The sequence below is a fragment of the Halobacillus sp. B23F22_5 genome, assembly GCF_043497085.1.
Classification (GTDB): Bacteria; Bacillota; Bacilli; order Bacillales; family Halobacillaceae; genus Thalassobacillus.
The window spans coordinates 344776-402446 of sequence record NZ_JBIEKI010000002.1 but is presented as its reverse complement, the minus strand read 5'-3'; the positions used below and the strand labels follow the sequence as shown (position 1 = coordinate 402446).

Below are 57671 nucleotides of genomic sequence, written 5' to 3'. Positions count from 1 at the left end.
TTTTGTAATAAAGAACCAAGAACGAACGCAGCGATGTAGATACCCAGGGTATACCACTCACCCGGTGGAGTAGAAGTAGAAACTGGTACACCTTGCCCGGCCTCCCTGGCAAAAAATTGAGTGGCAGCAAACGGGATGACAAATAATATGGTGACCAAACGAATGGTTTGGATGATGGTGACAAGCACCGTATTCCCTTTAAGAGATTCACTCAATGCAAGCATAGCAGACAGACCGCCTGGCACACTGCCCAGCATACTTGTCTTGGCATCTATTTTAATCACCTTTGATAAAAAATAGGCATTCAAAAGACTGATTGCTATCAAAAGAAGTGTAAAAATAGTATAAGGAAATAAATAAGGAGTTACATTTATAAATGTATTCGCAGTAAATGTACTGCCAATTTGAATACCTAAAAAGCCAAAACTGATATTTCTCATTTTTAATGACGCATCAGTAGGCTGTTTGGTGGTAATTTTATAGAGAAGTAAAAAGGTTACTGGACCGAGGATCCATGGTAGAGGAAGCTGCAGAAGATGGAATGCAGCCCCGCCGATGGCTGCAATCAAAAAGGATATGGATATTTTTATAAACCGAAATTCATTCATGATAAAATCCCCTTCCGGATTATTTTATCATATCATTCATAACTTTTAGGAAGACAATCAAAAAAGGAATCTTTATAGTGAAAAGATTCCTTTTTTGATTGGATATAATTATTCCCAGCGTTTGCAATCTGCTTCTAAATCATCAAGGGTAGCCGGCGGTTTCTGCAGCTTGACAGGGCAGCATTGATTGTATTTTTTGATATCACGATTAATCTTTTTTACTCGGTTTATCTTTGTTTTATCATCCAGCCTTTCATTAATTATTTCGCTTTGTAACGCTCGGATAGCCTCCCTGACCCTCTGCTGAATTCTTACCCATTCCGGTCGGTAATTAGCATTTTTGACAATACTTGTGAAAACATCCCCTTTCAGTGAATCAGCTGGCAAAGGTTTCCCTTTTCCCGGTAAATCATCAAAGCCTCCTTCAGCTTCATGCTTCCTGACAATTTCACTCATCCAATCACGATAGATCTTTTCATCCTTGTCCTCTTTCAATTTTCTCCCCTTCCTGGAATGACAATTTCTTGATGCTTATGCTTCCACCACTATATTCTAGATACCGGATTCGAAAACCTTTCCCTTTCCTCAAGTAATGGTTCAATTATCACTTTCGCCGCAAAAGAAGTAATCACTGCCCCAATCAATATCATTTAACCAACATTTTCCTAAATAGAACAATTATTACTTTAATTTAGACCGTTTCACCTAATATTTACTGACTTTGTTTATAACCCTATCACTTGGGTAATGAAACTTAGGCTGGTAAATGCTCTCCCCTGTTTAAAAAATTATTATTTTTGATTGAGTGAAAGGAGAAGGATATGAAACAGGTAACTTCAGTTTTTTGGATTACGCTTGCAATTACTTTATTTTCTGTAGTTTGGGGCTCTATTGCTCCTACTAATTTGGAGAAGATCACAAGCAACATCCAGTCGTACATTTCTGTTCATTTTGGCTGGTATTATTTATTGATCGTTACCCTATTTGTAGTTTTCTGTTTATACATGATCGTAAGTCCTTATGGCAAAATGAAGCTTGGAAAACCGGAAGACAAACCGGACTATAGCTATCCAACCTGGTTTGCCATGTTATTCAGCGCCGGAATGGGAATCGGGCTGGTTTTTTATGGGGCAGCAGCACCTATCCAGCAGTACATCACGAATCCTCCTGTTGCTGAACCAGGCACACCCGAAGCCCTGGCTGATGCAATGCGGATTACCTTTTTCCATTATGGCATCCATGCCTGGGGGATCTACGCCATAGTCGCTCTGGTGTTAGCTTATTTTAAATTCCGCCGCGGGGCACCTGGATTGGTCAGTGCCACACTGGAACCAATCTTTGGAAATAAAATGAAAGGTCATTGGGGAACCTTTATCGATGTCATTGCAGTATTTGCCACCATTGTAGGGGTTGCGACCACCCTTGGTTTCGGAGCCGCTCAAATCAATGGGGGTATAACCTATCTGACTGGCATCGACAAGGGCTTCGGGATTCAATTACTGATTATCGCAGTCGTTACAGTTTTATTCATGATTTCGGCTTACACCGGAATAAGTAAAGGTATCAAGTATTTAAGTAATGCTAACATGGGGCTAGCCTTCACCTTATTCTTAATCATGCTCATCCTGGGTCCGACCTTATATATCATGAATATGCTTGTGGACTCTCTTGGAGCATATCTCCAATCTTTACCTAAAGAAAGTCTCCGGGTTGCTCCAAACAATGAAGAACAACAGACCTGGATCAAAGACTGGACAGTTTTCTTCTGGGCATGGTGGATTGCATGGTCCCCATTTGTTGGTATATTCATTGCCAGGGTTTCTAAAGGACGCTCTATCCGTGAGTTTCTCTCTGGTGTTTTAATTGTTCCATCGCTGGTAAGTTTTTTATGGTTTTCAGCGTTTGGAAGTTCCGCAATAGTCAAGCAGGATGCAGGTGTCGACCTGGCTGGCCTTGCACCAGAACAGATGCTGTTCGGTGTATTTGATCAATATCCTTTAAGTGTACTGTTATCCATTATCGCAATGCTGTTGATCGCAACCTTTTTTATTACGTCAGCTGACTCAGCAACTTTCGTGCTCGGGATGCAGACGACGAATGGTTCTTTGAATCCTCCTAAAGCTGTCAAATTTGCCTGGGGGATTGCCCAGTCCGCAACAGCCGCTGTACTGCTTTATACAGGGGGACTGCAAGCATTACAAAACGCCTTAATATCAGCCGCTTTCCCATTTTCAATCATCATGCTCTTAATGGTCTACTCCCTGTATAAAGCCTTGAGAGCAGACAAAGCAGAACTGGAACGTAAAAAAGAGGAGCACGATGAAAAAACAAAGACAGGGTAACAGAAACATAACGAATGAGCCGACAAAAGGGTGTCGGCTCATTCTTCTTTTGCTTCGCTAGGGTTGAAGTATACTATCCATATTCCTGGCTCGTGGATGGGAAAAGCCAGGTACAACAAAGAAAGGACGCGTTTTGAACGCGTCCTAAATACTTATGAAAAGCAGCTTACATGATTTTACGCAGCCGATAGAATTCATACAAGTTCTTTATTGTAACCTTCAAAACGGAGTATACTGGAATAGCAATCAGCATACCGATGAATCCATACACAGCAAAAGCCACTAATAAAAGCAGGATTATTGTCAGTGGATGGACAGATAAGCGGTTTCCGAGTACCACCGGGGCAACCAGATTCCCTTCCAACTGTTGAACTACGCCCAATGTGATTAAAACATACACTACCATCATCGGCTCCTGGGTCAAGGCTACAACGATCGCTGGCAGAACTCCAATCATTGGACCGAAAAACGGAACAACGGCTGTTAGAATTACAAATATACCTAATACCAGAGCATAATCAAGCCCAATAATTAAATAACCTATATACATCAGTATCCCATCAACCACAGCCACAGTAATCTGACCTATGATATAAGCGGCTAAAGTCTGATCAATATTCCTTAATATCTTCTTCCCTTCCCCCTCATGCTTTTCTGGAATGAACCTTAACATAAAGGGTACAAAGCGATGATCGTCTTTTAAAAAATAAAATAAAACGAATGGCACCAGGATAAGTACAGTGGCAGCACCAGTCAACGTGCCAAGAACTTCAGTGATATTGTCTCCGAGCTGCTTGACCATGTCTCCTGAAAAGCTGGCGGCTTTCTGTCTGAGGCTGCTGATTGAAATCATACCCATATCATTTTGCTCTATGGTTTGTTCTGTCTTCTCAGCTGTTTTTTTCAAATCCTGGGGCAAATTTTTTGTAAGTTTAGAAACCTGTTTCTGGATCGTTCCAGCTAACAATAAAGAAGCAGCATAAATAATACCCGCTATCCCTGCATATACCATTAGAATCGCTAGCCCTTTTGGGATATATTTGATCTTAGCTATCATATGAACAAATGGTTTCAGGATGTAGTAAAGGAATCCTGCTATCAATATTGGGTAAAAGATGCTGCCAATCATTGTTTTAATTGGTTCAAAAACATTGAGGATTTTTAATAAAAATACAATGATCAATATCAAGATAATAGCTGTACTATATTTAAAAAAAGGTTGCTTTGCCCACATCCGTATCTCTCCTTAGTCATCCCTGCTTATTTCTGTTATCTTATCTCCCATACCACTTAAAGGTTGCTTTCTAACATTTAACATACAAAACTCTATTCCTATATTAACCATGCGAGACTTTTTTATGGGTGGATATAAATACAGATCGTGACGATGAAAAAGAAATACCGACACTGCTTAGGCTATTTTAGCTTATAACTGAATGCATACATTTTCTGTTAACGGGGTATGGGTTAACGTGTACAAATACAAAGGAGGATGATGGAGATTATGGATAAAAAGCTCATTGGAGGCGTATTCTCTCACGTGGGAGACGCAGAACGAGCAATCAGAGATTTACAGAATCACGGTTACAGCGGTAATGACATTTCTGTCTTTGCCCAGGATAAAAATAAGGTGAATGTGCTGGAAGATGAAACAGATACCACCGTTACATCAAATAAAGGCGGCCGGGGTAAAAATGCCGGTAAAGGGGCCGGAATCGGAGCTGCTTCTGGCGGTATTCTTGGCGGCATCGCCGGTTTAATAACAGGGCTTGGTCTTTTGGCTATTCCAGGGATCGGGCAAATTGCAGCGGCTGGCCCGATTGCAGCAGCACTATCTGGTGCAGGCATCGGTGCCGGCGGCGGAGGAATCGTCGGAGCCATGGTAGGAGCTGGTATGCCAGAGGCAGAAGCCAAACAGTATGAACAATATTTAAAAGATGGAAAAACCATTGTACTGGTAGAAGCGAACGAAAAGAATGAAGAAAAAGTCTATCGTACATTTCTGACTAACAAGACAGAAAATAAATCAATGTATCCAAATAATATAGTAAATAATGAAACAAGCCATAGCAGAGACCCACTTGAAAATGTTGATATGTCACAAAGTGGAGACTCAGGTCCAGAGAGAAAAACCAGCTGGATTAATGAAAACTCGAAGAATACGACAGGGACAAGAAGCCGCAACAGACGATAAAACAATAAGAATTGCTAATAACAATTATTGTTGTTTAATATGATAGGATATCAATAGCCCAGAGTTGATCTCTGGGCTACCTTTATATACATCATTCTATTAAATCCTCACGGAAGATTTAACCTCATTTCTGTTCACGAACACGACGTGTCCGGAGTGTATGTGGCAATACAATGGGATGTCGGTGAGTTTACCTTCACTACCTCCTTATAAACACATAATACAAAATAATTGAGATAAGTTATTTGTAGATTCTTCAATGCTATCTTAACTAAAGTTATTATACTCTAGTTTACATCATATTATTTGTGGCTAATAATAGTTCCTTTATATAATCTTCCCCTCTCCATTTACACATAATATGTTATTATTGGAAATATAAGGGTTTAAATATTTTAAAAGGGAGTTGGGTCAGTGAAACTTTCAGAGATTATTGTAGAGAACTTCAGGGGGATAGGTGAACCAGTAAGGATAAAGATTGATGATATTATAGTATTGATTGGTAATAACAATGTAGGGAAAACCACCATTTTAAGTGCATACGAAGCTTTTGCCACTTCTTCATCTAAATTGGATATAAAAGATTTCTACCAAGAAAAGACGGATAACATTCCGATTATAACTGGAATATTTGAGGACGTTACAACAGAAGAAATCGCACAAAAATGGATTTATAATGATGGAGAGTTAAATTACAAAAACTGCATTAAAGTTCAATACCGTTGGACAACCCCAGGTGGAACAAGAGATAAATATTCCTATGATCCAGGATTAGATAAATTCACTAAAAATGGTACCGGGGGATTTGACTCTATATTAACAAGTAAGATTCCTACCCCTTTAAAAATCTCACCTCTTGATAATCCGACTGAATTAGAAAGTAAGATTTTATCAATTTTAACAGAAGCGATAAAATCTAATTTAAAAAAGGACGATTCTAACTTATTAACACTACTTAATCAAATCGAGGAGTTAGGCAAGAGTGTTAAAGAAGAAATTGAAGACGATATATTACAGTCCACAAATAAGATAGCAGAGGATCTTGCTAAAATATTCCCTGAATTTGATCACGTTGAATTGGACGTCAAATCAAGTACAATAGCACCTGAGAAACTTATAAATTCAGGTAGTTTTATAAGAATAGGAAGTAAAGAAGCTTCAGCAGATAGCACTACACATAAGGTACCACTATCCCACCATGGGACGGGATTACAAAGAACGTTTCTTTGGTCTGCTTTAAAAATGTTAGCTGAGACTGGAAGGCATAAAGTAGGGAAAAGTGCAATTGATTCATCTAAACCTAAAATACTTCTGATAGAGGAACCAGAAGCCTTCTTACACCCATCTGCTATTAGAGAGGCACGTGAAGCACTCTATTCTATCGCTGAATTAGAAAATTGGCAGGTTATGGGGACAACACACTCTCCTATGTTCATAGATCTGACAAAAGACCATACTACTATAATTCGTATTGAAAAAGAAGTAAGTGCTAATAGAACAGTTAAAACTTTTTCAACCGAAGCAGCGGGTTTTACACAAGATGATCGAGAAAACTTAAAAATGATGAACTTCAGTAATCCATATATAAACGAATTCTTTTTTGCAAAACAGAACCTCCTAGTTGAAGGTGAAACTGAATATTCTGTCGTTAGATCTTTAATTAAAGATGGAAAAGTTGAGTCCTCCTTACACATTTTAAACTGTCTTGGAAAATCTAACATAGTCACAGTATCTAAAATTCTTAACCATTTTTCAGTACCCTACTCAATACTTCACGATTCCGATAACCCAACCACTCTAAAAAAAGGGAAAAAGGTAAGAAATGGTGCATGGACAAACAATGAAAAGATCATTGATGAAGTAACGAAAGGAAAACAGAGAGGTTTAGAGATAAAAACATTTATTTCTATCCCAAATTTTGAAGGAGAGTTCTTAGATGGCATAAAAGGGAGTTCCAAACCTTATGAAGCGTGGAAATATTTTAAAGAGGAGAATTTTAATACTATTAGATTCTTAGACCTAATTCAGTACATTTTAAAAGAAGGTTCTGTTACCTCATGTGATAATGAATACGTTGATATGACATCTATTATTAAAAAGGTGAACCAACATATTATTGACAACGATTTGCAAGAACATGATTTATGGGATATGGAATATTATTACGCTAATAAATAATAAATCCTCCCTCACTCTTACAAGGGTGTATAATGACGGTGTCTGACCCCCACCGTACTAAAGCATTAGCGTAGTGGCGCACCGTCATTTTATTTTTTTATTTTGCTAGTAACACCAGCTATCTGCCCGTGAAATACTACTTGTAACAATATAGTTAAAATTGCAAAAAAGGTGGGTTTATTTTTAAAAGATAATGATTCTTCATTAGCGTTAGAAAGCTCAAAAAATAAAGGTACAAATGAAATTATGAAAGTTAAAGTTCCTGAAAAAATCAGGATAACAAGATATAATATTCTAATTAAATTATCAATGTATCTATCATAGAACTCTTCTACAAATGTAAGATCTATAAGTCCAATCTCCTTAAATGTTGAAAAAATAAATTGAGGTTTTTTTCTTAGAAATAAAACAAAACAACCAGACAATGTTGTAGAAACTATTATAAAAAGAGCAAAATAAACTACAATTCCTGTTAACGAATATGCCTTTGCATCAATCACGTTATCAATTAAAAATGCTCCAAAAAACGGCGCAATTACATACGATAGTAACAAAACCTGTGTAATTATAATTGCAACGAACACCTTCCCAATAAAACCTAAAATAATTTGAACAACTCTTTTATTAAAGGTATTTAGTGTGGTTACAGCAATAAAAATAATAGCTAATATATGATACAATAATTTATTTTCAATCTCCACTCCAAATAAGTAAAATATTACTAAACTCAGAATATATAATAGGATAATAAACAACAGACTAATTATTCTGTTTAGTAATTCAATTAAAGCATCCTTTTTATTTCTTATTTTTTTTATTTCTTTAGATATCTTCGGTATCATTTCTTTATTCACTCATTTAATTTTCATTATTTTTTATAGGAAACTAAGAATGACAGTATATAAAAAGTGCCTCTAATCTACAAAAAATGTCAAGCGGTAGGAAACACCAAGTTCAATTTGTTTTTCTCCGGCTTCTACTCTTTTTTATCCTATTCTCTTTTATGTAGATTAATAGAAAATAGAAGTAACTTTATCACTTATATAGTAGTTAATTTATTCTCTCATGCTTATTAAAAAATGTTCGTGCTAAGTAATTCTCAATATAATTTTTTACAAAACTATCTTTTAACAAATCATGTACTCTATGTGAAGACTTTCTATATGAGAAGTTTTTTTCATCGTTATACCTTTTATGGTGGCTTCTCATCCAGTCTTCAATATAGCTTTCAGCTGTTTCATACTCTAAAGGATCTACACTATATGTTGCGTTCTTACCTCCTACAATACCATTAAAACTTTGAATACTTGTTTCTTTACTAAGAATTTCGCTTGCCTTTTTTAGTGCTCTTCCCTCATTTTCCTTGACATATTTTATAACATCAACCCTCTTCATTACCATAAAACATACCTCCTTGATTATCTCCAATCAACATCTTCCTACTCTTATTAAAGGATATAGTAGTTTCTCTTAACCTTTTAAAATTCTTTAATTTTATTTCCTATATCAAAAAAGAACTATCTTTAAATATTCTAGTGTTTATTTATGTATATTTTAACATTTTATTGAAATTGAGTCTTCCATTACCCTCACCCTTTTGCGGATTATGTATAGAAATTCTCCTTTCAAAACACTTTATTTTCATGGCTTAAAAAAGTTTCACTAGCCAAAAAGTCGAATTTCTTAAAATGCAAAAAAATAAATTTGCTTATGAAAATGTCTTCGAATAAGAAAATTCAAGATACAATGTATTACGCAAAATAAATCAAAAGTGTAACCCATAACCATCGAAAACCCTTGTCAAAAAAGTGCCTGACCTGCACCTGAGTAACGCATTAACGCACCGGGGGTCAGACACTTTCTCATTAGAAGAATACCACGAATTATATGAATTATCGGGAAAATTTAACACCAAGAAGAGATTATGTTCATTAACACAATAATTCTATAATTACTATTTAAGTGACTTGCTTTAAATAGTTTTAGAACTTCCTGTAATTAAAATACATAAAAATGCTCCTTATTTTGCCGATATATTAAGTATATGGAAGTTGTATAATGTTCCCCACGATCATGGAATTGTCCACCCGGACCTGTAGGGTCAATCTGCTGTCAAAATATTTCGACCAATCGTTCGTAAGAAAAAATTTCATAAAAAGTGCCTGACCCCCAATGCGTTTATACGCTAAAGATTAGGGTCAGGCACTTTTTTATTTAATCAACTTTTTATTTCTTCACTAACCACAAGACAAATTCTACATGTGTCGACTGAATGTTTCAAAGCTACGTTATTTCCGTTTTATTTCCAACGGTTACCTATAAGGGATTCCATCAATCAAACAAATAACGGAGATATCCATACCCTTCTTCTTCCATTTTCTCCTTAGGGACGAATTTTAGCGCTGCAGAATTAATACAATACCTTAGGCCGCCTTTATCTCTCGGACCATCTTCAAATACATGCCCCAGATGGGAATCTCCTTCATGGCTTCGCACCTCGGTGCGGATCATACCGTGAGAAGTATCGGTATTTTCGGCAACTTGCTGTTTTTCAATAGGTTTAGTGAAGCTTGGCCATCCGCAGCCGGCATCGTATTTATCCGTAGAACTAAATAAGGGTTCCCCGGATACGATATCTACATAAATGCCCTCTTCCTCGTGATCGTTGTATTCATTCTGGAAAGGCGGTTCTGTGCCATTTTCCTGGGTGACAAAATACTGCATATCAGTCAGACGGTGCTTCAGTTCATCCTTGTCCTTTTTATAACTCCAGTTTTCTTTGATGAAATCAGCTCGGCCTGAGCCTTTTTTATAAAGGTTATAATGAAACGACTGTTTTTTATAGTAGTCCTGATGCGCTTCTTCAGCAGGGTAGAACGGTTTAGCTGGCAGTATTTTGGTCACAACCGGGTCTTTGAATTTGCCACTTTCCTCTAAATTCCGCTTACTGTTTTCAGCTATTTGCTTTTGTTCGTTGTCATGGTAAAATATGGCAGTTGTATAATGTTCCCCACGATCATGGAATTGTCCACCCGGATCTGTAGGGTCTATCTGCTGCCAAAATATTTCGACCAGTCGTTCGTAAGAAAAAATTTCAGGGTTATAAGTGATCTCTACCGCTTCCACATGCCCCGTATCCTTCGTAAAAACATCTTCATAGGTAGGATTTTCTGTATGGCCGCCGGTATATCCGGAAACCACCTTCTCTATACCCGGTCGTTCATCAAACGGCTCGACCATGCACCAGAAACAGCCACCAGCAAAGGTCGCTTTATTCAAATTCTGTTCAGACATATTTAAAACCTCCCGAGAGAAAGTATGTTCATAACACGTATTTCCCTCATTCTTTCCTTTTTAAGAAAAAAAATCAAGTCACATGCACAGCTCAAATATATAATTTGGGCTGTGATGTGCCTTGATTGGCACTAGAAGGTTTATGAGAACGTATCTCACCGGGAGACTCCTCGCGTCTCCTGTTGCTTTCCCGATTGCTGCTTACTCTTGATTCCATTCGTTCCGGTGATCTCCTAGAGCTTTCTGGCTGTGTTTCTGTTTCTTCATCAGGCTCCCGCATGATTTTCCATAGATTGATCAATGTCGGTATGTTTTTCATCATCGGTCCATATTGCTGGATCATAGGTGCAGCACTCTGGGCCATTTTCAGTACTTGCTGTGCGTTACCAAGCATGGAAGCAAAATCAGTACCGCCACCCTGGACGGCACCACCCACACCACGCGCTGCAGCACCTGCTCCTCTTTTAGCTAAAAGTTTGGATAGGAACCCTTGCTTTTGTGGCACTCCCCCGAACTGATTGCCAACTCCGAATTGATTCCCAAACGAACCGATTTGAAAAGGCGACTGCCCCCCAAATCCTGGCGGTCTTCCTCCCATCGGAGGTCTTGCCGGTGGAAACATAACTATCCCTCCGTACTCATTCTCTTGTCATAGGATAGTATATGTGAACCGACTAAGTTTGCATGGGCTTAAGCCTTTGTTACTTGATGTGGCAGTTGCCAATCAATCGGCGACTCCCCTATTTCCTCCAGGAAACGATTAGCTTTGGAAAATGGACGACTGCCAAAAAACCCTCGATAAGCGGATAATGGACTAGGATGTGGAGATTGAATTACAAAGTGACGGCCGCGCTCGACAAACGAAGCCTTTTTCTGCGCATGCTTTCCCCACAGCATGAATACTACAGGCTTTTCTCTTTGATTCAACGCCTCAATTACTTCATTGGTGAATGTTTCCCACCCTGCTCCCTGATGGGAATGTGCCTGGTGAGCCCTGACAGTCAGCACATTGTTTAATAATAATACCCCTTGCTCGGCCCACGGTTTTAAGTATCCATGATTGGGAATTTCAAACCCTACATCCGTTTCCAGCTCTTTATAGATGTTTTTTAAAGATGGCGGAACATCAACCCCCGGCTTTACTGAAAAACTGAATCCATGTGCTTGATCTGGACCGTGATATGGATCTTGTCCTAAAATGACTACTTTTGTATCTTGATAAGGTGTCGTGTGCAAAGCTTGATAGATCTCATGCATATCCGGATAAACGGTATGATGGTGGTATTCCTTTTTCAGAAATTCGCGAAGCTCCTGATAGTATGGTTTTTCAAACTCCTGCTCCAGCAGTGGAGCCCAATCGTTATGTAATATCTTCATATCCTCACCCTTCCTTTGCAACTCTATAAAAATAATAACAAAACCTATCAAATGAACAAAAAAATTCTCCAGGTAAATGTAACCTGGAGAATGGATAAGCTTTTCCGCTTAAAAAGTGTTTATTCTGATACTAAATCTGCTGTAATGATCAAACCTATAAAACCACTTAGAATTAAACCAAACAAAACACTGCTGAGCATGTTATCTTCCCCCTATTGAAAATATTCATGTAGCTACTTTAAGTATAAGATGAATACCTTCATAACAAACTTGGGGAATGTGGCAATTCTTTGAATCTTGTTGGGACAAGGGGAAATAATTCAGCACAATATTTCCCGGGCAAGCGCAAAAACAGACGCCTTTCGCATAATAGCGATCCATTAATTGACGCTATATAGCGAAATTAGTTGATATTTGCAAGTAGTTTGCTGGTTTTTGAAAATCAATTCGACAACTTTCCCGCTTCCGATCAAATCCGCATCTGGATGACGCTTAATTTCGATTATTTCCTCAATGGGAAATATTTTATAACCATCGAATGTGATCTCAAATATATTATCTTCTGCATTGATTCGTTTTTCCTGGCCTTCGGTAATCATCTTCCATTCCATTGAAAATGGTGTAGACATGGCGATACCTCCGCTCTCATTTACTTTTATCCTATTTAATTAGAACGAAAATTACAAGCATCTTAATGGTAGCGGCGGTAATTTTTTTCAGGAAGTTCGAATAACCGTGCTTCAAAAGGAAAGGAAACTCCATGTTTGGTGAGTATCTTTTTATTAGATTCAAACAGATAGCCGGATTTTTCATGCTTGTTTAAGGATGCATCTACCAGATGGATAATCGTCTGCAGCGCTATCGTCATTTCAATGATGTCTGCCTGATCCTTTACATCCAGGTCTGGCAAATGAAAAATATCGGTGTTTCCTAACTGTTGTAAATAAGAGGTAGAAAGAAAACATGGTAATACTTCTTGTTGAAACTGTCCCCATAGGCCATGTAACTCTTCCACCTGAGCTGTCGTTGGTGCATTAATAACTTTCATGTGGAACGCCCTCTCTGCTTCTAACATGTGCAATTAATAATATAACATGAGAGAAACATAGTTTTAAAAAGTAATTAATGGAATACAAACTGTACCGTTGAGCCTTCTGGACTTGGTGAAATATGGAGCTTCGCTTTAATTTCCTCTTTCAATTGGGGAACATGGGAAATGATCCCAAGCATTCGGTTACCGTCCTGCAGATCCTTTAAGCATCCAATCGCTTGCTCTAAAGATAAATCATCAAGCGTGCCGAAGCCTTCATCAATGAACAGTGTATCCAGTTGGACTCCTCCTGCATGAGCCTGAACGACATCAGCCATTCCTAAGGCAAGGCTCAGTGCTGCTTTGAATCCCTCACCGCCTGAAAGTGTACGGACAGAACGCTGCAGCCCTGTGTGATGATCCATAACTTCCAAATCAAGTCCACTCTGGGCACCACGCTTTGCGACCTGGTCACTTCTGATCAGCTGGTAGCGATGATCAGTCATTTGATCAAAGCGGATGTTTGCCTGCATCAGAATCTCATCTAAGAATGCAGATAGAACGTACCGTTCAAAGGATAAACGCAAATGATTTTCTCCCCTGGCTAGATCCGCAAGTTCACCAATGTCGTAATAATCGTTCATTAATTGCTCTTGCTCTTTATATAAGGAATCTACCGCTATTTGAACGTCCTGGATCATTTTAAGATGGAGCCCTGCTTCGTTTTTACGCGAAGCAAGTGCTTCTCTCACTTTCTCTTCCTGATCCAGCTTTGCTTGTAATATTTCTATTTCAGGTTCTTCCTTGTCTCTCAAGTGCGCTTCCAGTTCCGCTGTCTGCTCTTCAATCGTGACCAGCTTCTGCTTGTACTGTTCCAGTTTATGTTTTAATTCTTCCCATTCTGACTTAGGAAGCTTAACCGCCTGGTAGGCTTCTAAACTGGCAAACTGGTGCTTGCTTAGCTGTTCATCTAATTTCTCCTGCCATTTTGCGACAGTCTGCCTACTTTCTTCGGTATAATTAGTAAGCTCAGAAACTTCAACTTCCAGTTTTTGCAACTCCTCTTTTGTCTCTTCATACCGTTTTTTTATCTGTTCCCAGTTTGTTACAGCTTGTTGATAATTACGTTCCATGCGGGCAATACTTTCTTTCATTTGACTTAAACTGTCCAGGGTGGTGTCCATTCCTTCACTCAACTGTTCGATCCATGTTTCTGTTTTCACCATACTGTTCTCAAGCTGATTGTATTGTTCCTGCTCTGCTTCCAGTTCTTTTTGATAGGCTTCCAGCTGATTATCCAACCGCTTCGCTTTATCGTGTGCCGTAGCTATTTCTTTCAGTTTGGCCTCTATCTCCGCTATTTTCTGTTGATACATATCGATCGTTTCTGCCTGTTTTTGCTGTACTTTCTTAATGGTTTCGGCTTGGAGGTCGGGAACGTGCTCAGCCACTTCTTCATGAACCGCTACGAGTAGCTGTTTTTGTGATTGTCCTTCTGCTTTCAGTTGTATATTTTGCTCTTCCTCTTTCTTAACAGCTTCTTCAGCCTGCCGATACTTTTCTTGTAACTGCTCGACAACCTCCAACGATGAATTTCCCTGGCTGGAGGCTCCAGCCGGTGAAGGATGGTGTTCAGAACCGCATACAGGGCAAGGAGCTCCTGCTTCCAGGGAATGAGCTAACAGGAAAGCGTGCTGCTGATTCAATTCGTTTTGCTTTTCATCCAGCTGGTTTTTAATATGCTCTGCTTCCGAAACCTTTCTATCGTAGTGCCGCTTGAAATCCCGATACCTGTCTCGCATATTCAAGATGTCATCGTTGACCTTTACTAATTTTTCGATTCTATTTTGAATGGTTTTTTGTTCTTGAAAATCCTGTTTCCATAGATAATAAGCTTTATTCCATTCACTTTCCTGCTTAAGCAGCCCCTGAAGCTCTGTACTTTCCCGTTTGTTCGCTTCTACTGCCTGCTTCAGCTTTTGAATAGCTTGAGCTTTTATTTCCAACTTCTTTCCGGTCTTTTCTTTCTCTTCGTGAAGGACTTTCAGTTTGTTAAGCTTTTCCAGTTCCTCTTTTTTCCGTTTGATATCTTCCTTTAACCGCTCTAGCTCTGGCTCTTTTTCTGATTCTTGTTCATAAGTTTTTTGGAGCTTTGTGAACTGTTCGCGACTTTCAGCAAGATAAGTCCGCTTTTGTTCTAACTGAGCTTTCAAGCGTTCATAGTCCTGCTGGCGGCTCTTCCACTGCTCCTCGACCGGTACCACTTCCATTGCATTTTCTGCTTGGGAAAGTTTGTCTTTCACTTTTTCCATGTCCGGCTGTTGCTGCATTAATGCCTGTTTTTCTTCCTGGTATTTTTTTAACCTCGAAAAATCTTCCTGCAACTGCTTTGCCTGGTAAAATGATTCCTGCGTCTTTTTTAACTTCACGTTTTGTTTCGTTAATTGCTCCTCTACATGCTGGTGTGAATGTTGCGCCTGCTTTTCCTTTTGTTCCAGTAATGTCAGAATCTCTTTCGGGTCTTCTAACGTATCAACAACTTCTTCTTCCTCCCAGGCTACTTTATTTGTCTCCTGTTTGATTTTCCATTGATACTGGCTGATTTCTTCTTTTAATTGCCTGGAGTGCTGTTTAAGCTCCTCGGTGACTCTTTCGTAAAAATGGGTATGGAAAATGCGTTGGAGAATCTCTTCCCGTTCTTTACTGTTCTCTGAAATAAGCTTTCGGAATTCTCCTTGTGGAATCATGATCATTTTACGAAATTGCTCATAATCAAGGCTGATCATCTCTTCCAGGGTTTCATTCACTTCTTTTATACGAGAAGCTACTAATATTTCTTTATCTCCATCAAGGATGTACAATTCAGCTTTCGAAGGACCCTCGGTGAATCCCTCACCTCTCGCTTTTTTCTTCGGCTGTTTCGGTGTTCGGATAACACGATAGGTTTTCCCTCTCAATTCAAAAACAAATTCAACACTTGTCTGTTCATCCGGCTCAGCAAAATGACTGCGCAACGTATCCTGATCGCGATCGCTGCCGCTTGCTTTTCCGTACAATGCAAAACACATGGCATCAAATATCGTCGTTTTCCCAGCCCCAGTTGGACCAGTTACTAGAAATATCGATTCTTCCCCAAGCCTGCTGAAATCGATATGCTGTCGTCCACGATAAGGTCCGAATGCGGTAACTGTTAACGTAATAGCTTTCATGTCATTTCACCCGCTCTTCAGTCATTAATTTATTGATGACTTGTTCAATGTGCCTGCTCCGCTTTTCAGGGATAGCATCCCCTTTCATTTCTTCATAAAAGGAAGCAAATAAATCCGTATGAGACATTTCCTGACGTTCTTTGATTTTTGTGAGATCCTGCAGTTTTTTTTGCGACGAGAGCATATTCCGTTCGAGCCGCAATATATTTGGATACTTCCTGCGTAATTTTCCCATCGGATCCACTAACTGACCGTCATCCAGCAATTTTACATGAAGATAATTTTCGGGATGATCCGGTAATTCCAGATTCAAAAAGTCGTCCAGGTAGCCTTCTACGACTTCAAGGTCACGTCGAGGCTTAAGGGGAACTTGTCTGATTGTAGTATCTTCACCGGTCAGCTCTACAACCGTGACACCCTTTCGGTGACTCGCTTCAGAAAAAGAATACTTTAAAATGGACCCACTGTAACGAATATGCTCCGATCTTACCCGTTGCGGCTGGTGCAAGTGCCCTAATGCCACGTAAGCGAAGTCCTCGAACAGTTCCGCATCGACATACGGACTTCCACCTATCATCGATAACCTTTCCTCCGATTCCGTTTCCATTCCTCCGGCTAAAAAGGAATGACCGACCCACACATGGCGTTCTGACATATCATGATTGGATTTAATATGGTCAATCATCCGTTCTGCAGCCTGATGATGAGATTGGACGCTATCATCGTCAAAAAACTGTCTTACTTCCGCCGGTTCCAAATAAGGAACGAGATGAAAATGGACAGGGCCATGTTCGTCTGTTAGCGTGACAGGTTGAAATTCACCTTTTAATTTTGTATCTAAATATAATTGCTGAGACCGGAATAACTGACTGCCAAACTCCAGTCTGTCCGGACTATCATGGTTTCCCGAAATCGCTAACACCGGAATTTTCTTATCGATGACCAATTCCGTCAGGACATCATTTAACAATTCAACCGCTTCTCTCGGAGGTATCGAACGATCATATAAGTCACCCGCGATTATAATCGCATCCGGCTGCTCGTCATCTACTACCTTCAAAAATTCTTGCAAAATATAGCGCTGGTCCTCCGTCATATGTACACTGTTGACGATTTTGCCAAGATGCCAGTCTGCGGTATGTAATAGTTTCATAGAATAACCTCACTTTCATGCTTAAATACCATACATCCTGTTCTAATTATAAATCTATTATACACGAACATGGGTTCCGTTACGAACAACAGGGAAATGTTACCTGTTATTAAAATGAAAAACCGCACAACCATCCGGCTGCACGATTTCATTTCAACTATTCTTGTTCATCCATTTGATAGGAGTCCCATAACCGATCAAATACGCGAAGTGCTTCAGGGAATGGAGCATTCCATTCCAGATAGTCACTAACTTCATGATATGACGTAGCTTGCTTAGGAAAACTATGATCCTCAAACATCCAGTCTGCCAATTGTTTTTCGTGATCCTGCTGCTTATTACCCCTGAACCGCATCATATAATGGTAAAATGAACGCATCCAAAGCTCCCCCTTACTTCTTACAAACTATTGTATTAAGTTTTATCATGGTTTTTCGTTAAAATCAATCAAATAGTGATAAATCTCACTTTCAGGCCTGCAGTATCCTGATATTATATAGGTGTGCAAGTGATGATCCTTTGTTTGTGTCTTGGCCTTGACTGTAAAAGCAGTCGAGGTCTTTTTTTTGAATAGTTATACCCTAACATTTTCTTCCCTGCACATCAGCATTCTATCGACCACTTGCTATAAACTTTACATTAAAACCCGCTGTCACTAAGACAGCGGGTTTAGGATTAGCTTCCGTATTCATCATCTTCAAACTCCTGTTCCATAAATTCACGATGATGCTTCAGTTTTTTGCGATACACCACGCGAGAAAGTACGATACTCACTTCATATAAGATAATCAAAGGAACAGCTACTACCAGCTGTAAAATGAAATCAGGAGGTGAAATCATGGTACCTATGATGATCAGAACAAAATACGCATACTTTCTGATTTTTACTAACATTACTGGGTTGATGACGCCCAGGCTTGTCAGGAACATCGTAATGATAGGTATCTCAAATAAGATGGCAAACGGGATGGTCACCCGGAACAAAAACTTGAAATAACGATCGACCGTGAAAATTTCATTGAACATTCCATCATTCAAGGAAAGCAAGAATGGAAGGATCAATTGGATAAAAATGACGTAACCAAAAGTCAATCCAGCTAAAAATAATAAAAATATAGCCGGAATATAAGAAAGAGAAACCTTTGTCTCTTTTGGCGTCAAAGCCGGTTTCACAAATAACCAGATTTGCAGGCTCAGAATGGGCAGCGTACCAATCAAAGCGACAATGCTTGCCATCGTGAAATATATCCAGATGATTTCCCCTGGACTCGTCACATGTAAATCGAACGCCAGATCCCTGACAAAGAACTGATAAATATCTTTAATAAAAATGAATCCAGTAATAAAAAAGGCCACAAAAGAGACAAGTGTCCAAATGATCCGCTTTCTCAGCTCCGTTAAATGGTCTGTTAAATTCATTTCGACATCTTCTATTTGTTTCTTTTTTTTCAACCTAAACACCTCCCGCTGAACCGTTCCAGTTAAAGCTCAAACGCTATGTACATATGCCCCTTTGACTAAGCCGTCACGTGCTGGCCTGACCTGCATCTTGCAAGGGCAATCAAGTATAAGCTGATTTAATATAAATTTATAATTTCCTATCCCAACAAGTAAAGAAGATGCAAGGTCGCCCCTTACACCTTCCTCGTATACTTTATTATTTGTTTTCATTTTTATCGTCTGACTTTTTATCATCATCCGACATCATATCATTGGTGGCTTTCTTGAACTCTTTTAAGGAACTGCCTACCGCTTTACCTATTTCAGGCAGCTTGGATGGGCCGAAAATGACTAATGCAATAACCAGAATCAATATAAGACCCGGAACGCCGATGTTGCTGAACATAACTATCACCTCTAAGAGAGATTATTTATTTACCCGATGATTGGTGATCATCCTTAAACGCTTGTTTTACTTCTTTAACATCACTGGCTACATCGCCAGTCATATCTTTCGCTGACTTTTTAAATTCACTTAAAGTCTGGCCAGCAGCTTTACCTATTTCAGGAAGTTTTGATGGGCCGAAAATAACCAACGCAATGACTAAAATCAAAATCAACCCTGGTACACCGATACTTGTTAACATTCCTTTCACCATCCTTCCCAAAATAGATTACATGATCGAAACAATTTCTCATGGTCCCATTATAACGGTTTCGCACTTGAAATACTGTAGTTTTTTCACTGTTGTCATAAAATGTTCGATTGTTTATGCAAGTCTTGTCTCAAGCAACTACATTCTATCACGGAATACGAGCCATGTCTTTCAACTCTTGATTATTTTTACAATTTCCTGCGCTTTCTCATAGTCACTCGGGTAATTCATATTAAAAAAATGCCTCTCCTGTTCAACTTTATCAATGGAGGGAAAATGGTCGACAAACACGGTATCTGCTTCGTCGAATAGCGCCTTCATGCTTCGCTTACCCTGATTTAAAAGCTCTCCTGTTTTCTTATAAACCTCTGCTGAATAAACGCCTGACATCGGGTGGAATTTCCCATTGAAAACGGGGATGGCAATATCATGCCCCGCCACCTGCTGTTTCAAAACTTCATAAACAGCAGGAGAAAGGAAAGGAGTATCACAGGCGGAGAGCAGGTAATAATCAGAGGTACGATAGTGAATCGCGGCATGCAGTCCCGCCATCGGCCCTTCTCCTTCAAATACATCCGGGTAAGAAGGAATGTCCACAAAAGAAAAGCGTTCCTTCTGATTGGTGATGATAACCCTCTGATCCGTTATCTTACGAAGACTCTCGTCCACCCATTGAATTGTCTTAAGCCCTCCGAGTTCAAGCAGCGCTTTATCCGTGCCCATTCTGCTTGATTGCCCGCCGGCTAATAAGACGCCACAATAGTCTGTCATTACCTGGTCACCCGATCATAGGTGCGGAAATAATAATCATACGGATTTTTCTCATCCTTGACGCCTTTTTCTTCATGCGTCAATTCCCACTCATCTTCCTGGTACTCCGGGAAATAGGTATCTCCTTGAAAAGTTTCATCGATGTAGGTCATATACATACGATCCGCTTGATCAAGAATTTGTTCAAACAATACACTCCCACCGATGACGAACCACTCCGTATCAGGGTTTTCTTCATTCCACTTCAGTATTTCGCTGATATCATGGATGATTTTACACCCTGGCTGCTGATAGGTCTCATCTTTTGTCAGGATGACATTCTCTCTTTTCGGTAATGGCCGGTTGAAGGATTCGTAGGTTTTTCTTCCCATTATAATGGTATGTCCGATTGTTTTTTCTTTAAAGAATTTCAAATCATTCGGTAAATGCCAGGGGAGGTCATTGTCTTTCCCCATGACATGATTCCGGTCCATTGCAAATAGTAGTGATATCATTTCAGTGCTCCCTTCTAAACCGCAACAAGTGCTTTAATGCCTGGATGTGGATCATAACCTTCTATTTTCATGTCTTCCATTTCAAAATCAAATATGGAAGTCTTTTCTTGATTCAGTTTCAGCGTCGGGAATGCTCTCGGTTCACGAGCCAATTGTGTTTTTACTTGTTCGGTATGGTTTGTATATATATGGGCATCCCCTAGCGTATGGATGAACTCTCCAGGCTCCAGTCCGCACGTATGGGCTACCAGGTAAGTCAACAGGGCGTAGCTGGCAATGTTGAACGGGACGCCAAGGAAAATATCTCCGCTCCGCTGGTACAACTGGCAGGAAAGTTTACCATCCGCCACATAGAATTGGAACATCGTATGACATGGTGGTAGAGCCATATTAGAGGGAACATCTTCAGGATTCCATGCCGTAACGATATGTCTTCTGGAATCCGGGTTATTTTTGATATTTTCGATCACCTCTTGAAGCTGATCCAATGTCTCTCCCTGCGATGTTTTCCAGGCGCGCCATTGCTTGCCGTATACAGAACCTAAGTCACCAAAGGTTTCTGCAAATCGATCATCGTCTAAAATCAACTGTTTGAAACGTTCCATCTGCTCCTGATATACCGTCTTGAACGATTCATCCTGTTGACTTCGGATACCGAAGTCCGTCATATCAGGGCCATCATACTCATCACTCTCGACCCATTTTTTAAACGCCCATTCGTTCCAGATGTTATTATTATGCTGCAAAAGATAACGAATATTGGTGTCCCCTTTGATGAACCAAAGCAACTCACTTGCTATCAGGCGGAAAGGTACGCGCTTTGTTGTCAGTAATGGAAAACCCTCTGAGAGGTCGAAGCGTAATTGTTTTCCGAACGATGAATATGTACCTGTACCAGTTCGATCTCCCTTTTTCGTCCCATTCTCTAACACTTCCTGGCACATTTCTAAATAAGCCCGCTCTCCAGTTGTCATGTCCAGTCACTCCTTGTCGAATTATTTTCTCTCATTTTAACATTATTCTGTGTACCACTCACAATAAAATTGCCGTAAATACATTTCCATGAATTCATGGCGTTCTAATGCAATTTTCCTTGCAGCATTCGTATTCATTTTTTCACTAAGCTTCAGTAATTTATCATAAAAGTGCTGGATCGATGTCTTTCCTTCCTGTTCATCGTAAATCAATTGACCTTTTGCCCCACCGAAAGCGAATGTCCTCGCAATACCTATTGCACCGATGGCGTCAAGACGATCGGCATCCTGTACAATTCTGCCTTCGAGTGACTCAGGTACTTTTCCTTTTGAAAAAGATACATCCTCAATAGCCGCTTCGATGTCAGCGATTCTTTCAGCGGGCAAATTAAGTTTTTTCAAATAGTCGTTCATCACTTTTTTTGCATGCGTAGGGTCATCGAATAATTTAGCATCTCCAATATCATGCAGCCAGCCGGCAGCTTCGGCAAGAAAAGTATCTGCCCCTTCCTGTTCAGCCAGTTCCCGTGCCTGTCTGGCTACCCGTCTCATATGAAAGTAGTCATGCCCTGTAACATCGTCTTCAAACAATTCCTTAACATAGCATTCGATTTTTTCTATTACATTGCTTTCATTCATTAAACTTCTCCTTAAAATTGGTTCTGTTAAATCTCAGTGTTGATTTTACAGTTTAGCTCCCGATTGCTGGAGACTCAGTTTCGAGATAGTTGGACCCGTTACCATGAGAGTAATGGGATGGTCTTGGAAACGACTCGCTTTCCTGCGGGGGACCTGGCAAGCTTCCTCGGGCTTCGCCCTGTGGGATCTCGCCTAGCCCCTTCTCCCGCGGGAGTCTCGCCGTTTCCCTTCCCATCCAGCCAGTTTAGTAATAAACGGTCCTTCAAAAAGAGAAAGAATGTCCAACTACATTCATACTGTTGCATTTACAAAGTATACAAAGGGGACAGCGTCTTTTTTCAACATCCTAGGGCTGTTTCACAAGTGTGATTTCGAGAACTTTCTATGGCAAGGTCCGGAGGGGAACGGCGAGACTCCTGCGGGATGAAAATGACAGGTGAGACCCCGGAAGACGAAGTCTGAGGAGGCTCAGCGCATGCCCGCGGAAAGGGAGTCGTTCCCCACCGGACCGCTATTCAGACAAACATCTCGAAATGAAGTCTTCGACTTTACGGCCCTACAGTCGAATGTTATGAAAAATCATAACGTTTAACAAAGCCTAAAAGTTGAATAAGTCCATTTGTCTAGGGTTAAGATTTTCATAGTTTATATCCATCATGTCAATCAACTGTTTGGCATTAGCTGCAGCATCGCCGCCAGAATTATTATTAAAAAAGATGGTGATGTCCTTGGTTTGCTGCTCGATTTTTTTTATATTTTCCACCCATTCTTCTAATTCTTTCTCGTTATACCGATAAAGAAAGCGAACAGCTCGCCAGTCTTTACCTTCCCGGCCATTGCGGTTCCATCCATGAACGTTCCGGCCGTGAAAGCGAACCAAGGTCTTTTCCGGATGGGTGGGTTCGAGGATCGTCGGCACAGAATTTTCTCCTGCCTGCGGTTCATCGACGATTGTATGAATCCATTTTTCTTCCTTCATGAAATCGAGCGTCTGTTGTTTATATTTTGGATCGAACCAGGACTGGTTACGGAACTCCAGTGCTAACGGAAGGTCAGGCAGCCACTCTCTGATTGTTTTCAGCTTTTTAATATGGTCTTTACGAACATCGAACCAGGGAGGAAACTGAAACAATAGTGCATTTAACTTGCCCGCCTCCACGACAGGCTGAATCGATTCCCGATATTCCTCCATCAACGCTTTCGCTTCCTGTATCGTCAGTTTGTCACGATCATGACCTGTCAGTTTTTGATAGGCTTTAATTACGAATGAAAAATTTTCAGGAGTCTGACTCAGCCACTTCCGGTAATTTTTTTCAGGCTGAATCGCGTAAAAAGCTGTATCCACTTCCACAACGGGAAAATGGGAAGCATAAGCAGATAGCTTATCCCCAGAGGCGACACGATCATCATAAAGAAGTTCATGATCTCCCCAGCCAGTTACTCCTATTTTTATGGACATTGTCTATCACCTCATACACTCCATGATTCTCTTGATTGTAGCAAAAATCTCCCCGCTATTCAGCTGGGGAGATTTTGCCTGGTTCATTTTAGCTTATTTGATTTTAGAACAATCCGGTGATTGTGCCGTCATCGCTTACATTCATGTTCAGAGCTGCTGGTTTTTTCGGAAGCCCAGGCATCGTCATGATAGCACCAGTTAAAACGACGATGAAACCAGCGCCTGCGGAAGCACGTAATTCTCTAATCGTGACAGTAAAATCTTTCGGCCGTCCCAATAATGTCGGATCATCTGATAGAGAATATTGGGTTTTCGCCATGCAGACAGGTAAGTTGCCAAAACCGAGCTTCTCATATTGTACCAGCTGCTTTTTGGCTTTAGGAGAAAGTTCAATATCAGCGGCCCCATATACTTTTTGGGCGATTTTACGAATTTTCAGCTCTAAATTATCCTCCAGCTCATACACGTATTGAAGGTTTGTTTCTTCCGTTTCACAGACTTGAACGACTTTATAGGCGAGATCCACTCCGCCTTCCCCGCCTTCGGCAAATACATCTACTAAGGATACGAGTGCGTTTCTTGATTCACACCAGTGATGGACAAAGTTCACTTCTTCTTCTGTATCGGTCGGGAATTTGTTGATGGCGATGACGTATGGAAGACCGAAACCTTCGATTGTTTCCATATGCTTTTTCAAGTTCTCCATGCCATTTTTCAATGCTTCCAGATCTTCTTCAGCAAGGTCTTTTTTATCCTTGCCTCCATGCATTTTCAACGCCCGAATGGTAGCTACGATCACTACAGCATCTGGTTCAAATTCACCGGCACGAGTCTTGATATCAATGAATTTCTCAGCTCCTAAATCAGCGCCGAATCCCGCTTCAGTCACTACGTAGTCGCCAAGCTTAGCAGCGATCTTTGTGGCTACAACACTATTACAGCCATGTGCGATATTAGCGAATGGACCGCCATGTATGATAGCCGGGGTATTTTCAAGTGTCTGCACCAGATTAGGCTTGATCGCATCTTTTAACAACAGGGCCAGTGCTCCTTCATATCCCAGTTGGCCGACAGTCACTGGTTCCTTATCGTACGTATATCCGATCAAAATTCTCGCAAGACGCTGTTTCAAATCATTCATATTCTTTGCCAGACATAAAACAGCCATAATTTCTGAAGCTACGGTAATGTTGAACCCGTCTTCCCGCGGCATTCCCTGTACAGGCCCGCCGAGTCCTACGACAACATTTCTTAATGCCCGGTCGTTCAAATCCATTACCCGCTTCCACTCCACTCTTCGCGGATCGATATTCAACTCATTGCCTTGATGGATATGATTATCAATAAATGCGGAAAGTGCATTATTCGCTGTCGTAATCGCATGGATGTCTCCTGTAAAATGCAGGTTGATGTCCTGCATTGGGACGACCTGGGAATAGCCGCCTCCAGCTGCCCCGCCTTTCAATCCCATCGTTGGGCCTAATGATGGCTCACGTAAAGCAATGATCGCCTTTTTATCTATTTTATTTAATGCTTGTCCTAACCCTACGGTAACCGTGGACTTCCCTTCTCCTGCCGGTGTGGGGTTGATCGATGTTGTCAAAATGACTTTGCCATCCGGCCTGTCCTCAAGCTTTTCAAGCAATTGATCAGAAAGTTTGGCCTTATAGTGACCATAAGGTTCCCAATCTTCCTTTGTAAGCGCTAACATTTTCGTGATCTCTTCAATCGGTTTCATCCTGGCTTCCTGTGCTATTTCTATATCCGTTTTCATGTTCAAACCCCCTTCTATGTATAATTTCCATTCTACCTTAGTTAAGTCGAGATGTTTATATCCAGGGATAAAGATTAAATTTTCTGACAAAACAGGAAGGTGAACAAAAAGAATATTTTATTACAGATTTTCTAATCCTCCTTGACAATAAAAGCCCTTATAAGCTATATTGGATACAAGCAAAACGATGAATGGGTATCTATTAAGGATATCGATTCCATCGATTTTGTAATTAACACGTGTTACGTGCAAGATTTTAGGAGGATTTTTATCATGCAAAACGGTACAGTAAAATGGTTTAACGCAGAAAAAGGTTATGGCTTCATTCAAGTAGAAGGTGGCGACGATGTATTCGTACACTTCTCTGCTATCAACGAAGAAGGCTTTAAATCTCTAGAAGAAGGTCAATCTGTCACTTTCGAAATCGTCGAAGGCGACCGTGGACCTCAAGCTGCCAACGTAGAAAAAAACTAATTTAAACCAAAATATACCAAGCGGCAATCAAAATGATTGCCGCTTTTTCATTTGTTTTCGTATTAAGGGAAACGTATAATGAGTACGGTTTATTTCATAAAACCGCGCGGTTCGAAAATTCCCGCGTCATCAAAACTAAGGAGGAAATGAACATGGCAAATGAATGGCTTTGGGTGCTTTTCGCTGGAGTGAACTTCACCTTATTGCTCATTATGTACCGTATATTCGGGCGTTTCGGTCTGTTAGTATGGATCGGGATGGCGACCGTAATCGCTAATATTCAAGTGGTCAAAACAATCGAATTATTCGGCGTAACAGCCACATTAGGAAACATCATATATGGGACAGCCTTTTTGGCTACGGATATATTAAATGAAAAATACGGAAAGAAAGCAGCAAAACAGGCCGTTTGGATGGGATTTTCTACATTGATAGCCATGACGGTAATGATGCAGCTTGCTCTTTTGTTTACACCAGGACAAGAGGATATCGCCCAGCCGGCGCTTCGCACATTGTTCGGCATCGTTCCGCAAATTGCCATTGGCAGCCTGCTTGCATATATCGTAAGTCAGTATTTTGATGTGTGGATCTATTCGAAATTGAAGCGTCTCTTTCATGGGGATCGTTGGCTTTGGGTAAGAAACAACGGCAGCACAATGATGAGTCAATTGCTGGATACGGCCATTTTCTGTGGAATTGCTTTTTATGGCCTCTACCCTTTAGAGATATGGTTCGAAATTTTTCTGACCACTTATTTCATCAAATTCTTAGTAGCAATCATAGATACACCTTTCTTATATATTGCCAAACGTTTCAATCATGAGAAGCCGATAGTCAGGGAAGGATGATGAGATGATCGAAGTTTATACAGACGGAGCAGCTGCCGGGGATCCTGGTCCCAGCAGTGCTGGCGTTTTTATTAAAAACGGGAAGGAACATCATGAATTTTCCTTTAAATTAGGGGATTTATCCAATCATGAGGCAGAGTTCTGGGCAGTGATCAAAGCCTTGGAAATCTGTCGTGATGAGTTTCCTGGTGATATATTATCGTTTAGAAGCGATTCAAAGATTGTAGTTGAAACGCTTGAAAAAAACTATACCAAAAATCACCGGTTCCTCCCACTATTAGAAAAAATCAATCACTTGCAATCCAGTTTCCCATTTGTATTTTATAAGTGGATACCAGAAAAACAAAATGGAAAAGCTGATATGCTTGCCCGAGCGGCATTAAAAAAATAACCCGCCTGCTTTCATAAGAAACGCAAGCGGGTTTTCTAGTACTTTAAGAAATTTTAAAAAATTCCAAGGCTTTCAACGAGCCACTTTTTTAATAACCATTATAATGCTTTTCTCTTCGATAAGCCCTTCGCTTCCAGCACCATCCATGCCTTCCTTTTAGAATTGATTCCCCGCTTAGAAATATGTTCGAGTACACCCATATAAAAACTACCGTCGAACGTGTGTTGAAATTGTAATGTAGCCTTAAGAGCTATAATCACTTTCCATACAGGGGCATTAGTTGAGTTCATACCAAAGTAAATGAATCGTACATCTTCATCCGATAGTTTGAACCCTTTTGCCCATAAATCTTCTAGAAAATAAGCTAAAGTGTATTGCTGTTTCATGCACCGCCACCCTCTGGTCTGAGTTTTTCTCTCATAATTATTGCTTGTCTACCGTCGCCACTTCATTTTCCTGATACGAAATCCAATCGCTGAAACTACCGACATATAACTTAACCTGATCCATCCCTGCTTCCCATAAACCAATAACATTGGAGGCAGCAGTAACGCCAGACCCACAATAAACAATGATTTCTTTCTGATCGGACAATTCTTGAAAATGCTGTTGTAATTCTGCTTTAGATTTCCATGTGCCATCTTTTTTGTAGACGTCCACCCAATCATATTGTACCGCACCAGGGATATGGCCGCTCTTTATGTCTATCGGCTCTTTCCACCCTGCATAACGTTCAAAACTCCGGGAATCAACAAGCGCGGTATCTTTCTCTTCCTGTCTAGCTCTGACATAGGCTTCTCCACAGGCCATATCAGGTTGTAATTCGATGGGATAGCTGGCTGTCCGTTCCAAACGTGGTGCTTCTTTCTCTAAAGGTAAGCCTGCATTTGTCCAGGCATCCATACCGCCATCCAGCAGATATACCTCCCCGTGGCCCACATATTTCAATAACCATAACATTCTTGCAGCCATGACGCTGCGATTCTGATCATAAGCAATGACCAACGTTTCTCTGTCGATACCTGCATTGGCAAGCGTCTCTTGAAAAGACTCCAATTCTGGCAAAGGATGTCTTCCCCCATGTTGCTTAATTTCTCCGCTCAATGATTTTTCTAAATCAAAATAAACAGCACCTGGTAAATGCCCCTCGTCGTACATTCGCTGTCCTTTATCGGGATCACTCAAATCAAAGCGACAATCCGCAAATACCACTTTCTTTTCTTCAGACCATTGTTTCGCTTGCGCCACGGTTATAACATTCGACATGATCCTTCACCCTTCGAGTTTATTCCATTATAACAAAAAAGAAAGCCAGGTGTAGGTCACCTGGCTGAGAGAATATGCTCATATTGCTTTTGTCTCTGTTCCATACTTTTATCCGAATGGTGTTTTTTAAAGTTAATAAACCGTTGTGCCGTTGGCGAGTTCAATTTACCTAAAATATAAACCATCAGTAAGGTGTATACCGATATCGTCAAACCGATCAAAAAAATCATATGCAGAACCTCTTTTCTACAATTGATAATGATTTTCATTTCTAACTAGAATTATAGCAAAGCTTTTTTTGCTTTGCAATTAATAATCAAAATTGTACGAATTATTGTCACAATTGAAGCGCTCCATTAGATTCTTTTAGCGCTTTTTCTTCAACAGGGATTCTGATCTTCAAAAGTAACAGATGCAGGATAGGAAAGATCACCGCTGTTACATAAGCCTGGAAAAGTAATGGTATGATGATGAATTCCAGTAGAACCACCCAATAATTCGGATGTTTGAAAAGCTTGTAAGGACCTTTCGCTACCAATTCGTGCCCAGGTATGACTATTACCCTGGTATTCCAGTACCTCCCCAAAGAGAGGATGCACCAGACCCTGAATAATTGTAGAAAAGAAAAAGCTATAAATAACCCGATGAAAGCTTTCGGTCTCCAACCATCAAAAAATATAGAAGACTCGATATACATGCTGATAAAGAATATCGTGTGGACGAAAATGAACCATTTATAATGTTGTTTACCATGTTCTTTTCCCCCATGCATCAAAGCCCACCGCTGGTTAGCTTTTGCAATGAACAATTCAACTATACGCTGCAATACGATCGCTCCAAAAAGAATCATCAATACTACCGGCATCAATACCACTCCAAACTGATCAACTCAGAACTGAATCCTGGCCCCAGGGCAGCCATTAGAGACTTCGTCCCGGCCTCGGGGAATGATTTCATATACTCATATAAAACATAGCAAACAGTAACAGACGACATATTTCCATGCCTTGATAATACGTGATACGATTCCCTGAAAGCTTCTTGATCCAGCTGTAACACTTCCTGATAAGCTTCAAGTACCTTTTTGCCGCCTGGATGAGCAACAAAAAACGGCAGCTCTTCCTGTTGCATTCCCCGTTCGCTCAGAAAGTTTTGGACATGTGTTTTCCAAAAATCTTTAACTAAGTGGGGAATACTTTTATTAAATATAACTTCAAAACCGGTATCTGTAATTTCCCATCCCATGATATCGATAGAGTCTTTTTTGGTCTTTGAACTTGTTCCATCCATGACTGGTACGGTTCGCTTCTTTTTTTCCAACAGTTTGGATTTAGAACCAGCTACTAGCACAGCACTAATGCCGTCACCGAATAATGCGGTTCCGACGAAGTTGCTTTTTTTGGAATCTGTTTTTTGAAAAGTCAGACTGCACAGTTCTACGTTGATCACAAGCACATTCTTTTCAGGATAAGCTTTTACCCAATCATAGGCTCTTGCCAGACCGCTGACCCCTCCGGCACAACCTAAACCGAATATAGGAACCCGCTTTACATCTTCACGAAAAGATCTTGCATTCATTACTCTAGCTTCCATAGAAGGTGTGGCAAGGCCGGTAGTGGAGACGAAACAAATCATATCAATTTCTTCAAAACTAACTGCTTCAGTAAGAAACAGCTCATTCCCCAAACATTCATCAATCGCATGAAGCGAATGACGATAAGCTTCCTGTATATAAATCTCATTTCTTTCACGCATGCCGTGTGGTTGTTTAAACCATTCCTCATCCACGATAAATTGTCGTTTTTCTATCATCGAATTATCAAAAACAGGAAGTAATCGCTGTTTGTCACGTTCGGATAATGGAAATAACGATTCGACTAAGCCTTTTACCTGCGTTTGTGCTATTTCATATGGAGGTTCACTTTTCCCGATCGAAAGTATATAAGCCATGTGTTCTCCTTTTTTATGCTTATATTGTGTCTCATTATGGTATTTATGTATATCCAGGAGTAAAAAACAGGCAATCCGCACCATCATGCCGACAGTGCCGTGTTATCGACTTCCTAAACACTACGCTGAACCTGCTCTATTGAGTTTGGACACCGGAGAACAGAAAAAAATCCCGCAGTGCGGGATTATGTAATCAATAAGCTGTTAAAAACCGTAAATGGTCATTCCACCATCCACGAATAAAGTTTGTCCGGTCATGTAATCTCCGGCTTCAGAGGCCAAAAATACTGCTGCACCCGCCAGTTCAGACAATTTCCCGATCCGTTTAAGTGGTGTGCGGGCTAAGATATCCTGAACATAATCTTCATCCTGCAGAAGTTTTTCTGTTAAAGCGGTTGGGAAGTACCACGGTCCAATAGCATTCACATTAATATTATGCTTTCCCCACTCCATAGCTAAATTTTTAGTCATTTGTATCAGAGCACTTTTAGTCATAGCGTAAACAACACCCGTTCTTAAAGCTGTATGTCCCCCTACCGAAGATATATTGATGATTTTGCCTGCCTGGTTGTCCTTCATCTTTTTGGCGGCATACTGAGATAAGAAAAAAGCACTCTTCATATTTGTGGATACAATTTGATCCCATTCATTTTCTGTTACTTCCAGTGCCTCACTGCGTATATTCATACCTGCGTTATTAACCCATATATCCAATTGGCGCTCACCTATTATAGTGTCTGCCTTTTCCATAATATAATCATAAGCATTCACATCCGCCTGGATTATAAACGCTTTCTTTCCTAAACTTTCAATGGAACGCTTCACTTCTTCTAATTGCTCTTCGGAACGGGCGATCAATACTACATCAGCTCCAGCTTCTGCAAATGACAACGCAATTGCTTTTCCGATTCCCTTGGTAGCACCTGTTACTACAGCTAATTTATTCGTCAGTTCAAAACTTGGTAAAAACATTACGTTTCCCCCTATCTGTTATTTTTCACCATTATATCATTCATCCTTTAAGGTTTTGCTCTCTTTTTAATTTACAACTAATAGTTGAGAACCCCTCTCTTGTTAGAATAAATTGGTTTAGCAGAACGATTTTTAAGAGTCTTCCCACATAAACATAAGTAAAAAGTTCTAAATTTCTTCACATTTATATAGAATACTGTGATTGCCCTCTTTTGTATGTTGTGGTAAACGTTTTTAACTTTTCACAAAGTGTACAAATTTACAGGGTGTAAAATGATTTACATCACACATAAACCCTTTATTTACAGTGTTTTCAGTTGTTATTGAACACTTTGTGAAAAATGTGAATTACAGGGTGATTTCACATAAAATTGCTGTAAGATAGTTATTAACAAACCAACAAAAATTTGAAAGGAGTGGGCAAAAATGCCTAGCACAAATCTGAAACAACAAACAGAAACTGAGCACAGCACCCAAGAACCCAACTTAAAGGGAACATTGGTGTCGGTTTCCATTGTTGGGGGATTTTTAGTGTTATCCTGGCTGGCTGTCTTTGGCCTGTTTTTAGCAAGATAATAATTTTGATACGTAAAGAGGGGGATTACGATGCATCTGCATAAATACGAAAAAATCTGGATGGGAGCAGGGGTTGGAACACTACTCATTTTCTTAATTGTTCTTGGGGTAGGAGCTTTCTACCAGGGAACCCAGCCGCCAAGCTGTATGGTGACGCTGGATCCGACTAACGTCCAGGCACACGAAGCATTTAAAGAAGATAATCTTGGCTTGCAGAAGCTCGGAGAAAAGGAATATACCTTGAATGTGCTTGCTTCCGCTTTCAATTATGACTTCGGAAAGGACGAAGATGGTAATGCCATCCGTAAGATCCGAATTCCTGCGGGATCAAAAGTTATGTTTCAGGCTACGACTAAAGACGTCATTCACGGTTTTCAACTAGCCGGTACTAATGTCAACATGATGCTGGAACCAGGCTATATCTCCACACTGGAAACTACATTGGATAACCCTGGAACTTATACGCTGATATGTAATGAATATTGTGGTACCGGCCACCACTTGATGACAGCAACCGTGGAGGTGTATGAAGAATGATAGCAGAAAAAACAGGATTAAATAAATCAGATTCAAAGTTGGTCATGTCTTTTATGTGGGTGACGTTCATTTCGTTACTTATCGGTGGACTGATGGGGTTATTACAGACATTAGTACGTACCGGTAACTTCACTCTTCCGTTTGGCATTGGTTATTATCAAATATTGACGGTACATGGTGTCATTCTCGGTCTTGTACTCACTACATTTTTCATTATCGGCTTCCAGTTTGCTCTCATGACTAAAACAGTAGGCATGACAAATAAACAGCGCAAGTGGGGTTGGGCATCTTTTTGGGTAATGCTGATTGGTACCACCGCAAGCGCTATCATGATTTTATTAGGAAAGGCCAGCGTCCTTTATACATTCTATGCTCCGTTGAAAGCTCATCCAATCTTTTATTTTGGTCTTACCTTCGTCATAGTCGGATCCTGGATTGCCTGCTTTGTCAATTTCCGTCAATTATATAAATGGAAAAAAGAACATCCTGGTGAGCATTCACCACTGCTTGCGTTCATGGTCGTCATTAATATGCTGATGTGGTTTATTTGTACACTTGGGGTAGCTGCTACGGTACTTATCCAATTCATTCCTTGGTCAATGGGATTAGTCGATAGTATGAATATCCTGGTCAGCCGTACGTTATTCTGGTATTTCGGCCATCCATTAGTGTACTTCTGGCTGCTGCCTGCTTATATGGCATGGTATGCCATCCTGCCGAAAATTATCGGAGGTAAGATATTCAGTGATTCACTTGCACGTCTTGCCTTTATTTTATTCTTGATATTTTCCATTCCAGTCGGATTCCATCACCAGCTATTAGAACCTGGTATTGATCCAATGTGGAAATACATTCAAGTTGTTCTGACATTTGCTGTAGTCATCCCATCCTTGTTAACTGCCTTCTCCATGTTCGCAACATTCGAAATCACTGGAAGGCAAAAAGGATATACCGGATTGTTCGGATGGCTGCGCCACCTGCCATGGAAAGATGTTCGTTTCTTTGCACCGTTTATGGGGATGGTTGCTTTTATTCCAGCGGGAGCAGGCGGTATCATTAATGCATCTAACCAGATGAACCAGGTTGTCCATAACACCATTTGGGTAACAGGTCATTTCCATTTGACTTTAGCAACTACTGTCATTCTCACATTCTTTGGAATCAGCTACTGGCTGGTACCTGTCCTTACCGGTAGAAAAATCGACAAAAAAATCAATACACTCGGAATGACTCAAACGATCGTCTGGCTGGTCGGGATGTTCTTCATGTCAGGATCCATGCATTTGGCAGGATTGCTTGGGGCTCCGAGAAGATCCGCTTTTTCAGATTACCAGGGCAGTGCCCAGGCCGCTGAATGGATTGGCTATCAGTACGGGCAGGCCATCGGTGGTTCCATTCTGTTCATTGGTATCCTGATCATGCTCTACAACTTTTTCTATATGACTTTTAAAGCGCCTAAAGGTGTAGAAGAGTTTCCGATTGCAGAAGCGCCTACCGGAACAGAACCGACGCCGATTGTCCTGGAAAACTGGAGGTTATGGATTGGTATTACGGTGGTATTGATTGCATTTGCCTACACAATTCCATTTGTCGATATCATTCAAAATTCACCACCAGGATCGCCTCCATTCGAATGGCCGATCGGCAACAATTAATTAACATTAATAACTAGTAACAAACCAAAACGTCCAGATCGCTATAGATCTGGACGTTTTCTGTTTAAGAAGTCTTTTATAAACTAACTGTTAAAGGTTCGTTACCATAAAAGAGTCAGGGCTGGTTGGGAAACTACTCGCTTTCCTGTGGGGAATCCGGCAAGCCTCCTCGGTCGTTTCACTCCCTGTGGGGTCTCGCCTGGCTCCTTCTCCCACGGGAGTCTCGCAGTTTCCCAACCAACCCATCCGAAGGATGGAAAAACGAACCCCTGCAAAGCAGAAGAGATCTTCCACGATCACCGAATAATATGGCTTGAGCTTGAAGGTTACATCCCGCTTTTATAAGTAGTTCTCCTTTGGTTGAAGAACTGCATATCGGATGTTTCCGTTTCTCTTATAAACGCAAGGAGAGCCGGGAAATTGCGAGACTCCTCGAAAATGTTACACATTTTCTTCGTGCGGTGTTTATTCAAGAAGCTTATTCAAAGTCCTATGGGATGAATATGAGCGGTGAGATCCCGCAAGGCGAAGCCTGAGGAAGCTCACCCCATGCCCATGGAAAGCGAGTGCTTTCCCGGCCCTCCAAACGCTCACCACCGTAACAGAAACAGTTTCTCTCGAAACTGAGTTTTCAGCAAAAGGGAGCTTATCTGTAAAATTGACACTTAAAATTAATAGAGACTTCATAAAAGAAAGCGATCGCATCCTTTTTATCACCCAAGGAATTAATCGCTTTACCTTTATTTAGAATTGATATATTTTCCGATATTTTTCTGTAAGATAATTCACCAAATAATCAGGGTTTAGTTGTTCTCCAGTTACATCTGACAGAATTTCCAGTGGTTTTTTCATACTTCCATATTGATGGATGTTTTCTGTAAGCCACTCTTTGATACTTGTAAAGTCTCCGGCGCGTATCACTTTATCAAAATCAATGTCTTTTTCCATCCGGTTATAGAATTGTGCCGCATACATATACCCTAAAGCATAGGAAGGAAAATAACCGAAGCTCCCACCGGCCCAATGGACATCCTGAAGCACACCTTCCGCGTTATTTCTAGGACGGATGCCGACATACTCCTCCATTTTATCATTCCATATCTCTGGCAGGTCTTTCACCTTAATGTCTCCGGCAATCAATGCCTTTTCAAGTTCATACCGCACCATGATATGTAACGGGTATGTCAGTTCATCTGCTTCAATTCGAATATAAGATGGTTTCACTTCATTGATTGCTTGATAAAAAGGTGACAACTCAAGTGTGCTGAATGAATCAGGTGCATAGGATTTAAATAAATCATAATGATTTTCCCAGAAGGCTTCGCTTCTGGCAATGAAATTTTCCCAAAAGAGTGATTGAGACTCATGAATTCCCATGGAAGTACCGTCAGCAAGTGGTGTAAATGCCAATTCAGGATTAATATTCTGTTCATACAGGGCATGCCCACCTTCATGGATAGTACCGAATACTGCTGTCCGGAAATCCTTCTCATCGTATTTAGTCGTAACCCGGACATCATTGATATTCAAACCAATCGCAAAGGGATGGACAGTTTCATCCAGCCTGCCTGCTTGAAAGTCATACCCCATGCGATCAAGTATCTCCAGGCTGAATTTTTCTTGCTTCTCTTTTGGAAAATGTCCATGAAGCACTGAAGGATCTGGTTTGCTGGACGAATGTTGGATTTTTTCCAATAGTCCTGACAATGACTTTCTCACCTTAGGAAAGACTTCATCCAATACAGCTACAGTCACGCCAGGTTCATAGTTATCCAATAAAGCATCATAAATATGATTTTTGTAACCCCAGTATCCAGCAAACTTCTGGTTGTACGCCACAAGTTTTTCCAGATAAGGCTGGAAGCTTTCGAAATCATCATTCTCTTTTGCCTCTTCCCATACCGCTTCTGCATTCGATTGAAGCATGACGTATTCTTTATATTCTTCTGCAGGAATTTTTGCGCTGCGTTCGTAACTCTCTTTCGACTTCTCTACTGCTTTTTTGATGATTTCGTTGTCCGTATTGCCCTCTAATTCCTCAATATAAGCTTTCATCTGATCAGATGTAGTGATTTGATGTACCTTCTGCGATATCATCCCGATCACTTCAGAACGGTTGCCGATTGCTTTTTTTGGCGCCATTGTTCGCATATCCCAAAACATCAAACCCAGTGCTTCTTCATATGAAGCCTTTTCTTTCAATAAATCGAGAAAATCCTTTTCCAACGCTTTACTCACACAGCTTCCCCCTATTTCGGCCGCTTTCCAAAAAACTGATAGTAGTCAGTTTGAATGTAACCATTGAATAACTTCCGCTTTTTAGATGCCTGCCGTCCATAAATTTTTTCGAAATTCGAATGGGAAGTCAGAACGTAGACACTCCAGGATGGATGATCTCGCATAATCACCCCTAAATCTCTGTACATTGCTTCTACTTCTTCCCGCTCCCCGATTCGTTCTCCATAAGGAGGATTAGACACGAGGTAGCCATTTTCCTTCTTTGGACGTAAATCTTTTACTTGCATTTGTTTCCACTGGACCAAATCACCCAGGCCAGCTTCCATGGCATTGGCTTTTGAAATATCAATCATACGATGATCGATATCATAACCGGTAATATCTAAGGGCTGGTCGTATTTGGCGTGGTCCTCCGCTTCTTGAAAAGCATTATCCCATGCTGTTTGTGGAATCCAGTCCCATTCCTCCGAAGCGAATTCTCTATTAAATCCAGGGGCGATATTCTGCCCGATTAAAGCAGCTTCAATCGCTATGGTTCCTGACCCACAGAACGGATCAACAAATGGCTTGTCTGGTGTCCAGTTTGTTAGCTGTACCAGCGCAGCAGCCAGGGTCTCCTTTAAAGGTGCTTCCCCTTGTCCGGTACGATACCCTCTTTTATGCAAACCACTGCCTGATGTGTCAATTGTCAATAATGCGGTGTCCTTATGCAATGCAATTTCTACACGGTAAAATGCCCCATCTTCTTTCAACCATGAAGCGATTCCATGACGTTGCTTCATCCTTTCGACAATCGCTTTTTTAACGATTGACTGACAATCAGGGACACTATATAGTTTTGATTTTACAGATTTACCAATGACCGGAAACTCGCCATCTTCTGGTATGTAGGTTTCCCAGGGAAGTGCCTTGGTCTTTTCGAATAACTCATCAAAACTGTAAGCCTTGAATTTTCCTACCTGGAGTTTGATACGATCAGCTGTCCTTAACCAAAGATTTGCACGTGGGATTGCGGATACATCAGCCTCAAAGGTTACCCTGCCATTCTCCACTTCTACATCTTTGTAACCTAAATTCTTCACTTCCTGAGCAACAATTGATTCAAGTCCCATTGCTGCGGTAGCGATCAAGGTGACTTTTTGCGGCATAAAAATTTCATTCCTTTTCATCGATAGTTATAATAAAAAACCCTTTCTAACGCAATGACTGCATTTAGAAAGGGATTGTTTCAAAGTCAGACCTTTGAATACTTTGTAAGCCATGTTCTGTACCATCGTACTGCCAGCGGTGGTCAACCTCGTACTCCGGTGGTAATCATCTATCTGCAAGCATTGCGCTTGCCTCTTGTCAGGTTCATTTCCCTTCGAAGAGTGCCCCTACCTTCATTTGGGTTGCTCGCTCATGGGGTTTACCTCGTTCCACTCAAAGCATTTCTACTTTGACTACGTCACTGTGGCACTTTCAAGGTTGGAATGCCATATCCAAAAAGGACTTAGGCATTTTCCCTGCCGTTAGCCATAGGCTACCCTGACTTATGGTTTCGTCAGGCATGAACACTACAGGCATCTCAGCCTGTGCGAGCATGGACTTTCCTCTGCATTAAATATGCAGCGATTACCCAAGTATTCAAAACTGCTTTATTATTTTACCTGGTTGACTGATTACTGTCAATGGAATAACTATTATAGCATACCTGTAAAAGATTTGTATACGCCAATTTTTGGAACTTATGAGTCTGCGTATTTCTTTCCAAAAACAGCTTTTTCTAAATTAGAAAGGCGCTTCAATACATCATAATTCACTTGATGGTTAGGCGTCTGTGTTTCATTTTGCACTGGACGGCTTCTCGTTGCCTCTCTTGCAGGTGTACGTTTCAACCGTTCATTCTCTTGTCTTAACCGTTCAATTTCCTGATTGAACACATCATAGTCCTGAATAATCAGATCCAAAAATTCATCTACATCTTCCTGATTATAACCTCTCATTGATGTTTTAAAATCTTTTTCTAATATCTGTTTACCATCTAGATTCAATTTATCATTGATCATCAGTATCACCTCTATTTACACACCTTACTCCTATTTTTCCAAAACGGAGCATAAATGTCAATTTTTTATTGTAGCTTTATTGACTCCAGTAATCCGGGTCGGCCATTTGTGTTTGTTCCACTGTTTCCTGGAGGTCGAGTGGTGTTATATAAAGTATCTTGTACCCCATTTTTTCCTCGGCGGCCAGCGCTTCTTTACGAAAAAAATCCGGACTTCCCGGGGTGTCTTGATCATAAAGCATCAAGGCACCATCAGAATGGTTCACCAGAAACTGATCCTTCGCTTTAAATTGATATGGGCCCTGATATTCCTTTTCATAAACAGGTTTGTAAAAATCGGCCAACATGGACATTTCTTCATATCGGCTCTTCATTTCATCCGGCCATCGTGATTCCTGATTGATGAAAGGCGGAATGAAGCCAAGCTGGACATCATATTGTTCTTTTAAGTCCATGACGACTTCTGCAGCCCATAACTCTACTCCCATCTGTCCTGATATCAATACCCATTCCAGTCCCTCTTCTAACATATCTGTCAGCTTTTTTTTCAACGCTTCCTTAATATAGAAGATCCGTGGATCGTCATTTTTAAAGATGCCTAATTCCATGGGTTTATAGCCGGTAACTACCATCGTTTTCATAAAAAATCGGCTCCTTGAACGGTTTCCCTTCTATATCAGTATATCTCAAACCTATGTAGTCATCCAAACATTAAAAAACGAGCATCTGTTAGATACTCGTTTTTGTAATGATTAATCACGCCACCAAGGGTGATGGCAGCCTTTACCCATATGACACATACCTGGTCCCATTGGACCTCCTTGAGGCATGTTGCCATTTTCGACACCTGCAACCTGAGGACCCATACCCTGAGGCATCATTCCCATTGACGGTGTAGGCCCCATCTGCGCGCCTGCGACTTGAGGTCCCATTCCCATTGGAGGTCTTGGTCCCGTTTCAGCACCTGCGACCTGGGGACCCATTCCCATTGGTCCTGTCATTTCTGGTCTTTGAGGCGGCATGAAGACATCTTCCGAGTCGAACGTATCCATTACGGATTGTGTCTGCGGGAAGTGGTGCATATTCCTGGTCAAATGATGATTCATGATGGTGGTATGCGTAGGATGAATATAATCTACTTCATTCTGGAAGTAATTATTTTGGACACAGTGTCTTGTCGGGCAGACGACTTGCTGTCTCGGGCCAGTTTGCCCAGGGCCCATACAGTTTTTGTGATGCATCTTGCATTCCCCTTTCTGTAAGATTCATCTTTCATTATTAGGGTATGTACTGGGTCAATAACATGTACTGAGGCAAATAACCATTTTATAAGCATCTGTCATGTAAAGAGGAAAGTGAATTTCATTAAAAAAAGCACCTGGCAGACACCAGGTGCTCTATGTAAGAAACTATTCGTCATTAGATAAATCGCTTTGTGCAAAAGAGAATGGCAATAATTCTTCCATAGTAAGTGTTTTGACATCTCCTTTGAGGTTAGTGGTGTGAATCTTCATATCATTCGGGAAAAATTCACTCATTACTTGTCGACAGGATCCACATGGTGGTACCGGACGATCTGTATCAGCCACAACAGCCATTTCCTGAAATTCATTTTCTCCATCTGCAATCGCTTTGAAAATAGCGACTCTTTCTGCACAGCACGTAACTGGGTATGCTGCATTTTCAATGTTGCAGCCATCATAAGTCTTCCCGGACTTAGTAATCAGCGCAGCTCCAACTTGAAACTTTGAATACGGGGTATAGGCACGCTGGCGGATATTTTTTGCTCTTTCAATCAAATCTGTCTTTGTCATCTTTATCCCTCCCCTAATAGTGGGAAGATAATTATAAGTGAAATTTTTTTAATTGTAAAGCGTTTACAATCGATGGCAACAATATTGTCAAAATCGCTTCTAAAAAGTTACAAACATGATAAAATGGGTATATACTTGTATAACTTTTGTAAATGTATTTTAAAGGGGGAGCTTTCTCAATGGATAAAATTTTACGATACCGGAAAATCGTTTGGGTATTTATATTGTTATTACTTTTTACTGGGATATTTACATATTTTCAGTTGCCGAAACGGGAAATACCAGAAATCAATGTCAACCTGACTTCTCTTTCGACTGTTTATCCCGGTGCCACACCTGAAGAGGTGGAACGAACTATTACCAATCCCTTAGAAGCGGAACTTTCATCCATCAATGGAATTGAAGAAATATCCTCTGCTTCAACTACTGGTTTTTCAACCATTACGGCTACGCTTGCCGACGGAGTAGATAACAACACGGTTAACTCTAAAATACAACAGGCTGTTTCGGATGCTTCGAGGAATTTCCCTGATGAAGCGGAGTCTCACGAAATAGAAACAGACCTTATGATGTCGGCTGCTGCTTCTTATCATTTGATAGCGGATGATTATGAGACATTATATAGCCTTCATAACACAATGGAGAGCTGGAAAGAGGAACTAACAAGTATCAATGGGATTGAAGCAGTGGAAATTAAAGGACTCCCTAATAGAGAAATAAAGCTGTCACTGGACAATGATAGCCTGATCGATAACCAGGTCTCCCCTTTCCAGGTGATTGAATCTGTAAATAAAGAGTTAGCCCCGGCTGCTATTGGTACTACTCAAAAAAACGATAAAATTTATCAATTAGTAATGGACAACATGACCGATATCAATAGCTTTGAAGACATCAAAGTAACAGAGGGTAAAAATGGACCAATATTCGTGCGCGATGTGGGGAATGTCGATACAGAGACGGTAGAGGAAGAAGACTTGATTACCTTTGAAGGCAAACCAGCCTTATCGATTACTCTTTTAGCTGAAGAAGGGGTAAATATGTCTTCACTACAAGACCAGGTATCTTCTAAGATTGAAGAACTTTCTGCTGAATTACCTGATGAAGTTACTACTGACAGGTTCTACACACAAAATACTATTATAGAAGAAGTGTTCACTAACCTGCTGACATCCTTTGCCATTTCACTTTTAGCGGTATTTTTTATCATGATTATCGGCTTGCCGATCTCCTCTGCTATTCTTGTAGGGTTATCCGTTCCTTTATCCATTATCATCGGTTTGATTCCTCTGCCATACACTGGTGTCGACCTGAATCAAATCTCGATTATTGGGATGATTATCGCAATCGGTATCCTGGTAGATGATGCAATTGTAGTCAACGATAACATCCAGCGGCGCTTACAACTTGGGGATTCCCCGCTGGAAGGAACCATTAAAGGAGTTAAGGAAGTCGGTCTCTCTATTGTCACTTCTACTTTGATGATCATATTCAGTTTCCTTCCTTTGACCTTCTTGTCTGGAAGTAATGGTGATTTTATTAGGGCGCTGCCGATGGTATTGATACTAACAATTATATCTTCAACAATTATGGCTTTAACTTTTATCCCAACAATCCAATATGCACGTTATAAAAGAGCTTCATCCAATCCATCCAGAAAAGCTGGACTTCTTGGAGGATTTTTCAACCGCCTGGAAACTATTTATGCGGACCGGATCCTGCCGAAAGTAACAAAACGCCCCTGGACGACTGGTTTGCTCGGTTTACTAGCCTGTGTCCTGTTAGCACTGCTTATTATTAAAATCCCATTTGAGTTTTTCCCTAGTGCCGACCGGCCGGAGGTCACCGTTTCAGTAACATATCCACAAGGTACTACCCTTGAGGAAACAAAAGAGTCAATTGAAAATATGGAAGAATTTCTGCTTGGTAATAATACTACCATCACAGAAACTGCCGTATATGCAGGAAGCGGTCTGCCTAACCTATTCAGCTCAGGACTGGAAAGGTCCGGGGAAAATACTGGGCAGTTACTGGTAAGAATCGACCGGGATAAAACAAGTGCTACAGCTTTTATCGATGATTGGGAAAATGAATTAAGAAGTGAATTTGAAAACGCTGAAATTTTCATGGAAACCATTGAGTCCGGTCCACCTGCTTCACCACCTATCGTGTTGAAAATTCAAGGACCAGCATTGGATCAGCTTATCCAGTTGTCAAAAGATATTCAATCTCGTTTTGGACAGTTGGAAAGCTTAGAATTGACTACCCTGAACGCAGGTAGTGAACAGCCGTTTATCCGTTATCAGCTCGATCAGGATTTACTGGCTGAAAACAACATTACTGACGAACAAGTAACTTCTCTTCTACAAGTCGCAAATACCGGGATACCGATGGGGATATTTGATAACGGTAAAGAACGGCTGCCTATTACTGCAATTGTAGATGATGGAAAAGAAAATGGCGTGAACCTCGAAGCTTTACAGGTCACTTCCCAACCATCTGCATCCAATCAGAATCCATCAGGAGAACAGCCGCCATCGTTTTTCTCACTCGATGAAATCATTACAGAAGAGGAATTTACCCAGGCAGGGGCAATCCCTCACCTTGATGGAAAAAGGACCTTCACCATGGAGGCTTACCCTAAAAGGGGCGAAGAAGCAAAATTCGAACAAGAAGCGAATGATTTAATTGCTGAGATCCAGAAAGATGCTCCTGAAAATTATCAGGTATTTCAAACTGGAGAATCAAATGCTCGTACGGAATTTTTCATTGAAGTCGCAAAACTGTTCGTAATCGTTTTGTTTTTGATTTACCTAACGATTGCTATTCAATTCAATTCTTTGACAATGCCGCTTTTGATTACAAGTTCGGTATTCTTAGCAGTAACCGGAGCGATTATTGGCCTGTTCGTGTTCGGTCAGCCGTTAAGCTTCCTTGCTGTATTAGGAATCGTCTCTTTATCCGGGATTGCAGTACGGAACTCCGTTATTCTCGTGGAATTCATCGAGCAGAACCGTAATAGTTATGAGACGATTGTGGAAGCAGTAACGCAAGCTGGAAGAGCAAGGTTAAGACCGATCATTTTGACATCTTTGACGTCTATCGCAGCACTTACACCAATAATCTTTACAGGAGATGTATTATTTCGCCCGTTGGCCATCTCTATTGTCTCGGGATTGTTATTCTCTACCCTCTTGACATTGTTGCTTGTACCAGCATTTTATTTGATGCTTTTCCGCATCAGACGCAGGTAAGCTTTCATTTTCTTCCTTAGTAATTCTCATTTCAGTGGAGATACTATTCAACTAAGGAGGGTGAGTGAATGGGACGCGGTAAAGAATTCAAAGCGAAAAGACAAAACCATGAACATGAGAAACCGAAGACAGCAAAGCGTTTTGCTGAGTCCGGGGATCAGGTAAGAAAGATCCCGGAAGGCACTTCGCTAAAGGAATAGCAAAAGGGACCAATCAATGGTCCCTTTTTATATGTTTCCAATCATTCAACAGCATATCCATCACATAATGGACGGAATGGTTGAGCTCATTATAACGCTTTTTCTTTACATCGATATAATAACTATGCAAAATCAATAGTTCCACATTTTCATGCGTGGACTTCACCTGGTTTGGATGAACATTGACTCGTTTGTCTTTCACAAATTCCTCCGCCGTTTCAAGCCATTGATCATTTAACTGAAACATAGGCGCTGATTCTGTTTTGACTTTTTGAAAAAAATCATGATTATTACGATCAGCCGGCCCTTCCTTGGCTTCATACCTGGTTCGTAACTCTTCAACCAAATTTTTGATTTGTATCGTCAATTCATAAAGATCAGACATTCTATTTCACCCCTTCCCCTCTAGCCTATCACGCCTGGGGAAAACGGTACATTCATTGTAATTAAATCAACCTTGTCTTTCTCCCAGCCATAGAAAATGACTTTTCCATGTGCAGATCTTTTTGGTTGCGCTTAAGCTCTTTTATTTCCGCACGCATTGTCAAGATTTCTTCCTGCAAACGATCGATTTCTTTTCGATGGGCGACCGCCATTGTAAATACTACCTCGTCGGCTTTTAAGGAAATCTTTTGTTCCAAACGTTGCATGTCATCCATCATTTCAATGATGGAATGTTCGAACTGACGTCGGGATACACCCTGCTGTCGTGCTTTTGTAGATACTCCCATGCACAAACCTCCTCTTATGCTTTGTTATTATATAGATTCTAGCTTCTGCTCTTACCTCCTCCACGGCTGACAAAACTAGAACTATTCTTACAAAAACAGCTATCTTATCCAACATAAAAATTTCATTTCGACAAAGAATAATGATAAGGAGGGATGCACCCATGAGTAGAAAAGAACAAAAACGTTCCGAAACCCAAAATAAGAAAAACAGTAAAAACAACCGAAATCAAACAGGCAACCCTAAACTAGACGGAGAAAATCATCCTGCTACCTGAGTTTGAACAAACGAGGCTGGCATTTTATAACCAGCCTCACTCCTGCTATACACCCAAAAGGTTACTAACCTTGAGCAATAATTTCTTTTTTACATAATACCTTTTAGGAGCGCCATTTGGGGAAGGAATGCCAGCCTCCCACCACTTTTGTTTCAACCCCCTTAAGCGATGCCAATCCTCACGAATATTGTCTTGATGCTGGACTATTGGATAAACTTGCTTCAAGGGCGGAGCAGTCATAGTAGGAAGCGTGAAGTACTGCTCATATTCTTCCCTGCTTCCCACCGGTTCCACAGAACGAATAAAATCAAGAAAATGTGGTAACAGCCGGGGATTAAAAAGGAGTCCAGTCAGCGTATTTCCAATTGCGATGCGTTGATCGATATGTGTAAACCTATAAACCGGAAGTCCATATAATGCGCCACTTTTCATGGGAAATATAACTACATTCAACCGAAAAAAAGATTCGAGCAAGTATGGCCATTGATGAAAGATTTGACGTCGAAAGTATGGCTGCTGAATAACCGGGTTTTCAATGACATTCTGTTCGTTGATGATTAGAGCTTTGACAAGCCGATCACCATCTGCGGTTTCCCAAAAACGCAGCCATTCTTTGATCATGAAACGTGACACGTGGAAGGCTTTTAAGCATTCGAATAATGGCTTCCCCTGTTCCTTCGATAGTTGGTAAATGAGAAGCTGAGGATAAGCGTCTGAAAAAATCAGCCAGTTCGCCCTTTCATAGGTAGAAAATAATTGCTGGCGCTGTTTATCGTTCAGCAGGCTTTTAATGGGAGATATGACGAGATCTGTCATATTCCATCCTGCATTTCGGGAGACCATACTTGCCAGCAAAGCCCAGCGAATTTCTGGATTCTTTAAATAATAGTTTTGATAAGCAAGCGTTCGGGTAATGTTATCCGAGTTATGGACAGTCGATTTATATTTTACCTGCTGGATAATCTCGCTATGGACCCCTGATGACACGGTCATCACCTACTTTTTTTATTTATTATGTATCATCGGCACCAGTATAATTATCAATACCAAAATATTTTAGTTCTCATTTTTTAAAGAAATTTGGTATGATACTCTCATGGTGGGAGGTATGAAGATGAATTATCCAAATGGTAAACGGAGTACTGTCTCTAAACCTGACAATACCCCGAAGAAGCCGGACTTCAGCAACAGGGGAATGACCCTTGAGGAGGACATCAATGTAACCAATGAGTATTATTTAGCATCAAATACCGCGGTGATCCATAAGAAGCCCACCCCGGTCCAAATTGTTCGTGTAGATTACCCTAAGCGGAGTGCAGCTGTCATCAAAGAAGGTTATTTCAAACAAGCATCTACTACTGATTATAATGGGATCTATCGAGGCAATTATATTGATTTTGAAGCTAAGGAAACGAGAAATAAAACTTCCTTCCCATTAAGCAATATCCATCAGCATCAAATTGATCATATGAAAGCTGTACATGATCACGGAGGAATATGCTTTATGATTATTCGTTTCACTCCACACCAGGAAACATTTTTTTTATCAGCTGTGAAACTTTTTTATTGGTGGGACGAACAATATAATGGAGGGAGAAAATCTATTCCTTATTCCTATATCCAGCGGAATGGAAAACTTATCCCTTTCACTTACCAGGCACGTGTAGATTACGTCAAAGTCCTTGATAAGCTTTTTTTCTAGAAATGGAGGAAATGAGTTATGGCAAATGATAGCCAATCTCGAAAAGCAAGAAGAAAACAAAAATTCACGAAGAAAATCAATTTCAAAAAGGTGCTACTGGCACTACTGATTTTAGGAATCTTCCTGATGATTGGTGTAGGAAGTTTATTCGCCTACTATGTTTCAGGATCTCCTAAACTTGATAAATCGCAATTATCCGATCCAATCCCTTCACGAGTATATGATATGAATGGAGAGCTATTTGCAGAGTTGGGGAATGAAAATAGAACAAAAATCAATTACGGTGATGTGCCGGATGTCATGATCGACTCAGTAATAGCTACGGAAGATGCCCGCTTTTTTGAACATTCCGGTATCGATATCAGACGTATCGGTGCAGCTGTATGGAGCAATATCACCAGCGGCTTTGGGTCCCAAGGTGCAAGTACCATCACCCAGCAGGTCGTCAAACGTTCCTTTTTAAGCCCGGATAAAACCCTTGAACGTAAAGTTCAGGAACAATGGCTGGCGATTAAGCTGGAACAAAAATATTCCAAAGAAGAAATTCTGGAAATGTATTTGAATAAAATTTATTACGATGCTGGTGCATACGGTGTCGCAGAAGCGGCAGAAACCTATTATGGAATTACTGATTTGAATGAATTGACATTGCCGCAAGCTGCGTTGCTTGCCGGTATTCCACAGCGCCCTGCTGCCTATAATCCGATTAAACATCCGGAAAACGCTAAAGAGCGTAGAGACATTGTTTTAGATTTGATGGTCCACCATGGAAAGATTTCAGAAGAAGAAGCAAAGAAAGCGAAGCAAGTAAAAATCGAAGATATGCTTAACCCCAAAGAAGATACAGATAACAAATATCAGGCTTTCTTAGATCAGGTACAGCGAGAGGTCAAGGCAAAACTTGATGGAGCCGATATCTACAAAGATGGCTTAAAGATTTATACTACAGTAGAACCGAAAGCTCAGGAAAAAATGGAAGAACTATTAGGCGAAAACAGCTCCCTTCCATTCCCGGATAATGAACTGCAGACAGCTTCAACTGTTGTAGATACCCAAACTGGTGAAATCCGAGCAATTGGGGGAAGCAGAGCAAAAGAAGGATCAAGCGGCGGATATAATTACGCGATTCAAGGTGGCAGACAAGCCGGTTCTACATTCAAACCGATCATGGCTTATGGACCGGCAATTGAAAATATGAAGTGGTCCACCTACCATCAATATAACGATGACGGACCGGTAGAATTTGAAAATGGTGATGTCATCGAAAATTACAATGAAAAATATTATGACTGGGTCTCCATGCGTGAAGCCCTTTACCGTTCCTTGAACAATCCAGCAGTCAAAACGTTCCAGGAAGTGGGTCCAGATAAAGTTCTCCCATTTGCTGAAGGGCTTGGAATCGAGGTCAATAAAGACAAATTCTACCCATCTGATGCCATTGGCGGTGGAAGAACAACTGCTACACCGAAAGAACTTGCCGGTGCTTATGCTGCTTTTGGTAATGAAGGCGTCTTTAATGAACCGTACGCAGTTACAAAAGTAGAATTGCCGAACGGAGAAGAATTTGATTTGAAACCAGAACCAAAAGCTGCGATGAGTAAATACACCGCTTATATGGTTACTGACATGCTGAAAAGCGTGATGACAAATTCCAGCGGTACGGGACGAGAAGCAAACATTCCTGGTTTGCCAGTAGCTGGTAAAACAGGTACAACCAACTTTGGAGACGATGTAACACCTGATGCCTGGTTTAACGGATACACTACCAATTACACGATATCCACATGGACGGGTTATGGAGATAGAAATGATAAGCATATTCCAGAATCAGGCCAGGATATTCCTAAACAATTGTTCAAATCGTTGATGACAACCATATCTGAAGGTGAAGAAACACAAGATTTTGTTAAACCGGATACGGTAAAAGAAGTGGAAGTGGAAAAAGGTTCAAATCCGGCCAAACTGCCTAGTGATTACACACCAGATTCAGAGATCGTAACTGAACTATTTGTTGCTGATAACCTGCCGACAGAAACATCGGAACAATATGATAAGCTAGATCCTGTCTCAGGATTATCAGCAGAGTATAATGAAGATAAACATGTTATCGACTTGTCCTGGGATCATAAAGATGATGACGTTCAATTTGAGGTTTATGTCTCGGTTGACGGTTCTGATAACAGACAAATTACAACCATGAAAGAAAAATCTTTGGAAGTCACTCAAATAAATGAAGGTTCAACGTATGAATTCAGTATAAGAGCTGTTAATGATGATAGTAAGAGTGACCCGCAGTCAGCTTCAGTAACGGTGCCTGGCGGCGATGGTTCTGAGGAAGATTCGGAAGAAGAATCTGAAGAGAATCAGGATAAAAAAGATAAAGAAAAAGATAAAGACAATGGTAATGGACAAGGAAATGGCGGTGACACTGGAGACGGCAGTACTGGTGATGACGGCACTGGTGACGGTGGCACTGGTGACGGTGGTACTGGCGACGGTGACACTGGAGACGGCGGCACTGGTGACGGCGGTACTGGCGACGGTGGTACTGGTGACGGTGGTACTGGCGACGGTGGTACTGGTGACGGTGGTACTGGCGACGGTGGCACTGGTGATGACGGCACTGGTGGTGACGGCGGTACCGGTGATGACGGCACTAGTGACGGTAACAACACTGATGAAGATAGTGGATCTATCTTACCTTAGTACCAGAGCAAAGTCTTACAAATTACCCCATAAAAGTGACATTCAAAAAGCCAGTAGATGGTATTTCATCTACTGGCTTTTCTTTTTGCTAAAAGCTATTTATATACGATTCTGTTTCTTCATACGCTTCTGACCTTCTCGGCAAATTTCCAACAGTTTGCATTGTTCACAATTTGGACGTTGGGCTTTGCAATGATAGCGCCCGAAGAAAATCATACGATGGTGCGTTTCGCTCCACTTCTCCTTTGGAATTTTCCGCATGAGCGTTTTCTCTACTTCCAGCACAGAGTCTTTCCATCTACAGATAGCTAATCGTTTCGAGACACGTTCAACGTGGGTATCAACAGCTATGGCAGGTTCCTCAAATGCTACAGAAGCTACCACATTAGCTGTCTTTCTTCCTACACCTGCCAGGCTCTCCAGCTCTTTTTTAGTCCGCGGTACTTCCCCGTCAAACTTATCCAACAGCGTTTGAGACAGCTTACGAATGTTTTTAGCCTTATTTCTATATAAACCGATGGAGCGGATGTCCTGTTCTAATTCTTCAATGGGCACTGCCAGGTAATCTTCCGGGGTGCGATACTTTTTAAAAAGGTCCTTCGTCACTTTATTGACCAATGCGTCCGTACACTGAGCTGACAGCACCACTGCAATTAACAAGTCAAATGGATTGGAATGATTCAATTCACATTCTGCATGTGGAAACATCTCTTCAAATACTTGCAGGCAGTATTCAATCTGTTTTCTATTGAGCACCTGTCCATCTCTCCCCTATTCTTCCTCAAGCCAATTATAATATAAAGATATATCCTTCTTGGAGCGTTGAGATACTGGCTGTTCGGTATGCTGCTGTTGACCTCTGAATTGTTTTCCTGCCTGTCTTGCCTGATCAACGCTCCTAATCCCCTTCTTACTCCATTCTCTAAGAATGCGATCGATATACTTGAAATTCAGTTTTCCCATTAAGACCGCTTCTCTCAATGCAGCTTTAATGAGTGCTGGCTGCTGTCCATCTTGATCGAGCCATATATTAATGGTTTCAATCTCGAAAGGAGATAATAAACGACCGAATTCTTGTTCAAATAATACAAATAAATTATCATGTGCTTCTTTGTTAGATTCAGGCGCAACTTCTTTTTCAACCGTATATAGTTTTTCCCACAACGGCTCAAAAGAATAATATTCATTCAGGATGCCGTCTTCATTTCTTTTTTGTTCAATTACCAGGATCTTTTTCTTGATCATATTACGGAGCAGTCGGGAACAATCCTGTTCTGTGCCTGAAGCAAATTGAGCAATCTCCTCTGGTGTAGGAAAAGGATTGCCCTCATAGTAAAAGCGTTGGATTTGAAGTAAAACTAATAATTCTGATTCCGTCAATCCTAACGTCTGATAGTTCTTCAATAAGCGTTTGGATATAACCATTTGATCATTTAATATATCCTGATATTGCTGATAATTACTCATGATTTCACACCTTAAATGTATATATACTGGCTGTCTTTTTTTCCAATCCGCTCTTCATAACATAGACCATGCCCGTTAATACAGCATGGTCTATGAAAAATCTTATTGAAGGTCCTCATCCTTCCATTATGGATATAAACGATTCAGCAAGCGAGGGAATGGAATGGTTTCCCTTACGTGCTCTACACCTGCTATCCATGCAACCGTACGCTCTAACCCCAGGCCAAATCCGGAGTGAGGAACGCTGCCATACTGGCGCAGCTGCAGATACCATTCGTAAGCAGGACCCGTCAACCCATGTTCTTCATACCTTTGTTCCATCAGTTCCATATCATCGATCCGCTGTGAACCTCCAATGATTTCTCCATAACCTTCTGGAGCAATCAAATCAGCGCATAACACAACATCCGGACGTTTCGGGTCTGGTTTCATGTAAAACGCTTTGATATCCGCAGGCCAATGGGTAATGAAAACAGGTTTGTCAAAGCTTTCTGCAATTGCAGTTTCATGTGGAGCCCCAAAGTCGTCACCCCATTCGACATCATCAAAACCTTTCTCTTTCACTAACTGGATTGCTTCATCATAGGTGATTCGTGGGAAAGGAGCTTGTATCTTTTCCAGTTGAGCAGTATCACGCTCCAGTACTTGCAGTTCAATGGTGCAATTTTTTAACACGGATTGAATCACATGTGAAACATATTCCTCCTGTACCTGGAGGCTGTCTTCATGATCCATGAAAGCCATTTCCGGTTCAATCATCCAGAATTCAATAAGATGGCGCCTTGTCTTCGACTTTTCGGCTCGGAATGTCGGCCCGAAGCTAAACACTTTCCCGAATGCCATCGCTGCTGCTTCCATGTATAATTGACCTGATTGAGAAAGATAAGCGTCTTCATCAAAGTATTTGGTATGGAATAATTCTGTCGTTCCTTCTGCTGAAGCTCCAGTCAAAATCGGAGGATCGACCTTAACATAACCTTGCTCATTGAAAAATTCATATGTCGCCCGAATGATTTCATTACGAACTTTCATTACTGCATGTTGTTTCTTAGAACGTAACCATAAATGACGGTGGTCCATCAAAAACTCCGTACCGTGATTTTTAGGTGTAATCGGATAATCAACCGCTTCATGGATTAGTTCGAAATCACTCACTTGCATTTCAAAACCAAGTGGAGAACGTGTATCTTCTACAATTGTCCCAGTAACATAAAGGGATGATTCCTGAGTCAGACCTTTCGCTTCCTGAAACTTTTCTTCACCAACCTCAGCCTTGACTACAACTCCCTGCATAAAGCCCGTGCCATCTCTTAACTGCAAAAAAGCTATTTTTCCGCTGGACCTTTTGTTAGCAAGCCACGCTCCGATCGTCACCTCTTCGCCTACATGTTTGTGTACTTCTGCTATCGTCGTTTTCACAATGTTCCCTCCAACTACTATGAATTATGTTTTTCTACAAATTGCTTGATCCGCTTAGCTGCTTCTTCGAGTTGATCTAAAGAAGTGGCATACGAAAGTCGGATATTTTCCGGGGAACCGAATCCTGAACCCGGCACTACTGCTACTTTTTCTTCTTCCAATAATGCTTCCACCCATGCATCAACCGTATCAAAGCCATTCTGCTCACTGGCTTCTTTGACATTAGGAAACAGATAGAAGGCTCCTTTTGGTTTTACACACGTTACACCAGGTATCTCAACAATCCAATCGTAAAGCTTTTCTAACCGTTCACCGAATGCTTGTTTCATTTTATTTACTTCATGTTCATCCGTTGTATATGCCGCTAGTGCAGCGTACTGTGCAATTGAAGTCGGATTGGATGTGGAATGGGATGCCATGCTAGTCATCGCCTTGATGATTTCCGCATCCCCTGCTGCGTAGCCGATTCTCCACCCAGTCATCGAATGTGATTTAGAGACACCATTGATAACGATGGTATGTTTGTATAATTCCTCTGATAAAGAAGCGATCGAAACATGTTCTTCTTCTGAATAAATCAGTTTTTCATAAATTTCGTCCGAAACAATCAGCAAGTCATGCTTCAGGCAGACTTCTCCAAGTTTTTGTAACTCTTCCCGGGAATACATCATGCCTGTAGGATTGCTTGGTGAGTTAATTATAACCGCTTTCGTCTTCGAGGATATAGCAGCTTCCAATTGTTCTGGAGTGATTTTGAACCCATTCTCCTCTTTTGCTTCGGCAAAAACCGGCTTCCCTTCTGCCAGCTTTACCTGTTCCGGATAGCTCACCCAGTATGGAGTCGGAACAATCACTTCATCTTCGGGATTAAGTATAACTTGAAATAATGTGTATAAAGCGTGCTTAGCTCCTGTAGTGACGACAATTTGTGTATCTTTGTAATTCAATCCTTGATCTTTTGAAAATTTTTCGATAATCGCCTGCTTCAAATCAGGAATACCGCCTGATGGAGTATATTTAGTCAGGCCCTGTTTCATTGCATAGGAAGCTGCATCCAAAATATATTCTGGGGTGTTGAAATCCGGCTCTCCTGCGCCTAAGCCGATGACATCATGTCCATCTGCTTTCAGTGCTTTTGCCTTTGCTGTTATCGCTAATGTACTTGATGGTGTCAAAGCTTGTACCCGGTTTGCTAGTTTCATTTTCTCCACTCCTCCTAAGATCGTCTGAATGCAAATTGCTGATACCGTTCTCCTGACTTGGCGTCATAATGAGCTATTACGTATCTTCCCTGCTCATCTATGTAGGTCATTTCCCAAACCGTTCTTTTATCTTCAAGTCCCAATTTGATATCAATCCATTCGCACTTATCACAATTTTCCTGCCACGCTTTTTCCAGACTGGATGCATCAGCAAGTTCTTCTTTCTCCAAATAAGTGACCAGTTGCTTATTTTCCTTACTGATAAAAGCATAACCGTGTTCCCCGGACTCAGTTGCTCCAGAAACAATGTGAAGTACCTCGTTACCGTTATACCTTTGAATAGAGTCGATGTCAATCAATGCCGTTTTTTCAACGGCTATTTGCTTTGATGCCCCATATCCTTCTTGCTTATCTTCCATGATGTCTGTGTAAAACCAGTAAGCAGCAATGGTTAGAATCAAGCCGATAACAATACTGCCAAGAACTGTCCATTTTACCCAATCAGGTACGGTAGATCGTGAAGACTGCTGTGTCCTGATCATCGTCATCCAATGCCAATCCAAACATTAAATTTTGTTCTTTCAATGTACGATTCAACGTATCGACAATTTTGTACAAATCATCACTATTCTTAATTTTAATCGTTGAAAGTGTTTCGATTTTATTCCCCATTATTTATTCCTCCAAAAAAATCAGTTCATCTCAATATTTGCTACTCATATAAATGGCAGTTTAACGGACAATATTAATGTAACGTAAAGTCATCACCTTTATCATTATAACAGTTCACTTATCAAAATTTGATGGTGAATTCCACATAAACCAAAAAAACCTAACCCACAACCATCCTGTGCCCGGACTTCGGGCACAGTTTTTTTACTTTAAGAAAGTAACTTTGTTAAAGGATTAAAGTATAAGTAAAACTAAGGCTTTCGCCATAAGGACTTGGCGACAAGCCAAGTTTTTCTAATTTAATCTGATGGTACATTGTATTGGTCTTTGTCCATTTCAATTGTTGTCGTTCCGGTTTGCTGGAGCCGGTATACATCCATCCAGAAGCCATGCATACGTTCAATCAGACCATCATTCATCGAACTTCCTTTTCTTGTAAAAATAACTGCCAAGTGAGGATCTGTTTTTTCCAGAAATTGTTCTGTTGGGGCATTACCCGTCCCATACTCCCCGATTTTTAAGATTTGAAAAGGTGGCAATGATTTTTTGGTAATATGAATTTCTTCCTCAACATCCCCTTTTGCGAAGAAAATGACTCCCGTTTCATAAAAGGATAAATGTAGGGCCATTTTTTCTTCATCCGTGAAAATGACCTTAACGGAAATACCATCTAAGTGGACTTCATCGTCTTCTTTCCAGGTAGTGGTCGTCACATCTGCCTCCGGCTGGCAATTGGTTTGTATTGTTCCTGTATGATAAATTTTTTCTGCTTGATATTGTTCGATAAGTTTATTCATGTTCCCACAATAATCATTGGTTTGACCAGTCAGTATAATTCCTTCGATTGTCTTAACATCAAAACGTTCAAGTTCTTCGATCAGCTGCTTATAGCTGTCATGTTCCCCTGTATTGATGAGATAATATTTTTTACGGTCAGTTTGGAGCAATGTTGCTTCCCCGTCCGCCAAATTAAAGAATGTGATTTTCGCCTGACTTTGTTCTTTAGGTTCGTATTGTGAACCTTCTGGCTGGCTTGCTCCTGTCATGACCAGACTCAACAGTAACAGAAACAATAATCTTAACATCTGCATCCCTGCTATCTTCAAAGAATTTAACATCTTTAGCATATGCAGACGAAAAAATCATAACCATTCTTGAGCTTTTTCCATTAGTCTTGCAGTACTGTCAATTTCTAATGGAACCTCGGGAATCGATTGGATAAAATATTTCCCATAACGTGCATGGATCAGGCGCTGATCACAAACGAAAACAATTCCCCTATCGGTACTGGAACGGATAAGTCGGCCGAATCCTTGTTTGAACCGGATGACTGCATGAGGCAAAGATTGTTCCATAAAAGCATTCTTTCCGTTTTGCTTCAATCGATCTGCTCTGGCTTGATATACAGGATGGTTTGGCGGCTGAAAAGGCAGACGCACAATCATAAGACAAGATAAGTCATCACCAGGAATATCGACGCCTTCCCAAAACGAGCTGGTTCCAAGCAAAATCGACTGGTCAAAGGCTTGGAAGTTTTTCTTCAAACGTTCTCGACTCCCACTTGTAATTCCTTGAGCAAACAACATGAATTCTTCCGGAAGAATTATTTCCCTCAGCAGTTCATATGTTTTTTTCAACATGTCATAAGAAGTGAATAAAACAAGCATTCTTCCTTCGGTGATTTGGGCCATGGAATAAATTGCTTCACAGGTTGCATGAATGAATTCTGTTTGATCGCTTTTTATATCAGGAAAATCATTTGGTACCATTAGCTGCACCTGTTCTGAAAAAGGGTAAGGTGATGGAATTTTCACTTGAACTGGCTTGAGATCCGTGATTCCCAGACGGTCGGTAATATAACGAAAAGAATGCTTCATAGTGAGGGTTGCACTTGTAAGAACAATACTGTCTTTAGATTCAAATAAAGAATGCTTCAACCGTTCTGAGACGTTTATTGGTTCACTATAGAGGTACACGGAATTATGTGCTCCCATTGCATCAATTTCCAGCCATTTCACCTCTTCTTCCTCATCATCCAGTAAATACTGGTGCAGCTCACCATTCATTTGATTTAATTTCTGGATGAAAGCTGATATTTCTATAAAATCTGAATTGCTGGAGTCGGTAAGAATATTCTCTGCTTCCAAATGTGCGTACAACGCTTCCATCCCTCTATCCAGATGATTGACAGCAAAGCTTAGCCTTTGGACCATTTCCTGAATAGTCGATAACTGCTTTGGTTTAATCTTATTATGCTGATAAGTAAATTGGACCCTGCCGACATCACTTCTATCTGCCCGTTTTTTATTGTTAGCCATAACCAGCTGAAATAAATAACGGAATAAACTATCAAGATCTTCTTTCAACTGTTTATAGACAGGAAGATTTTCATTTACAATTTCCATCATTTTACTTGACCAGGCTGATTTCTTTGAAGTATATAAAGCTTCCAGCTGGTTAAAGTAATTTTGCCATAACCCATAATCCATATGAAGGCCAAAATATTTGCTGGCTGTCGTTTCTAAATGATGGGCTTCATCTACTATCAAATGATCAAATTCAGGCATGAACGCATGTTCCAGTGTCAAGTCAGTACATAATAAAGAATGATTGGTAATAATGATATCAGCTTTCTCTGCATGACTCCTTGCCTTTCTGTAAAAGGAATCTTTATTGGCCCTTGACCAGGTTTCTTCTGCTTCTTCTTGATCCGTAGAGATTCGATTCCATAGATATTTTCCACTTGAAGGTAATTGTATTTCGTCAATATCCCCAGTAATCGTTTCCGTCAGCCAGACAAGAAGCATCGCTTTGGATAAAATAATATCGTAATTATCTCTGCTTCCTTCTTTCAGTTCTTTACTGAAACGAAGGGTGCTGATGTAATGTTCTTTACCTTTCAATAATGCAATTTCGAACGGATGACTGAACAACTTTTTAACCTGAGGGATTTCTTTTTCCAAAAGCTGGCGCTGTAATTGTGTTGTAAATGTACTTATGACCACTCTCTTTCTATTCGTGACTGCATAATAGACAGCGGGTATCAAATAAGCCAGTGATTTACCTGTACCAGTTTCTGCCTCAATCAATGCATGCTCTTCGGATGTGAATGCATCATAAACGGTTTCTGCCATTGTCTTTTGGCCTTCCCGGTATTCATAATCATTGATGATGGAAGCTAATCCATTTTCAGAAAAAAATAATTGATCGAGATACTCTCCGAAAGAATCAGGCACTTCGTGTTCATATTCTGACTTGGGTGCTATCGCTTTTACAGCCAGGCCATGAATCATTTCCACTTCTTGATCTTCTTGGTCACTGTACATTTTTCGACTGATTTCATCCTTTAGTAAGTTACGTAAATCACTTTTCAGAGGACTTTCAATTTCTAAAAGCTGCTGCAATGTAACCAATGGAAGCCTCGTGAATTTCTGAAACAAATATGCCAATAAATCCACTGTCACTTTTGTATCAGATAAAGCACGATGGGGATCGTTATGCTGGATGTGCAATTGTTCTGCAAGCTGCCCTAGTTTGAAGCCTGGAGACTGAGGCAGAAGGATGCGTGCGAGTTCCACCGTGTCGATTACGGGGTTATCAAGTGCATTCAGACCACATCTCACAAATTCTTTATTTAAAAAGCCAAGATCAAACTGAATATTATGTGCAACTACATAGGCACCTGT

At 40.7% G+C, this 57671-nt stretch carries 59 protein-coding genes and 1 other RNA gene (2 of these 60 only partly in view); 14 read left to right on the top strand and 46 right to left on the bottom strand.

From position 1 onward, the window contains the following. On the bottom strand, nucleotides 1–608 hold the 5' portion of the coding sequence (locus tag ACGTN9_RS05435; protein ID WP_499591267.1) for an AbrB family transcriptional regulator. Its footprint begins 457 nt before the window's first position; 608 of the gene's 1065 nt are visible here — the first part of the coding sequence; its start codon is at nucleotides 606–608; its stop codon lies beyond the left edge, outside the window. 108 nt (nucleotides 609–716) lie between these two features. Next, nucleotides 717–1103: a DnaJ family domain-containing protein gene (locus tag ACGTN9_RS05430; protein WP_499591265.1), complete on the bottom strand. Its 387-nt coding sequence runs from the start codon at nucleotides 1101–1103 to the stop codon at nucleotides 717–719. 326 nt (nucleotides 1104–1429) lie between these two features. Here ACGTN9_RS05430 and ACGTN9_RS05425 point away from each other — a divergent pair, with 326 nt between their 5' ends. Further along, nucleotides 1430–2950 carry a glycine betaine uptake BCCT transporter gene (locus ACGTN9_RS05425; RefSeq protein WP_499591263.1) on the top strand — a complete coding sequence of 507 codons (1521 nt, stop codon included), beginning with the start codon at nucleotides 1430–1432 and terminating at the stop codon, nucleotides 2948–2950. 166 nt (nucleotides 2951–3116) lie between these two features. Here ACGTN9_RS05425 and ACGTN9_RS05420 read toward each other — a convergent pair whose 3' ends face one another. Continuing rightward, a complete protein-coding gene (locus ACGTN9_RS05420) occupies nucleotides 3117–4139 on the bottom strand; it encodes an AI-2E family transporter (protein WP_499591261.1) in 1023 nt (340 codons plus the stop codon). Nucleotides 4140–4454: 315 nt separating this feature from the next. On the opposite strand from ACGTN9_RS05420, the gene ACGTN9_RS05415 reads away from it, so the two are divergent. Both ACGTN9_RS05415 and ACGTN9_RS05410 read left to right on the top strand, forming a co-directional pair. Continuing rightward, entirely contained in the window at nucleotides 4455–5144 is a 690-nt protein-coding gene (locus ACGTN9_RS05415; RefSeq protein ID WP_499591259.1) for a general stress protein, read from the top strand. 414 nt (nucleotides 5145–5558) lie between these two features. Then, entirely contained in the window at nucleotides 5559–7322 is a 1764-nt protein-coding gene (locus ACGTN9_RS05410) for an ATP-dependent nuclease (RefSeq protein ID WP_499591257.1), read from the top strand. 89 nt (nucleotides 7323–7411) lie between these two features. Here the strand turns inward: ACGTN9_RS05410 and ACGTN9_RS05405 are convergent, their stop codons facing one another. The 19 genes from ACGTN9_RS05405 to ACGTN9_RS05315 form a co-directional block, all read right to left on the bottom strand. Further along, nucleotides 7412–8176, bottom strand: coding sequence for a hypothetical protein (locus ACGTN9_RS05405; RefSeq protein WP_499591255.1), 765 nt, complete (start codon nucleotides 8174–8176; stop codon nucleotides 7412–7414). Between the two features lie 196 nt (nucleotides 8177–8372). Next, nucleotides 8373–8723: a topoisomerase gene (locus ACGTN9_RS05400; RefSeq protein WP_499591253.1), complete on the bottom strand. Its 351-nt coding sequence runs from the start codon at nucleotides 8721–8723 to the stop codon at nucleotides 8373–8375. A 930-nt stretch (nucleotides 8724–9653) separates the two neighbouring features. Next, nucleotides 9654–10616 (bottom strand): peptide-methionine (R)-S-oxide reductase MsrB, encoded by a 963-nt coding sequence (gene msrB / locus ACGTN9_RS05395; RefSeq protein ID WP_499591251.1) that lies wholly within the window; start codon nucleotides 10614–10616, stop codon nucleotides 9654–9656. 91 nt (nucleotides 10617–10707) lie between these two features. Beyond that, nucleotides 10708–11238, bottom strand: coding sequence for a VrrA/YqfQ family protein (vrrA, locus tag ACGTN9_RS05390; protein WP_499591249.1), 531 nt, complete (start codon nucleotides 11236–11238; stop codon nucleotides 10708–10710). Between the two features lie 68 nt (nucleotides 11239–11306). Beyond that, complete coding sequence (locus tag ACGTN9_RS05385; protein ID WP_499591248.1) at nucleotides 11307–11993, bottom strand: uracil-DNA glycosylase; 687 nt, start codon at nucleotides 11991–11993, stop codon at nucleotides 11307–11309. 380 nt (nucleotides 11994–12373) lie between these two features. Beyond that, entirely contained in the window at nucleotides 12374–12622 is a 249-nt protein-coding gene (locus tag ACGTN9_RS05380) for a DUF2584 family protein (protein WP_499591246.1), read from the bottom strand. 62 nt (nucleotides 12623–12684) lie between these two features. Further along, entirely contained in the window at nucleotides 12685–13041 is a 357-nt protein-coding gene (locus ACGTN9_RS05375; protein WP_499591244.1) for a DUF5365 family protein, read from the bottom strand. Between the two features lie 74 nt (nucleotides 13042–13115). After that, a complete protein-coding gene (locus ACGTN9_RS05370) occupies nucleotides 13116–16232 on the bottom strand; it encodes an AAA family ATPase (RefSeq protein ID WP_499591242.1) in 3117 nt (1038 codons plus the stop codon). A gap of 1 nt (nucleotide 16233) precedes the next feature. Next, nucleotides 16234–17385, bottom strand: a complete 1152-nt coding sequence (locus ACGTN9_RS05365; RefSeq protein WP_499591240.1) for an exonuclease SbcCD subunit D — start codon at nucleotides 17383–17385, stop codon at nucleotides 16234–16236. Between the two features lie 157 nt (nucleotides 17386–17542). Next, the gene (locus ACGTN9_RS05360; protein WP_499591238.1) at nucleotides 17543–17764 is read right to left on the bottom strand and encodes a YozE family protein; all 222 of its coding nucleotides are present in this window, start codon (nucleotides 17762–17764) and stop codon (nucleotides 17543–17545) included. 296 nt (nucleotides 17765–18060) lie between these two features. Further along, complete coding sequence (gene tatC, locus ACGTN9_RS05355) at nucleotides 18061–18804, bottom strand: twin-arginine translocase subunit TatC (RefSeq protein ID WP_499591309.1); 744 nt, start codon at nucleotides 18802–18804, stop codon at nucleotides 18061–18063. Between the two features lie 238 nt (nucleotides 18805–19042). Beyond that, nucleotides 19043–19231, bottom strand: coding sequence for a twin-arginine translocase TatA/TatE family subunit (locus tag ACGTN9_RS05350; RefSeq protein ID WP_028782974.1), 189 nt, complete (start codon nucleotides 19229–19231; stop codon nucleotides 19043–19045). Between the two features lie 25 nt (nucleotides 19232–19256). Next, nucleotides 19257–19472 (bottom strand): twin-arginine translocase TatA/TatE family subunit, encoded by a 216-nt coding sequence (locus ACGTN9_RS05345; RefSeq protein ID WP_093044739.1) that lies wholly within the window; start codon nucleotides 19470–19472, stop codon nucleotides 19257–19259. A 180-nt stretch (nucleotides 19473–19652) separates the two neighbouring features. Beyond that, on the bottom strand, nucleotides 19653–20252 hold the full coding sequence (gene mobA / locus ACGTN9_RS05340) for a molybdenum cofactor guanylyltransferase (protein WP_499591235.1): 600 nt from the start codon (nucleotides 20250–20252) through the stop codon (nucleotides 19653–19655). Continuing rightward, entirely contained in the window at nucleotides 20252–20746 is a 495-nt protein-coding gene (locus tag ACGTN9_RS05335) for a dihydrofolate reductase (protein WP_499591233.1), read from the bottom strand. Before ACGTN9_RS05335 ends, mobA begins: the two co-directional genes overlap by 1 nt. Before the next feature lie 14 nt (nucleotides 20747–20760). Continuing rightward, nucleotides 20761–21720 (bottom strand): thymidylate synthase, encoded by a 960-nt coding sequence (locus ACGTN9_RS05330; RefSeq protein ID WP_499591231.1) that lies wholly within the window; start codon nucleotides 21718–21720, stop codon nucleotides 20761–20763. A 42-nt stretch (nucleotides 21721–21762) separates the two neighbouring features. Continuing rightward, nucleotides 21763–22359, bottom strand: coding sequence for an HD domain-containing protein (locus tag ACGTN9_RS05325; protein WP_499591229.1), 597 nt, complete (start codon nucleotides 22357–22359; stop codon nucleotides 21763–21765). A 598-nt stretch (nucleotides 22360–22957) separates the two neighbouring features. Next, the gene (locus ACGTN9_RS05320) at nucleotides 22958–23818 is read right to left on the bottom strand and encodes a DUF72 domain-containing protein (protein WP_499591227.1); all 861 of its coding nucleotides are present in this window, start codon (nucleotides 23816–23818) and stop codon (nucleotides 22958–22960) included. A 103-nt stretch (nucleotides 23819–23921) separates the two neighbouring features. After that, nucleotides 23922–25592 carry a formate--tetrahydrofolate ligase gene (locus ACGTN9_RS05315; RefSeq protein WP_499591225.1) on the bottom strand — a complete coding sequence of 557 codons (1671 nt, stop codon included), beginning with the start codon at nucleotides 25590–25592 and terminating at the stop codon, nucleotides 23922–23924. A gap of 273 nt (nucleotides 25593–25865) precedes the next feature. Between ACGTN9_RS05315 and ACGTN9_RS05310 the strand changes: the two genes are divergently transcribed. The 3 genes from ACGTN9_RS05310 (at nucleotide 25866) to ACGTN9_RS05300 (ending at nucleotide 27305) form a co-directional block, all read left to right on the top strand. Next, nucleotides 25866–26066, top strand: a complete 201-nt coding sequence (locus ACGTN9_RS05310; protein WP_028782982.1) for a cold-shock protein — start codon at nucleotides 25866–25868, stop codon at nucleotides 26064–26066. 152 nt (nucleotides 26067–26218) lie between these two features. Further along, entirely contained in the window at nucleotides 26219–26914 is a 696-nt protein-coding gene (locus tag ACGTN9_RS05305; protein WP_499591223.1) for a queuosine precursor transporter, read from the top strand. A 4-nt stretch (nucleotides 26915–26918) separates the two neighbouring features. Further along, nucleotides 26919–27305: a ribonuclease HI family protein gene (locus ACGTN9_RS05300; RefSeq protein ID WP_499591221.1), complete on the top strand. Its 387-nt coding sequence runs from the start codon at nucleotides 26919–26921 to the stop codon at nucleotides 27303–27305. A 98-nt stretch (nucleotides 27306–27403) separates the two neighbouring features. On the opposite strand, the gene ACGTN9_RS05295 is transcribed toward ACGTN9_RS05300, so the two are convergent. From ACGTN9_RS05295 to ACGTN9_RS05270, 6 genes are all read right to left on the bottom strand, one after another. Next, nucleotides 27404–27691 carry a DUF6123 family protein gene (locus ACGTN9_RS05295; RefSeq protein ID WP_093044730.1) on the bottom strand — a complete coding sequence of 96 codons (288 nt, stop codon included), beginning with the start codon at nucleotides 27689–27691 and terminating at the stop codon, nucleotides 27404–27406. 37 nt (nucleotides 27692–27728) lie between these two features. Beyond that, nucleotides 27729–28571: a sulfurtransferase gene (locus ACGTN9_RS05290; RefSeq protein WP_499591219.1), complete on the bottom strand. Its 843-nt coding sequence runs from the start codon at nucleotides 28569–28571 to the stop codon at nucleotides 27729–27731. 56 nt (nucleotides 28572–28627) lie between these two features. Next, the gene (locus ACGTN9_RS05285; protein WP_499591217.1) at nucleotides 28628–28840 is read right to left on the bottom strand and encodes a hypothetical protein; all 213 of its coding nucleotides are present in this window, start codon (nucleotides 28838–28840) and stop codon (nucleotides 28628–28630) included. 68 nt (nucleotides 28841–28908) lie between these two features. Next, nucleotides 28909–29436, bottom strand: a complete 528-nt coding sequence (locus ACGTN9_RS05280) for an isoprenylcysteine carboxyl methyltransferase family protein (RefSeq protein ID WP_499591215.1) — start codon at nucleotides 29434–29436, stop codon at nucleotides 28909–28911. Next, a complete protein-coding gene (locus tag ACGTN9_RS05275; RefSeq protein ID WP_499591307.1) occupies nucleotides 29436–30605 on the bottom strand; it encodes a type III polyketide synthase in 1170 nt (389 codons plus the stop codon). Before ACGTN9_RS05275 ends, ACGTN9_RS05280 begins: the two co-directional genes overlap by 1 nt. A 120-nt stretch (nucleotides 30606–30725) precedes the next feature. Continuing rightward, on the bottom strand, nucleotides 30726–31493 hold the full coding sequence (locus ACGTN9_RS05270; RefSeq protein ID WP_499591213.1) for an SDR family NAD(P)-dependent oxidoreductase: 768 nt from the start codon (nucleotides 31491–31493) through the stop codon (nucleotides 30726–30728). Between the two features lie 426 nt (nucleotides 31494–31919). On the opposite strand from ACGTN9_RS05270, the gene ACGTN9_RS05265 reads away from it, so the two are divergent. The 4 genes from ACGTN9_RS05265 to ACGTN9_RS05250 all read left to right on the top strand — a co-directional run bounded on the left by ACGTN9_RS05265 (nucleotide 31920) and on the right by ACGTN9_RS05250 (nucleotide 34797). After that, complete coding sequence (locus tag ACGTN9_RS05265; protein ID WP_499591211.1) at nucleotides 31920–32069, top strand: cytochrome c oxidase subunit 2A; 150 nt, start codon at nucleotides 31920–31922, stop codon at nucleotides 32067–32069. Between the two features lie 30 nt (nucleotides 32070–32099). Further along, the gene (locus tag ACGTN9_RS05260; protein ID WP_499591209.1) at nucleotides 32100–32606 is read left to right on the top strand and encodes a cytochrome c oxidase subunit II; all 507 of its coding nucleotides are present in this window, start codon (nucleotides 32100–32102) and stop codon (nucleotides 32604–32606) included. Further along, the gene (locus ACGTN9_RS05255; protein ID WP_499591207.1) at nucleotides 32603–34261 is read left to right on the top strand and encodes a b(o/a)3-type cytochrome-c oxidase subunit 1; all 1659 of its coding nucleotides are present in this window, start codon (nucleotides 32603–32605) and stop codon (nucleotides 34259–34261) included. The genes ACGTN9_RS05260 and ACGTN9_RS05255 overlap by 4 nt, the downstream gene beginning before the upstream one ends. Before the next feature lie 356 nt (nucleotides 34262–34617). Next, on the top strand, nucleotides 34618–34797 hold the full coding sequence (locus tag ACGTN9_RS05250; RefSeq protein WP_499591205.1) for a hypothetical protein: 180 nt from the start codon (nucleotides 34618–34620) through the stop codon (nucleotides 34795–34797). Between the two features lie 208 nt (nucleotides 34798–35005). Here the strand turns inward: ACGTN9_RS05250 and ACGTN9_RS05245 are convergent, their stop codons facing one another. From ACGTN9_RS05245 to cdd, 7 genes are all read right to left on the bottom strand, one after another. Continuing rightward, entirely contained in the window at nucleotides 35006–36499 is a 1494-nt protein-coding gene (locus tag ACGTN9_RS05245) for a carboxypeptidase M32 (RefSeq protein WP_499591203.1), read from the bottom strand. A gap of 11 nt (nucleotides 36500–36510) precedes the next feature. After that, nucleotides 36511–37647: a THUMP domain-containing class I SAM-dependent RNA methyltransferase gene (locus ACGTN9_RS05240; protein ID WP_499591305.1), complete on the bottom strand. Its 1137-nt coding sequence runs from the start codon at nucleotides 37645–37647 to the stop codon at nucleotides 36511–36513. A gap of 101 nt (nucleotides 37648–37748) precedes the next feature. Next, nucleotides 37749–38125: RNase P RNA component class B (gene rnpB / locus ACGTN9_RS05235), an RNA gene on the bottom strand. Between the two features lie 101 nt (nucleotides 38126–38226). After that, nucleotides 38227–38547, bottom strand: a complete 321-nt coding sequence (gene gpsB, locus ACGTN9_RS05230) for a cell division regulator GpsB (RefSeq protein ID WP_093044721.1) — start codon at nucleotides 38545–38547, stop codon at nucleotides 38227–38229. A gap of 76 nt (nucleotides 38548–38623) precedes the next feature. Continuing rightward, complete coding sequence (locus ACGTN9_RS05225; protein ID WP_499591200.1) at nucleotides 38624–39187, bottom strand: SLOG family protein; 564 nt, start codon at nucleotides 39185–39187, stop codon at nucleotides 38624–38626. Between the two features lie 111 nt (nucleotides 39188–39298). After that, nucleotides 39299–39787 carry a CotD family spore coat protein gene (locus tag ACGTN9_RS05220; protein ID WP_499591198.1) on the bottom strand — a complete coding sequence of 163 codons (489 nt, stop codon included), beginning with the start codon at nucleotides 39785–39787 and terminating at the stop codon, nucleotides 39299–39301. A gap of 168 nt (nucleotides 39788–39955) precedes the next feature. Further along, on the bottom strand, nucleotides 39956–40360 hold the full coding sequence (gene cdd / locus ACGTN9_RS05215) for a cytidine deaminase (protein ID WP_499591196.1): 405 nt from the start codon (nucleotides 40358–40360) through the stop codon (nucleotides 39956–39958). Nucleotides 40361–40539: 179 nt separating this feature from the next. Here cdd and ACGTN9_RS05210 point away from each other — a divergent pair, with 179 nt between their 5' ends. Both ACGTN9_RS05210 and ACGTN9_RS05205 read left to right on the top strand, forming a co-directional pair. Further along, nucleotides 40540–43611 carry an efflux RND transporter permease subunit gene (locus tag ACGTN9_RS05210; RefSeq protein WP_499591194.1) on the top strand — a complete coding sequence of 1024 codons (3072 nt, stop codon included), beginning with the start codon at nucleotides 40540–40542 and terminating at the stop codon, nucleotides 43609–43611. Nucleotides 43612–43679: 68 nt separating this feature from the next. Continuing rightward, a complete protein-coding gene (locus tag ACGTN9_RS05205; RefSeq protein ID WP_499591192.1) occupies nucleotides 43680–43811 on the top strand; it encodes a hypothetical protein in 132 nt (43 codons plus the stop codon). 13 nt (nucleotides 43812–43824) lie between these two features. Here ACGTN9_RS05205 and ACGTN9_RS05200 read toward each other — a convergent pair whose 3' ends face one another. From ACGTN9_RS05200 to ACGTN9_RS05190, 3 genes are all read right to left on the bottom strand, one after another. Then, nucleotides 43825–44196: a DUF1798 family protein gene (locus tag ACGTN9_RS05200; protein WP_499591190.1), complete on the bottom strand. Its 372-nt coding sequence runs from the start codon at nucleotides 44194–44196 to the stop codon at nucleotides 43825–43827. Nucleotides 44197–44257: 61 nt separating this feature from the next. Further along, nucleotides 44258–44542 carry a hypothetical protein gene (locus tag ACGTN9_RS05195; protein ID WP_499591188.1) on the bottom strand — a complete coding sequence of 95 codons (285 nt, stop codon included), beginning with the start codon at nucleotides 44540–44542 and terminating at the stop codon, nucleotides 44258–44260. Nucleotides 44543–44862: 320 nt separating this feature from the next. Continuing rightward, complete coding sequence (locus ACGTN9_RS05190) at nucleotides 44863–45804, bottom strand: DUF2515 family protein (protein ID WP_499591187.1); 942 nt, start codon at nucleotides 45802–45804, stop codon at nucleotides 44863–44865. A 127-nt stretch (nucleotides 45805–45931) separates the two neighbouring features. Between ACGTN9_RS05190 and recU the strand changes: the two genes are divergently transcribed. After that, on the top strand, nucleotides 45932–46519 hold the full coding sequence (gene recU, locus ACGTN9_RS05185) for a Holliday junction resolvase RecU (RefSeq protein ID WP_499591185.1): 588 nt from the start codon (nucleotides 45932–45934) through the stop codon (nucleotides 46517–46519). 18 nt (nucleotides 46520–46537) lie between these two features. After that, a complete protein-coding gene (locus tag ACGTN9_RS05180) occupies nucleotides 46538–49225 on the top strand; it encodes a PBP1A family penicillin-binding protein (protein WP_499591183.1) in 2688 nt (895 codons plus the stop codon). Nucleotides 49226–49324: 99 nt separating this feature from the next. Here the strand turns inward: ACGTN9_RS05180 and nth are convergent, their stop codons facing one another. The 8 genes from nth to dinG form a co-directional block, all read right to left on the bottom strand. Further along, nucleotides 49325–49981, bottom strand: coding sequence for an endonuclease III (nth, locus tag ACGTN9_RS05175; RefSeq protein ID WP_499591181.1), 657 nt, complete (start codon nucleotides 49979–49981; stop codon nucleotides 49325–49327). Nucleotides 49982–49996: 15 nt separating this feature from the next. Beyond that, entirely contained in the window at nucleotides 49997–50692 is a 696-nt protein-coding gene (locus tag ACGTN9_RS05170; protein ID WP_499591180.1) for a DnaD domain-containing protein, read from the bottom strand. Between the two features lie 126 nt (nucleotides 50693–50818). Then, the gene (asnS, locus tag ACGTN9_RS05165; protein ID WP_499591178.1) at nucleotides 50819–52111 is read right to left on the bottom strand and encodes an asparagine--tRNA ligase; all 1293 of its coding nucleotides are present in this window, start codon (nucleotides 52109–52111) and stop codon (nucleotides 50819–50821) included. A 17-nt stretch (nucleotides 52112–52128) separates the two neighbouring features. Continuing rightward, complete coding sequence (locus ACGTN9_RS05160; protein ID WP_499591176.1) at nucleotides 52129–53313, bottom strand: pyridoxal phosphate-dependent aminotransferase; 1185 nt, start codon at nucleotides 53311–53313, stop codon at nucleotides 52129–52131. 14 nt (nucleotides 53314–53327) lie between these two features. Further along, nucleotides 53328–53861, bottom strand: a complete 534-nt coding sequence (locus tag ACGTN9_RS05155) for a cell wall elongation regulator TseB-like domain-containing protein (protein ID WP_499591174.1) — start codon at nucleotides 53859–53861, stop codon at nucleotides 53328–53330. Further along, nucleotides 53815–53985 (bottom strand): YpmA family protein, encoded by a 171-nt coding sequence (locus ACGTN9_RS05150; protein ID WP_499591172.1) that lies wholly within the window; start codon nucleotides 53983–53985, stop codon nucleotides 53815–53817. The genes ACGTN9_RS05155 and ACGTN9_RS05150 overlap by 47 nt, the downstream gene beginning before the upstream one ends. A 299-nt stretch (nucleotides 53986–54284) precedes the next feature. Continuing rightward, nucleotides 54285–55070: a ComEC/Rec2 family competence protein gene (locus ACGTN9_RS05145; protein WP_499591170.1), complete on the bottom strand. Its 786-nt coding sequence runs from the start codon at nucleotides 55068–55070 to the stop codon at nucleotides 54285–54287. Between the two features lie 57 nt (nucleotides 55071–55127). Then, nucleotides 55128–57671 carry the 3' portion of an ATP-dependent DNA helicase DinG gene (dinG, locus tag ACGTN9_RS05140; protein WP_499591168.1) on the bottom strand. It continues 243 nt past the right edge of the window, so 2544 of the gene's 2787 nt are visible here — the last part of the coding sequence; its start codon lies off the right edge, out of view; the stop codon is at nucleotides 55128–55130.

What these genes read in the sequence shown, in the direction of transcription:
- ACGTN9_RS05150 (WP_499591172.1), bottom strand. Translation starts at nt 53,985, where the DNA reads ATGGGGAATAAAATCGAAACACTTTCAACGATTAAAATTAAGAATAGT.
- ACGTN9_RS05360 (WP_499591238.1), bottom strand. Translation starts at nt 17,764, where the DNA reads ATGCGTTCATTTTACCATTATATGATGCGGTTCAGGGGTAATAAGCAG.
- ACGTN9_RS05375 (WP_499591244.1), bottom strand. Translation starts at nt 13,041, where the DNA reads ATGAAAGTTATTAATGCACCAACGACAGCTCAGGTGGAAGAGTTACAT.
- ACGTN9_RS05350 (WP_028782974.1), bottom strand. Translation starts at nt 19,231, where the DNA reads ATGTTCAGCAACATCGGCGTTCCGGGTCTTATATTGATTCTGGTTATT.
- ACGTN9_RS05400 (WP_499591253.1), bottom strand. Translation starts at nt 8,723, where the DNA reads ATGGTAATGAAGAGGGTTGATGTTATAAAATATGTCAAGGAAAATGAG.
- ACGTN9_RS05240 (WP_499591305.1), bottom strand. Translation starts at nt 37,647, where the DNA reads ATGCCGCAAAAAGTCACCTTGATCGCTACCGCAGCAATGGGACTTGAA.
- ACGTN9_RS05195 (WP_499591188.1), bottom strand. Translation starts at nt 44,542, where the DNA reads ATGGGAGTATCTACAAAAGCACGACAGCAGGGTGTATCCCGACGTCAG.
- ACGTN9_RS05300 (WP_499591221.1), top strand. Translation starts at nt 26,919, where the DNA reads ATGATCGAAGTTTATACAGACGGAGCAGCTGCCGGGGATCCTGGTCCC.
- ACGTN9_RS05160 (WP_499591176.1), bottom strand. Translation starts at nt 53,313, where the DNA reads ATGAAACTAGCAAACCGGGTACAAGCTTTGACACCATCAAGTACATTA.
- ACGTN9_RS05335 (WP_499591233.1), bottom strand. Translation starts at nt 20,746, where the DNA reads ATGATATCACTACTATTTGCAATGGACCGGAATCATGTCATGGGGAAA.
- ACGTN9_RS05170 (WP_499591180.1), bottom strand. Translation starts at nt 50,692, where the DNA reads ATGAGTAATTATCAGCAATATCAGGATATATTAAATGATCAAATGGTT.
- ACGTN9_RS05155 (WP_499591174.1), bottom strand. Translation starts at nt 53,861, where the DNA reads ATGACGATGATCAGGACACAGCAGTCTTCACGATCTACCGTACCTGAT.
- ACGTN9_RS05260 (WP_499591209.1), top strand. Translation starts at nt 32,100, where the DNA reads ATGCATCTGCATAAATACGAAAAAATCTGGATGGGAGCAGGGGTTGGA.
- ACGTN9_RS05275 (WP_499591307.1), bottom strand. Translation starts at nt 30,605, where the DNA reads ATGGTGCGGATTGCCTGTTTTTTACTCCTGGATATACATAAATACCAT.
- ACGTN9_RS05180 (WP_499591183.1), top strand. Translation starts at nt 46,538, where the DNA reads ATGGCAAATGATAGCCAATCTCGAAAAGCAAGAAGAAAACAAAAATTC.
- ACGTN9_RS05290 (WP_499591219.1), bottom strand. Translation starts at nt 28,571, where the DNA reads ATGTCGAATGTTATAACCGTGGCGCAAGCGAAACAATGGTCTGAAGAA.
- ACGTN9_RS05305 (WP_499591223.1), top strand. Translation starts at nt 26,219, where the DNA reads ATGGCAAATGAATGGCTTTGGGTGCTTTTCGCTGGAGTGAACTTCACC.
- cdd (WP_499591196.1), bottom strand. Translation starts at nt 40,360, where the DNA reads ATGACAAAGACAGATTTGATTGAAAGAGCAAAAAATATCCGCCAGCGT.
- ACGTN9_RS05255 (WP_499591207.1), top strand. Translation starts at nt 32,603, where the DNA reads ATGATAGCAGAAAAAACAGGATTAAATAAATCAGATTCAAAGTTGGTC.
- ACGTN9_RS05380 (WP_499591246.1), bottom strand. Translation starts at nt 12,622, where the DNA reads ATGTCTACACCATTTTCAATGGAATGGAAGATGATTACCGAAGGCCAG.
- ACGTN9_RS05145 (WP_499591170.1), bottom strand. Translation starts at nt 55,070, where the DNA reads ATGTTAAGATTATTGTTTCTGTTACTGTTGAGTCTGGTCATGACAGGA.
- ACGTN9_RS05330 (WP_499591231.1), bottom strand. Translation starts at nt 21,720, where the DNA reads ATGACAACTGGAGAGCGGGCTTATTTAGAAATGTGCCAGGAAGTGTTA.
- ACGTN9_RS05310 (WP_028782982.1), top strand. Translation starts at nt 25,866, where the DNA reads ATGCAAAACGGTACAGTAAAATGGTTTAACGCAGAAAAAGGTTATGGC.
- ACGTN9_RS05200 (WP_499591190.1), bottom strand. Translation starts at nt 44,196, where the DNA reads ATGTCTGATCTTTATGAATTGACGATACAAATCAAAAATTTGGTTGAA.
- ACGTN9_RS05210 (WP_499591194.1), top strand. Translation starts at nt 40,540, where the DNA reads ATGGATAAAATTTTACGATACCGGAAAATCGTTTGGGTATTTATATTG.
- ACGTN9_RS05280 (WP_499591215.1), bottom strand. Translation starts at nt 29,436, where the DNA reads ATGCCGGTAGTATTGATGATTCTTTTTGGAGCGATCGTATTGCAGCGT.
- ACGTN9_RS05365 (WP_499591240.1), bottom strand. Translation starts at nt 17,385, where the DNA reads ATGAAACTATTACATACCGCAGACTGGCATCTTGGCAAAATCGTCAAC.
- ACGTN9_RS05220 (WP_499591198.1), bottom strand. Translation starts at nt 39,787, where the DNA reads ATGCATCACAAAAACTGTATGGGCCCTGGGCAAACTGGCCCGAGACAG.
- gpsB (WP_093044721.1), bottom strand. Translation starts at nt 38,547, where the DNA reads ATGATCAATGATAAATTGAATCTAGATGGTAAACAGATATTAGAAAAA.
- vrrA (WP_499591249.1), bottom strand. Translation starts at nt 11,238, where the DNA reads ATGTTTCCACCGGCAAGACCTCCGATGGGAGGAAGACCGCCAGGATTT.
- ACGTN9_RS05285 (WP_499591217.1), bottom strand. Translation starts at nt 28,840, where the DNA reads ATGAAAATCATTATCAATTGTAGAAAAGAGGTTCTGCATATGATTTTT.
- mobA (WP_499591235.1), bottom strand. Translation starts at nt 20,252, where the DNA reads ATGACAGACTATTGTGGCGTCTTATTAGCCGGCGGGCAATCAAGCAGA.
- tatC (WP_499591309.1), bottom strand. Translation starts at nt 18,804, where the DNA reads ATGAATTTAACAGACCATTTAACGGAGCTGAGAAAGCGGATCATTTGG.
- ACGTN9_RS05370 (WP_499591242.1), bottom strand. Translation starts at nt 16,232, where the DNA reads ATGAAAGCTATTACGTTAACAGTTACCGCATTCGGACCTTATCGTGGA.
- ACGTN9_RS05425 (WP_499591263.1), top strand. Translation starts at nt 1,430, where the DNA reads ATGAAACAGGTAACTTCAGTTTTTTGGATTACGCTTGCAATTACTTTA.
- msrB (WP_499591251.1), bottom strand. Translation starts at nt 10,616, where the DNA reads ATGTCTGAACAGAATTTGAATAAAGCGACCTTTGCTGGTGGCTGTTTC.
- ACGTN9_RS05345 (WP_093044739.1), bottom strand. Translation starts at nt 19,472, where the DNA reads ATGTTAACAAGTATCGGTGTACCAGGGTTGATTTTGATTTTAGTCATT.
- ACGTN9_RS05320 (WP_499591227.1), bottom strand. Translation starts at nt 23,818, where the DNA reads ATGTCCATAAAAATAGGAGTAACTGGCTGGGGAGATCATGAACTTCTT.
- ACGTN9_RS05205 (WP_499591192.1), top strand. Translation starts at nt 43,680, where the DNA reads ATGGGACGCGGTAAAGAATTCAAAGCGAAAAGACAAAACCATGAACAT.
- ACGTN9_RS05415 (WP_499591259.1), top strand. Translation starts at nt 4,455, where the DNA reads ATGGATAAAAAGCTCATTGGAGGCGTATTCTCTCACGTGGGAGACGCA.
- ACGTN9_RS05270 (WP_499591213.1), bottom strand. Translation starts at nt 31,493, where the DNA reads ATGTTTTTACCAAGTTTTGAACTGACGAATAAATTAGCTGTAGTAACA.
- ACGTN9_RS05315 (WP_499591225.1), bottom strand. Translation starts at nt 25,592, where the DNA reads ATGAAAACGGATATAGAAATAGCACAGGAAGCCAGGATGAAACCGATT.
- ACGTN9_RS05265 (WP_499591211.1), top strand. Translation starts at nt 31,920, where the DNA reads ATGCCTAGCACAAATCTGAAACAACAAACAGAAACTGAGCACAGCACC.
- recU (WP_499591185.1), top strand. Translation starts at nt 45,932, where the DNA reads ATGAATTATCCAAATGGTAAACGGAGTACTGTCTCTAAACCTGACAAT.
- ACGTN9_RS05225 (WP_499591200.1), bottom strand. Translation starts at nt 39,187, where the DNA reads ATGAAAACGATGGTAGTTACCGGCTATAAACCCATGGAATTAGGCATC.
- ACGTN9_RS05385 (WP_499591248.1), bottom strand. Translation starts at nt 11,993, where the DNA reads ATGAAGATATTACATAACGATTGGGCTCCACTGCTGGAGCAGGAGTTT.
- ACGTN9_RS05295 (WP_093044730.1), bottom strand. Translation starts at nt 27,691, where the DNA reads ATGAAACAGCAATACACTTTAGCTTATTTTCTAGAAGATTTATGGGCA.
- ACGTN9_RS05325 (WP_499591229.1), bottom strand. Translation starts at nt 22,359, where the DNA reads ATGAATGAAAGCAATGTAATAGAAAAAATCGAATGCTATGTTAAGGAA.